Source organism: Nonomuraea sp. NPDC004354, from assembly GCF_053602555.1.
Map to the genome: position 1 here is coordinate 1 of NZ_JBSGDV010000014.1, position 54854 is coordinate 54854.

56 protein-coding genes (1 of these 56 running past the window's edge) are annotated in these 54854 nt (G+C 71.9%); 29 read left to right on the forward strand and 27 right to left on the reverse strand.

What is annotated here, in order from left to right; all coding sequences use genetic code 11:
- Positions 1 to 252: 252 nt before the first annotated feature.
- Both ACWENQ_RS30965 and ACWENQ_RS30970 read left to right on the forward strand, forming a co-directional pair.
- Positions 253 to 885 carry a helix-turn-helix transcriptional regulator gene (locus ACWENQ_RS30965; RefSeq protein WP_452417347.1) on the forward strand — a complete coding sequence of 211 codons (633 nt, stop codon included), beginning with the start codon at positions 253 to 255 and terminating at the stop codon, positions 883 to 885.
- 13 nt (positions 886 to 898) lie between these two features.
- Positions 899 to 1387: a DUF3291 domain-containing protein gene (locus tag ACWENQ_RS30970; RefSeq protein ID WP_452417349.1), complete on the forward strand. Its 489-nt coding sequence runs from the start codon at positions 899 to 901 to the stop codon at positions 1385 to 1387.
- Here the strand turns inward: ACWENQ_RS30970 and ACWENQ_RS30975 are convergent.
- Complete coding sequence (locus ACWENQ_RS30975; protein WP_452417350.1) at positions 1324 to 2493, reverse strand: monooxygenase; 1170 nt, start codon at positions 2491 to 2493, stop codon at positions 1324 to 1326. The two genes, ACWENQ_RS30970 and ACWENQ_RS30975, sit on opposite strands and share 64 nt — an antisense overlap.
- Before the next feature lie 58 nt (positions 2494 to 2551).
- Positions 2552 to 3610, reverse strand: a complete 1059-nt coding sequence (locus tag ACWENQ_RS30980) for a DUF3866 family protein (RefSeq protein ID WP_452417351.1) — start codon at positions 3608 to 3610, stop codon at positions 2552 to 2554.
- 39 nt (positions 3611 to 3649) lie between these two features.
- On the opposite strand from ACWENQ_RS30980, the gene ACWENQ_RS30985 reads away from it, so the two are divergent.
- The 8 genes from ACWENQ_RS30985 (at position 3650) to ACWENQ_RS31020 (ending at position 12158) form a co-directional block, all read left to right on the forward strand.
- Positions 3650 to 4597: a helix-turn-helix transcriptional regulator gene (locus ACWENQ_RS30985; protein ID WP_449925368.1), complete on the forward strand. Its 948-nt coding sequence runs from the start codon at positions 3650 to 3652 to the stop codon at positions 4595 to 4597.
- Positions 4594 to 5562, forward strand: a complete 969-nt coding sequence (locus ACWENQ_RS30990; RefSeq protein WP_449925365.1) for a helix-turn-helix transcriptional regulator — start codon at positions 4594 to 4596, stop codon at positions 5560 to 5562. The genes ACWENQ_RS30985 and ACWENQ_RS30990 overlap by 4 nt, the downstream gene beginning before the upstream one ends.
- A 256-nt stretch (positions 5563 to 5818) precedes the next feature.
- Positions 5819 to 6154 carry a Sec-independent protein translocase subunit TatA gene (tatA, locus tag ACWENQ_RS30995; protein WP_452417352.1) on the forward strand — a complete coding sequence of 112 codons (336 nt, stop codon included), beginning with the start codon at positions 5819 to 5821 and terminating at the stop codon, positions 6152 to 6154.
- A 30-nt stretch (positions 6155 to 6184) separates the two neighbouring features.
- Positions 6185 to 7018, forward strand: a complete 834-nt coding sequence (gene tatC / locus ACWENQ_RS31000) for a twin-arginine translocase subunit TatC (RefSeq protein ID WP_449925361.1) — start codon at positions 6185 to 6187, stop codon at positions 7016 to 7018.
- 3 nt (positions 7019 to 7021) lie between these two features.
- On the forward strand, positions 7022 to 7882 hold the full coding sequence (locus ACWENQ_RS31005; protein WP_452417353.1) for a diacylglycerol/lipid kinase family protein: 861 nt from the start codon (positions 7022 to 7024) through the stop codon (positions 7880 to 7882).
- Between the two features lie 329 nt (positions 7883 to 8211).
- Positions 8212 to 8475, forward strand: a complete 264-nt coding sequence (locus ACWENQ_RS31010) for a hypothetical protein (protein ID WP_449925356.1) — start codon at positions 8212 to 8214, stop codon at positions 8473 to 8475.
- Positions 8476 to 8654: 179 nt separating this feature from the next.
- Positions 8655 to 11384, forward strand: a complete 2730-nt coding sequence (locus ACWENQ_RS31015) for a DEAD/DEAH box helicase (RefSeq protein WP_452417355.1) — start codon at positions 8655 to 8657, stop codon at positions 11382 to 11384.
- 603 nt (positions 11385 to 11987) lie between these two features.
- Positions 11988 to 12158, forward strand: a complete 171-nt coding sequence (locus tag ACWENQ_RS31020) for a hypothetical protein (RefSeq protein ID WP_354906963.1) — start codon at positions 11988 to 11990, stop codon at positions 12156 to 12158.
- A gap of 415 nt (positions 12159 to 12573) precedes the next feature.
- Here ACWENQ_RS31020 and ACWENQ_RS31025 read toward each other — a convergent pair whose 3' ends face one another.
- Positions 12574 to 14001, reverse strand: a complete 1428-nt coding sequence (locus ACWENQ_RS31025) for an RNB domain-containing ribonuclease (RefSeq protein ID WP_449925351.1) — start codon at positions 13999 to 14001, stop codon at positions 12574 to 12576.
- Between the two features lie 117 nt (positions 14002 to 14118).
- Here ACWENQ_RS31025 and ACWENQ_RS31030 point away from each other — a divergent pair, with 117 nt between their 5' ends.
- Together ACWENQ_RS31030 and ACWENQ_RS31035 are read left to right on the forward strand one after the other, a co-directional pair.
- The gene (locus ACWENQ_RS31030) at positions 14119 to 15135 is read left to right on the forward strand and encodes a LacI family DNA-binding transcriptional regulator (protein WP_449925348.1); all 1017 of its coding nucleotides are present in this window, start codon (positions 14119 to 14121) and stop codon (positions 15133 to 15135) included.
- A gap of 309 nt (positions 15136 to 15444) precedes the next feature.
- Positions 15445 to 15807, forward strand: a complete 363-nt coding sequence (locus ACWENQ_RS31035) for a DUF5335 family protein (RefSeq protein WP_449925345.1) — start codon at positions 15445 to 15447, stop codon at positions 15805 to 15807.
- Between the two features lie 589 nt (positions 15808 to 16396).
- Here ACWENQ_RS31035 and ACWENQ_RS31040 read toward each other — a convergent pair.
- Positions 16397 to 17290, reverse strand: coding sequence for a 5'-3' exonuclease (locus ACWENQ_RS31040; protein ID WP_452417568.1), 894 nt, complete (start codon positions 17288 to 17290; stop codon positions 16397 to 16399).
- A gap of 58 nt (positions 17291 to 17348) precedes the next feature.
- Between ACWENQ_RS31040 and ACWENQ_RS31045 the strand changes: the two genes are divergently transcribed.
- Both ACWENQ_RS31045 and ACWENQ_RS31050 read left to right on the forward strand, forming a co-directional pair.
- Positions 17349 to 18503: a M24 family metallopeptidase gene (locus tag ACWENQ_RS31045; protein WP_452417569.1), complete on the forward strand. Its 1155-nt coding sequence runs from the start codon at positions 17349 to 17351 to the stop codon at positions 18501 to 18503.
- A 371-nt stretch (positions 18504 to 18874) separates the two neighbouring features.
- Entirely contained in the window at positions 18875 to 20029 is a 1155-nt protein-coding gene (locus ACWENQ_RS31050) for an acyl-CoA dehydrogenase family protein (protein ID WP_449925340.1), read from the forward strand.
- Here the strand turns inward: ACWENQ_RS31050 and ACWENQ_RS31055 are convergent.
- Positions 20007 to 20558, reverse strand: a complete 552-nt coding sequence (locus ACWENQ_RS31055) for a DUF4291 domain-containing protein (RefSeq protein ID WP_449925337.1) — start codon at positions 20556 to 20558, stop codon at positions 20007 to 20009. The genes ACWENQ_RS31050 and ACWENQ_RS31055 overlap by 23 nt on opposite strands.
- Before the next feature lie 56 nt (positions 20559 to 20614).
- Between ACWENQ_RS31055 and ACWENQ_RS31060 the strand changes: the two genes are divergently transcribed.
- The 3 genes from ACWENQ_RS31060 to recQ all read left to right on the forward strand — a co-directional run bounded on the left by ACWENQ_RS31060 (position 20615) and on the right by recQ (position 23879).
- Positions 20615 to 21454: a class I SAM-dependent methyltransferase gene (locus tag ACWENQ_RS31060; protein WP_452417356.1), complete on the forward strand. Its 840-nt coding sequence runs from the start codon at positions 20615 to 20617 to the stop codon at positions 21452 to 21454.
- Positions 21451 to 21900, forward strand: a complete 450-nt coding sequence (locus ACWENQ_RS31065; protein WP_452417358.1) for an N-acetyltransferase family protein — start codon at positions 21451 to 21453, stop codon at positions 21898 to 21900. The genes ACWENQ_RS31060 and ACWENQ_RS31065 overlap by 4 nt, the downstream gene beginning before the upstream one ends.
- A 146-nt stretch (positions 21901 to 22046) precedes the next feature.
- A complete protein-coding gene (gene recQ / locus ACWENQ_RS31070) occupies positions 22047 to 23879 on the forward strand; it encodes a DNA helicase RecQ (RefSeq protein ID WP_449925328.1) in 1833 nt (610 codons plus the stop codon).
- Between the two features lie 163 nt (positions 23880 to 24042).
- Here the strand turns inward: recQ and ACWENQ_RS31075 are convergent, their stop codons facing one another.
- Positions 24043 to 25062: a polyprenyl synthetase family protein gene (locus ACWENQ_RS31075; protein ID WP_452417359.1), complete on the reverse strand. Its 1020-nt coding sequence runs from the start codon at positions 25060 to 25062 to the stop codon at positions 24043 to 24045.
- A 1202-nt stretch (positions 25063 to 26264) separates the two neighbouring features.
- On the opposite strand from ACWENQ_RS31075, the gene ACWENQ_RS31080 reads away from it, so the two are divergent.
- Genes ACWENQ_RS31080 through ACWENQ_RS31100 form a run of 5 tightly spaced genes read left to right on the forward strand, consistent with a single transcriptional unit; the run spans position 26265 to position 28372 of the window.
- On the forward strand, positions 26265 to 26570 hold the full coding sequence (locus ACWENQ_RS31080) for a hypothetical protein (protein WP_452417360.1): 306 nt from the start codon (positions 26265 to 26267) through the stop codon (positions 26568 to 26570).
- Positions 26567 to 26971 (forward strand): roadblock/LC7 domain-containing protein, encoded by a 405-nt coding sequence (locus ACWENQ_RS31085; protein WP_354906951.1) that lies wholly within the window; start codon positions 26567 to 26569, stop codon positions 26969 to 26971. Before ACWENQ_RS31080 ends, ACWENQ_RS31085 begins: the two co-directional genes overlap by 4 nt.
- Positions 26968 to 27327, forward strand: coding sequence for a DUF742 domain-containing protein (locus tag ACWENQ_RS31090; protein WP_354906950.1), 360 nt, complete (start codon positions 26968 to 26970; stop codon positions 27325 to 27327). Before ACWENQ_RS31085 ends, ACWENQ_RS31090 begins: the two co-directional genes overlap by 4 nt.
- Positions 27308 to 27898: a GTP-binding protein gene (locus ACWENQ_RS31095; protein ID WP_354906949.1), complete on the forward strand. Its 591-nt coding sequence runs from the start codon at positions 27308 to 27310 to the stop codon at positions 27896 to 27898. Before ACWENQ_RS31090 ends, ACWENQ_RS31095 begins: the two co-directional genes overlap by 20 nt.
- 24 nt (positions 27899 to 27922) lie before the next feature.
- On the forward strand, positions 27923 to 28372 hold the full coding sequence (locus ACWENQ_RS31100; RefSeq protein WP_354906948.1) for an Lrp/AsnC family transcriptional regulator: 450 nt from the start codon (positions 27923 to 27925) through the stop codon (positions 28370 to 28372).
- 37 nt (positions 28373 to 28409) lie between these two features.
- On the opposite strand, the gene ACWENQ_RS31105 is transcribed toward ACWENQ_RS31100, so the two are convergent.
- The 7 genes from ACWENQ_RS31105 to ACWENQ_RS31135 are packed head-to-tail and all read right to left on the reverse strand — an operon-like array spanning position 28410 to position 35892.
- Positions 28410 to 29231, reverse strand: a complete 822-nt coding sequence (locus tag ACWENQ_RS31105; protein ID WP_452417362.1) for a PIG-L deacetylase family protein — start codon at positions 29229 to 29231, stop codon at positions 28410 to 28412.
- A 44-nt stretch (positions 29232 to 29275) separates the two neighbouring features.
- Positions 29276 to 30247, reverse strand: a complete 972-nt coding sequence (locus ACWENQ_RS31110) for an N-acetylglucosamine kinase (RefSeq protein ID WP_452417363.1) — start codon at positions 30245 to 30247, stop codon at positions 29276 to 29278.
- A complete protein-coding gene (locus ACWENQ_RS31115) occupies positions 30244 to 31503 on the reverse strand; it encodes a family 4 glycosyl hydrolase (protein WP_452417365.1) in 1260 nt (419 codons plus the stop codon). Before ACWENQ_RS31115 ends, ACWENQ_RS31110 begins: the two co-directional genes overlap by 4 nt.
- Entirely contained in the window at positions 31500 to 32387 is an 888-nt protein-coding gene (locus tag ACWENQ_RS31120) for a carbohydrate ABC transporter permease (RefSeq protein ID WP_449925314.1), read from the reverse strand. The genes ACWENQ_RS31115 and ACWENQ_RS31120 overlap by 4 nt, the downstream gene beginning before the upstream one ends.
- Positions 32384 to 33304, reverse strand: coding sequence for a carbohydrate ABC transporter permease (locus ACWENQ_RS31125; RefSeq protein WP_449925311.1), 921 nt, complete (start codon positions 33302 to 33304; stop codon positions 32384 to 32386). Before ACWENQ_RS31125 ends, ACWENQ_RS31120 begins: the two co-directional genes overlap by 4 nt.
- Entirely contained in the window at positions 33301 to 34644 is a 1344-nt protein-coding gene (locus ACWENQ_RS31130; protein ID WP_452417366.1) for an extracellular solute-binding protein, read from the reverse strand. Before ACWENQ_RS31130 ends, ACWENQ_RS31125 begins: the two co-directional genes overlap by 4 nt.
- A gap of 48 nt (positions 34645 to 34692) precedes the next feature.
- On the reverse strand, positions 34693 to 35892 hold the full coding sequence (locus ACWENQ_RS31135) for an ROK family transcriptional regulator (RefSeq protein ID WP_354906941.1): 1200 nt from the start codon (positions 35890 to 35892) through the stop codon (positions 34693 to 34695).
- A gap of 189 nt (positions 35893 to 36081) precedes the next feature.
- On the opposite strand from ACWENQ_RS31135, the gene ACWENQ_RS31140 reads away from it, so the two are divergent.
- The 4 genes from ACWENQ_RS31140 to ACWENQ_RS31155 all read left to right on the forward strand — a co-directional run bounded on the left by ACWENQ_RS31140 (position 36082) and on the right by ACWENQ_RS31155 (position 41748).
- Positions 36082 to 38310 carry a HelD family protein gene (locus tag ACWENQ_RS31140; RefSeq protein ID WP_452417367.1) on the forward strand — a complete coding sequence of 743 codons (2229 nt, stop codon included), beginning with the start codon at positions 36082 to 36084 and terminating at the stop codon, positions 38308 to 38310.
- Between the two features lie 498 nt (positions 38311 to 38808).
- Positions 38809 to 40359, forward strand: a complete 1551-nt coding sequence (gene lnt / locus ACWENQ_RS31145) for an apolipoprotein N-acyltransferase (protein ID WP_449925302.1) — start codon at positions 38809 to 38811, stop codon at positions 40357 to 40359.
- A complete protein-coding gene (locus tag ACWENQ_RS31150; RefSeq protein WP_449925806.1) occupies positions 40359 to 41102 on the forward strand; it encodes a polyprenol monophosphomannose synthase in 744 nt (247 codons plus the stop codon). Before lnt ends, ACWENQ_RS31150 begins: the two co-directional genes overlap by 1 nt.
- Positions 41103 to 41253: 151 nt before the next feature.
- Positions 41254 to 41748: an FxsA family protein gene (locus ACWENQ_RS31155; RefSeq protein ID WP_449925300.1), complete on the forward strand. Its 495-nt coding sequence runs from the start codon at positions 41254 to 41256 to the stop codon at positions 41746 to 41748.
- A 157-nt stretch (positions 41749 to 41905) separates the two neighbouring features.
- Here ACWENQ_RS31155 and ACWENQ_RS31160 read toward each other — a convergent pair whose 3' ends face one another.
- The 4 genes from ACWENQ_RS31160 to ACWENQ_RS31175 form a co-directional block, all read right to left on the reverse strand.
- The gene (locus ACWENQ_RS31160) at positions 41906 to 42250 is read right to left on the reverse strand and encodes an RNA polymerase-binding protein RbpA (RefSeq protein WP_183661557.1); all 345 of its coding nucleotides are present in this window, start codon (positions 42248 to 42250) and stop codon (positions 41906 to 41908) included.
- A gap of 304 nt (positions 42251 to 42554) precedes the next feature.
- Positions 42555 to 43178, reverse strand: a complete 624-nt coding sequence (locus tag ACWENQ_RS31165) for a hypothetical protein (protein ID WP_449925296.1) — start codon at positions 43176 to 43178, stop codon at positions 42555 to 42557.
- A 610-nt stretch (positions 43179 to 43788) separates the two neighbouring features.
- Entirely contained in the window at positions 43789 to 43917 is a 129-nt protein-coding gene (locus tag ACWENQ_RS31170) for a hypothetical protein (protein WP_452417368.1), read from the reverse strand.
- Positions 43918 to 43921: 4 nt separating this feature from the next.
- A complete protein-coding gene (locus ACWENQ_RS31175) occupies positions 43922 to 44422 on the reverse strand; it encodes a nuclear transport factor 2 family protein (RefSeq protein WP_449925293.1) in 501 nt (166 codons plus the stop codon).
- A 74-nt stretch (positions 44423 to 44496) separates the two neighbouring features.
- Between ACWENQ_RS31175 and ACWENQ_RS31180 the strand changes: the two genes are divergently transcribed.
- Complete coding sequence (locus ACWENQ_RS31180; protein WP_449925290.1) at positions 44497 to 45039, forward strand: winged helix-turn-helix transcriptional regulator; 543 nt, start codon at positions 44497 to 44499, stop codon at positions 45037 to 45039.
- Positions 45040 to 45077: 38 nt separating this feature from the next.
- Here ACWENQ_RS31180 and ACWENQ_RS31185 read toward each other — a convergent pair whose 3' ends face one another.
- The 7 genes from ACWENQ_RS31185 to ACWENQ_RS31215 are packed head-to-tail and all read right to left on the reverse strand — an operon-like array spanning position 45078 to position 51382.
- A complete protein-coding gene (locus tag ACWENQ_RS31185) occupies positions 45078 to 46442 on the reverse strand; it encodes an MFS transporter (RefSeq protein ID WP_452417370.1) in 1365 nt (454 codons plus the stop codon).
- Positions 46443 to 46452: 10 nt separating this feature from the next.
- Positions 46453 to 47253: a glycerophosphodiester phosphodiesterase gene (locus ACWENQ_RS31190; RefSeq protein WP_452417371.1), complete on the reverse strand. Its 801-nt coding sequence runs from the start codon at positions 47251 to 47253 to the stop codon at positions 46453 to 46455.
- Positions 47254 to 47299: 46 nt separating this feature from the next.
- Positions 47300 to 47839 carry a TrmH family RNA methyltransferase gene (locus ACWENQ_RS31195; RefSeq protein WP_452417372.1) on the reverse strand — a complete coding sequence of 180 codons (540 nt, stop codon included), beginning with the start codon at positions 47837 to 47839 and terminating at the stop codon, positions 47300 to 47302.
- A complete protein-coding gene (locus tag ACWENQ_RS31200) occupies positions 47836 to 48426 on the reverse strand; it encodes a class I SAM-dependent methyltransferase (RefSeq protein WP_449925279.1) in 591 nt (196 codons plus the stop codon). The genes ACWENQ_RS31195 and ACWENQ_RS31200 overlap by 4 nt, the downstream gene beginning before the upstream one ends.
- Before the next feature lie 20 nt (positions 48427 to 48446).
- On the reverse strand, positions 48447 to 49394 hold the full coding sequence (locus ACWENQ_RS31205; RefSeq protein WP_449925276.1) for a VWA domain-containing protein: 948 nt from the start codon (positions 49392 to 49394) through the stop codon (positions 48447 to 48449).
- A 40-nt stretch (positions 49395 to 49434) separates the two neighbouring features.
- Positions 49435 to 50373 carry a DUF58 domain-containing protein gene (locus ACWENQ_RS31210; RefSeq protein ID WP_449925273.1) on the reverse strand — a complete coding sequence of 313 codons (939 nt, stop codon included), beginning with the start codon at positions 50371 to 50373 and terminating at the stop codon, positions 49435 to 49437.
- Positions 50374 to 50380: 7 nt separating this feature from the next.
- On the reverse strand, positions 50381 to 51382 hold the full coding sequence (locus tag ACWENQ_RS31215) for an AAA family ATPase (protein ID WP_354906926.1): 1002 nt from the start codon (positions 51380 to 51382) through the stop codon (positions 50381 to 50383).
- 74 nt (positions 51383 to 51456) lie between these two features.
- Between ACWENQ_RS31215 and ACWENQ_RS31220 the strand changes: the two genes are divergently transcribed.
- Positions 51457 to 52197: a hypothetical protein gene (locus tag ACWENQ_RS31220; protein ID WP_449925270.1), complete on the forward strand. Its 741-nt coding sequence runs from the start codon at positions 51457 to 51459 to the stop codon at positions 52195 to 52197.
- 2 nt (positions 52198 to 52199) lie between these two features.
- Here the strand turns inward: ACWENQ_RS31220 and ACWENQ_RS31225 are convergent, their stop codons facing one another.
- The 3 genes from ACWENQ_RS31225 to ACWENQ_RS31235 all read right to left on the reverse strand — a co-directional run bounded on the left by ACWENQ_RS31225 (position 52200) and on the right by ACWENQ_RS31235 (position 54456).
- Positions 52200 to 52961, reverse strand: coding sequence for a TSUP family transporter (locus tag ACWENQ_RS31225; RefSeq protein WP_452417374.1), 762 nt, complete (start codon positions 52959 to 52961; stop codon positions 52200 to 52202).
- Positions 52962 to 53263: 302 nt separating this feature from the next.
- Positions 53264 to 53881, reverse strand: a complete 618-nt coding sequence (locus ACWENQ_RS31230) for an ATP-dependent Clp protease proteolytic subunit (protein ID WP_354906923.1) — start codon at positions 53879 to 53881, stop codon at positions 53264 to 53266.
- The gene (locus ACWENQ_RS31235; RefSeq protein WP_354906922.1) at positions 53878 to 54456 is read right to left on the reverse strand and encodes a ClpP family protease; all 579 of its coding nucleotides are present in this window, start codon (positions 54454 to 54456) and stop codon (positions 53878 to 53880) included. The genes ACWENQ_RS31230 and ACWENQ_RS31235 overlap by 4 nt, the downstream gene beginning before the upstream one ends.
- 128 nt (positions 54457 to 54584) lie before the next feature.
- Between ACWENQ_RS31235 and ACWENQ_RS31240 the strand changes: the two genes are divergently transcribed.
- Positions 54585 to 54854, forward strand: partial view of a sensor histidine kinase gene (locus ACWENQ_RS31240; protein ID WP_452417375.1) — the 5' portion only. The gene runs 921 nt beyond the window's last position; the window shows 270 of its 1191 coding nt (coding positions 1–270); its start codon is at positions 54585 to 54587; the stop codon falls past the right edge of the window.

Here is a 54854-nt window from a genome sequence, read left to right on the forward strand (position 1 = left end):
CTGGCACAACGACAAGACCGGCCGGCCCACCGCCCGATCCCTCACCGCCTACGACCATTGACGCTCAGCCGTACGGCTTGGAATCAGTCATCTAGACGTCCTGGCCGCCTGCCGGACGTTCTGGCCGCCTGCCGGCCGCCGGGCGCGGGTTCGGCCCCTGGTCCGGGCTCTGTTTCGGGCTCAGGTTCGGCCCCCGGCTCGAGCCCGGGTGCGGGCGCGGCTTCCGGTGCGGCGGCTCGTAGACTCCGGGCTGTGAGCGACCTCGAGGCCCTGTCCCAGTTGAGCGATCCCGTCCGCCGCGGCCTGTACGCCTACGTGGCGGCCCGGGGCGGCGAGGTGGGGCGCGGCGAGGCGGCCGAGGCGGTGGGGGTGTCGCGGACGCTGGCCGCCCACCACCTGGACAAGCTGGTGGAGGCGGGGCTGCTGGAGGCCGGGTTCCGGCCGCAGGGGCGCAAGGGGCCGGGCAGCGGCCGGCCCGCCAAGGTCTACCGGCGGGCGGCGGCCGAGCTGGCGGTGAGCCTGCCGCCGCGCGACTACGGCTCGCTCGCCTCGGTGCTGGCCGACGTGGTGGAGCTGCTCGGCGGCGAGGAGCAGGCCGAGCGGGCGGCGCGGGCGGCCGGCCGCCGTATCGCGGCGGGCGGGGGCGACGTGGTCGAGACGATGCGGGAGCGCGGTTACGAACCGTACGTCGAGGACGGCGTGGTCAGGCAGCGCAACTGCCCCTTCCACGCGCTGGCCCAGGACTACCCGCTGCTGGTGTGCTCGATGAACCTGGCGCTGTGCCAGGGGCTGCTGGAGGGGCTCGGCGAGGATCCCGGCAGGGCGGCGCTCGATCCGCGGCCGGGCGAATGCTGCGTCACCCTTTCTAAAACCAATGAGGATTGACATAGTAGGGTTCATGCATCTCGCCCAGCTGAACGTCGCGCACCTGCGCGCGCCCCTCGACACACCCGAGCTCGCCGACTTCGTCGCCAACCTCGAACCGATCAACGTGCTGTCCGACGCGGCGCCCGGCTTCGTGTGGCGGCTCAAGGAGAGCGACGAGGACCCGACGCTGACCGTCCAGCACGCCTACGGCGACCACCTGGTGATCAACTTCTCGGTGTGGGAGTCGCGCGAGACCCTGTGGGACTTCGTCTACAAGAGCCGGCACATGGCGGTGCTCAAGCGCCGCAGGGAGTGGTTCCTGCGCATGGCCGAGCCGTACTCGGTGATGTGGTGGATCCCCGCGGGCACGATCCCGACGCTCACCGAGGGCATGGAGCGGCTCGGACGCCTCAGGGCCGAGGGGCCGGGCCCCGAGGCGTTCACGTTCAAGGACTTCTACGAGGCCACCGCGATGCCCAGGCACATCTCGTCCTGGGTGCCCTCGCCCCAGACCACGTAGCGCGGCGGCAGGTCGCGCAGCAGCGGCAGCCGGGCGCGCAGCGAGGCGTCATGGGTGCAGGTGGTGCGGATGGTGTCGCCGGGCCCGACCTTCACCGGTTCGGCCAGCGGTCGCAGCGCCTGGTTGTCGAAGTCGTAGCGGGGCACGTCGAGCAGCGTCCTGGCGCCGGGCCTGCCGGGATTGAGCTCCACCTTGATGGAGCGGCCGAGCAGATGCATGTGGCCGGCCAGGGCGTGCAGGGTGGCGGGCTTCTGGACCGGCATGTCGCAGTGCTGGGTCGGCCCCGGCGCCGGCTTGCCGCCCGAGCACCAGGTGACCAGCTGCGAGGTGAGCTCCTTGGCGTCGGTGCTGAAGCGGCGGCCCACGTCGGCGATGGCGGCCTCGCGCTCGCACAGCGCGCCCTTCTCCTGCGGCGTGCAGGGCAGCTCGATCGGCGCCATGAACAGCTGGGTGCGCAGCGGCGTCAGCTTGCCCGAGGCCAGGCGCAGCCGCACGCTGGACCGGTCGCTGCCGGCCGGGCGGTCGCCCAGGGCCAGCGTGCTGTAGTGGACCTGCATGATCAGCGCGCTGCCCGCCGCCATCGGGTAGCCGAGCTTCGGGTCGAGCAGGACCTCGCTGGTGCCGGGCGCCCAGTGGCCGATCCAGTCGGCCTCGCCCACGCCCGCGTCGCCGAAGCAGCCCCAGCCCGGGCCCGGCTGCTTGGCGTCGTAGGCCCGCACGGCCGCCACCTGGCCGGCGTCCACCCTGAACAGGATCGCGTGGTGGACCACCTCGCCGTTCTGCGCGGTGAACCGGGTGCCGGTCAGGAAGGTGTCGGGCTCGGTCACCTTCGGGTCGACGAGGAAGCAGCGGTACTCGTCGGTGCCGCCGTTCGGCGGCTTGGGGGTGTACGGCTCGGGCATCGCCAGCGTGACGAACCGCTCGCCGGACCGGGCGGGCGCGGCGGCGGGCGCGGCCGTCGAGGTGCCGTGCAGGCCGCCGTGCTGTCCGGCGTGCGGCGCTCCGGTCGCACCGCCGGTCGTGCCGCCGGCCGGACCGCCGCCCGCGCCGCAGGCCGTCGCGACGAGCGCCAGGATCGTGAGGAGTACGAAGCGTGTTCGCGTCATCACTTCACGATCGCCGACCGGCGGCCCGCCGTCCTCCCTCCACGGGATGATCCGGCGGCTACGTCAGAAGGGTGACGGCGTGCCGCCCGGCCGCCGCCGAGGCCAGGAAGTAGGCCAGGTCCTCGTCCAGGCCGCGCCCCATCGTCGACAGCCTGACCGGCGAGGCGAGCAGCGCCTCGTACAGCCCGTCGACCGGCACCGAGACCAGCTCGTGCCGTACGGCCAGCAGCTCGGCCTGGTCGCGCACCCGCTCGCCGAACTCGCCGGGCAGCTCGGGCACCACCACCTGGGCCGGCGACAGCGCCACCCTGCCGTAGGCGGTCAGCGAGTGGTGCGAGACCCCGAGGTGCCGCTCGCGCCGGTCGCCCTCGCTGACGCGCAGCGCCGCCACCGGCCGCCCGCCCAGCACGGCCGCGGCGTTGACCGCCTCGCCGGCCGACACCCCAGAGAAGCCCCAGCGGGTGCCGGTGCCGAGGTTGCCCGGCCCCTGGGTGACGATCGCCACGTCGGCGTGCAGGACGTGCCGGGCGGCCAGCAGCCCGGTGTGGGTGGTGACGGCCTCGACGTCGCCGCCGAAGGCCTGGCCGACGGTGACCACCCCGGCCAGCCAGCCCACCTCGCGCAGCCTGGCGGCGGCCATCGAGAACCAGGCCGGCAGCGCGCCGCCGTCCAGCATCACGTAGGCCACCCGCGGGCGCGGCGACATCCCGCACAGGATGGCCGGCAGCGCCGAGTGCAGGTCGGCCACGACGACCGGCATCCCGTCGAGGGAGTCGGCCTCGCGAAGCACCTCGTGGAAGGGGGAGTCCTGCTCGTCGGCGCCGAGCACGGTGGCCTGCAGCGGGGTGTAGCGGGCCTTCACCAGATGGCCGGGACCATCAGGATCTTCCGGCAATCTGTTCGGGACGGCCACCACCATGGCGTAACCTCCCGTACCGAGACCCATCGCGAGGGCGGTCGTGTTGAGCAGCACCTCGTCACCCGGTTCGGGGCGTCCCACCAGTGGGGGATAGGCCAGCGCCCTGCACGTCCCCTCGGGAACGGTGACCTCGAGCTCCACAGCTCCCGGCCACTCGCGCCGGATCCCGACAACCTCGCCCTTGCGCCATCTGATCACGGAGGCAGGGTAGCGTCGAACGAGTGAGGAGAAAGGCAGATGTCACGCCGTAAGACAGAGCGGTTGCTCAATCTCGTGATCTGCCTGCTCGCGACGCACCGGCCGTTGTCGGCAGAGCAGATCCGCCACGCCGTGCCCGGCTACGACCGCGACGGCGACGAGGCCTTCCAGCGGATGTTCGAACGCGACAAGAACGAGCTGCGCGAGATCGGCATCCCCATCGAGGTGCACCGCGACCCGTGGGAGGACGAGCCGGGCTACCGGATCCAGCGCGAGGCCTACGAGCTGCCGGACATCACCCTGGAGCCGGACGAGGCGGCCGTGCTGGGCCTGGCGGCGCGGGTGTGGCAGCGGGCCAGCCTGGCCGAGGCCGCCAGCGGCGCGCTGCTGAAGCTGCGCGCGGGCGGCGTGGCCACCGACGCCGGGCCTGGCGAGGCGCTGGAGCTGCGCGTCGAGACGCGCGACCCGTCCTTCCCCTCGCTGTGGGAGGCGGTGCGTGACCGGCGGGTGGTCCGCTTCGACTACCGGCCGGCGGCCGGCGAGACGGTCCGCACCCGCACGATCGAGCCGTGGGGGGTCATCAGCAGGCGCGGCAAGTGGTACGTGGCCGGCTTCGACCGCGACCGGCAGGCGCCACGGGTGTTCAGGCTGAGCCGCATCTGCGGCCCGGTGGCCCCGATGGGCAGGCCGGGCACGGTCGAGGTGCCCCAGGGGGTGGACCTGCGTTCGATGGTCGGCTTCCCCGAAGAGGCGATGGAGGAGCGCACCGCCGTCCTCAAGGTACGGCAGGGCGCGTGCGAGGGCCTGCGCCAGGTCGCCCGCGCCGTCCGGGAGGGGGACGACGGGTGGGACACGGTGGAGCTGGTCTTCGCCGATCCCGAACGGCTGGCCGGATGGATCGCCAGCCTGGGCGCCGACGTGCTGGTGGTGGAGCCGCCCGACGCCCGTGAGGCCGTGATCGCGCGACTGAAAGGGGTGCTGGCATGAGCTCGACGGCCGACCGGCTGCCCAGGCTGCTGGCGCTGGTGCCGTACCTGATGTCCCACCAGGGGGCGCAGGTGGCCGAGGTGGCCGCGCTGTTCGGGCTGAGCGAGAAGCAGCTCATCGACGACCTGCAGCTGGTGTGGATGTGCGGGCTTCCCGGCCACACACCCGGTGATCTGATCGACGTCTCGTGGGACGGCGGCGAGATCCTCATCGACAACGCCGAGACCATCGCCCGGCCGCTGCGCCTGGGCATCGACGAGGCCAGCGCGCTGCTGGTGGCGTTGCGGATGCTGGCGGCCACCCCCGAGCTGGTCGAGTTCGCCCACGGCGACGCGCTGTCGCGCGTGACGGCCAAGCTGGAGCAGGCGGCGGGAGCGGGCGCGGCGGCCGTCAGCAGCCAGTTCGCGGTGGACGTGGAGTCGGCGCCGGACGCGGCCGCCAGGGTGCGCGAGGCGCTGGTCGGCGGGCGGCGGCTGTCGCTGCGCTACTACGTGCCTGGCCGTGACGAGGTGACGCCGCGGGAGGTCGACCCGACCCGGCTCGTGGTCGCCGACGGCCGCACCTACCTGGAGGGCTGGTGCTACCGGGCCGAGGCGATGCGGCTGTTCAGGCTGGACCGGATGCTGGGCGTCGAGGTGCTCGACGTGCCGGCTGACCCGCCGGCCGGGGCCGAGCCGATCGACGTCACCCAGGGCGTCTTCCGGCCCTCGCCCACCGACGAGCTCGTCGTGCTCGAGCTGACCGCGGCGGGCCGGTGGGTGGCCGAGTACTACCCGTGCGAGCGGGTCGAGGAGCTGGGAGAGGGCCGGTTGCGGGTCACGCTGCGCGCCCGCGACGAGGACTGGACACTCAAGCTGGCGCTCCGGCTCGGCGACACCGGCAGGATCGTCTCGCCGCGGGCGCTGGCCGAAAGGGTGCAGCAGGAGGCCGATCGGGCGCTGTCGCTGTACTCTCAGGCGTCATGACCTGGACGGGCTGGATCTACGTGGCGGTGGCCGCGGGCGCGGCAGGGCTGGCCGTACTCGGGTTCGTGAGTGCCCGCCTGCTGGTCGCCTTAAGGGAGCTGAGCGCCGAGATACGACGGGCACATGCCCAGCTCACGGCCGCAGGGCGAACATTGGGTGCCAGAAATGGGGCGAACGGGAGCTCAGGGGATGAGTCTGGGCTCCCGGCAGCGTACGATCGTCGGTGAGATTGCACCTCGCTCAATAAGGATGTTTCATGCCGAACCTCGGAGTTCCTGAGCTGCTGATCATTGCCCTGGTGCTGGTCCTGCTGTTCGGGGCCAAGAAGCTGCCGGAGATGGCACGGGGCGTGGGCAAGTCGCTGCGCATCTTCAAGGCCGAGACCAGCAAGCTGCGTGAGGAGGACGACGAGCAGACCGCCACGCAGGCCACCGCGACCGCGCAGCCGCAGCCGCAGCCGCAGCCGCCGGCCCAGCCCGCGCAGCAGCTGCCCGCCGCCGCGCCCGCGCTGTCGGCTGAGGAGCAGGCCCGCCAGCTCGAGGAGCAGGCCGCCAAGCTGCGCGCGCAGGCCGCCGCCAACAAGAACGCCTGACCCGACACCCACCACACCAGGGACCGCTGAATGGTGCTGTTCAAACGGCCCAACAAGACCGCCGTCGACGATGAGGGGCGCATGCCTCTCATGGAGCATCTGCGCGAGCTGCGCAACAGGCTCGTCATCGCAATGCTCGCGCTGGTCGTCGGTGTGGTCATCGGGTTCTTCCTGTTCGACCCGGTCTGGGCCTTCATCAAGGAACCGTTCTGCGACACGGCCGCGGCCCAGCAACTGCGCCCTGGACACTGCACGCTGACCACCGGCGGCATCTTCCAGTCCTTCTTCACCACGCTGAAGGTCGCGGCGATGGTGGGCATCCTGGTGTCCTCGCCCGTCTGGCTCTACCAGATCTGGGCCTTCGTCACTCCCGCGCTCTACCGCAACGAGAAGCGCTACAGCGTGGCGTTCCTGTCCTTGGCGATCCCGCTGTTCCTGGGCGGTGCCGCGCTCGCCTACGTGATCATGGACACCAGCCTGGCCATCCTGCTGGGCTTCATGCCGAGCGACACCGTCGCCACCATCCAGATCAACGAGTACCTCGACTACGTGCTCATCATGCTGGTGATCTTCGGGGTGTCGTTCGAGCTGCCGCTGCTGCTGGTCTTCCTCAACATCATCGGGGTGCTGTCGCACGCCACGGTCAAGAAGCACCGCCGTACGGTGGTGTTCCTCATGTTCGTCTTCGGCGCCGTGATCACGCCCGGCGGCGATCCGCTGACCATGATGGCCCTGGCCGCGCCGATGGTGGTGCTCTACTTCCTCGCCGAGGGGTTCATCTTCCTGAGGGAACGGCGCCGGCCGCAGGACCCGGACGCGCTGCTGTCGGACGACGAGGCCGCGCCGCTGAACCTGGACGACTGACGGGTGGACCTCGCCCTCTTAGTGAATCCCGCCGCCCGGGGCGGCAGGACGCTGCGCCTGCTGGAGCCCCTGGTGCGCAGGCTGCGCACGGGCGGCGCCGACGTGAGCGTGATCGTCGGCACCGGCCCCGCCGACGCCCTGGAACGCGCCTGTACGGCGGTCGCCGAACGCCCTGACGCGCTGGTCGCCTTCGGCGGCGACGGCCTGGTCCACCTGGCGGTGCAGGCGGTGGCCGGCAGCGACGTGCCGCTGGGCATCATCCCGGCCGGGACCGGCAACGACTTCGCCGCCGCGCTCGGCCTCACCCGCCGCGACCCCGTCAGGGCGATCCTGCGCGGCCGTACCAGAACGGTCGACGCCGCCCGCGTCGGGCCCGACGAGTGGTTCGCCAGCGTGGTGTGCTGCGGCTTCGACTCCCGGGTCAACGAACGCGCCAACGCCCTCACCTGGCCGCCCGGCATGGCCAAGTACCTGGTGGCGGCCGCGGGCGAGCTGCGCTCGTTCCGCCCGATCCCGTTCCGGCTCACCCTCGACGGCGAGGTGGTCGAGCAGGAGGCGATGCTGGTGGCCGTGGGCAACACCGCCTCCTACGGTGCCGGCATGCGCATCTGCCCGGCGGCCGAACCCGACGACGGCCTGCTCGACGTGACGATCCTGGGCGCCGTGGGCAAGGGCGCGTTCGTACGCTCCTTCGCCGGCGTCTACCGCGGCAGCCATGCCGGTCATCCGGCCGTCACCATGCTGAGGGCGCGCAGCGTCACGCTGGAGGCGCCCGACGTGGTCGCCTACGCCGACGGCGAGCGTGTCGGCTCGCTGCCGCTGACCTGCGCCGTCGCGCCGGGAGCGCTGCGCGTCCTGATGTGAGTAGTGGGGCGCGGCTGGCTGCTTCCGGCAGCACAACCGGCTACTGCCGGAAGCAGCCCTGCTTGCACCGTAGAACGTGTCCTGACCAGGCAGGTAGCAGGTAGCAGGCGCGGGGCGGCGCCTGGCTGGGTTGATGCCTATTGTCGCGAACCGGCCGCCGCCGACATGATCAACGCTTCGACCAGACCAGCCCTCGAACACCGGCGGCTGGGCGGCTTCGACGACGGGCGGGTTCGCGCCGCACGTCGGCCCACCCGGTCGGCGGCTCGTCCTCGCGCAGAACCTGGCCGTCGTCGACGTCACGGTCGGCGACGCCGCACGACCGTTTCATGACCGAGGGCTTAAGAAACCGCTCTCCCGGCTCGCGGACGAATATTGATCTCCCGGGCGGCTTCGCACAGGTTTGGCCGCCCGCGAGTGTCGTCCAGCAGACGGGCGGCCGCGATGATGGTCTGGGTCCGCCATCGCGCCGACTGCCGGCCGGCGCCCAGGCGGTCGCGGCGGTCGCGGGGGCCGGTACGGCGCTGCACGAGCCACCGGCGAACTGGCCGGGGGTGCTGCGGGCGCTGATCCTCAAGACGATCGGCCTGTGATCTCGCTGGCAAAGGCGCTCGCCCGGGTGTCCGCCGCCGCGACGGATCCCGGGCTCAGCGCTGGACACCGGCATGCCCGACCCGGCGCCCGCTCCTGAGGAGAGCGGCGGCCATCCTGGGGGAGATCCGGGCTCGACGTCCGGGCCTGACCGGAATGGCGGTTTCGGTAGGCTGGCGGTATGACAACGCCAGCGGAACGCTACGCGGCCTTCCGTGAAAAGCACGGGGACGACGGTGCCGCACTCAGGTCGTTTCGGGGGCATTACGAGTTCGAGCTGGACGCCTTCCAGCTCGACGCGTGCCGGGCGCTGGAGGCGGGAGACGGCGTCCTGGTGGCGGCCCCGACGGGCTCGGGCAAGACGGTCGTCGGCGAGTTCGCCGTCCATCTGGCCCTGGACCAGGGCCAGAAGTGCTTCTACACCACCCCCATCAAGGCGCTGTCCAACCAGAAGTACAACGACCTGGTCAAGCGCTACGGCACCGCCAAGGTCGGCCTGCTGACGGGCGACAACAGCGTCAACGGCGACGCGCCGATCGTGGTCATGACCACCGAGGTGCTGCGCAACATGCTCTACGCGGGCTCGGCCACGCTCGCGGGCCTGGGCTTCGTGGTCATGGACGAGGTCCACTACCTGGCCGACCGCTTCCGCGGCGCGGTGTGGGAAGAGGTCATCATCCACCTGCCCGAGTCGGTCAGGCTGGCGGCGCTGTCGGCGACGGTCAGCAACGCCGAGGAGTTCGGCCAGTGGCTGGGCGAGGTGCGCGGCGACACCACCGTGATCGTCGACGAGCACCGCCCGGTGCCGCTGTGGCAGCACATGATGGTCGGTCACCGGGTCTACGACCTGTTCTCCACCGACGACGGCGACAACCTCATGCGGATCAACCCCACGCTGATGCGGCTGACCCGCGACGAGGAGCGGCTGGCCGGCGGCAGGGGCAGGCGCGGGTACGGCAGGCCGCCGCGCTTCCGCCCGCCCGACCGGGCCTCGATCATCGACAAGCTCGACTCCGAGGGCCTGCTGCCGGCGATCACGTTCATCTTCTCCCGCGCTGGCTGCGACGCGGCCGTCATGCAGTGCCTCTACGCCGGCATCAGGCTCACCACCGAGCGCGAGAGCCACGAGATCCGCCAGATCGTCGACGAGCGCACCGCCCACCTGCCCGACGAGGACCTGGCGGTCCTGGGCTTCCTGGAATGGCGCGACTGCCTGGAGCGGGGCCTGGCCGCCCACCACGCGGGCATGCTGCCGGCCTTCAAGGAGGTCGTGGAGGAGCTGTTCACCCGCGGCCTGGTCAAGGCGGTCTTCGCCACCGAGACCCTCGCGCTCGGCATCAACATGCCCGCCCGCAGCGTGGTGATCGAGAAGCTCGACAAGTGGAACGGCGAGACCCACGCCGACCTCACCCCCGGCGAATACACCCAGCTCACCGGACGCGCGGGGCGGCGCGGCATCGACGTCGAGGGCCACGCGGTCGTGGTGTGGCAGCCCGGCATGGACCCGATCTCGGTCGCCGGCCTGGCCGGCACCCGCACCTACCCGCTGCGCTCCAGCTTCCAGCCCTCCTACAACATGGCCGTCAACCTGGTCGGCCAGTTCGGTCGCGAGCGTGCCAAGACCCTGCTGGAGGCCTCGTTCGCGCAGTTCCAGGCCGACCGGGCGGTCGTCGGGATCGCCAAGCAGCTGCGCAAGCACGAGGAGGCGCTGGAGGGCTACCAGGAGGCGATGCACTGCCACCTGGGCGACTTCGCCGAGTACGCCGAGCTGCGCCGCCGCCTGTCCGACCGCGAGACCGAGCTGTCCAAGGAACGCGGCGCCGCCCGCAGGGCCGCCGCGGTGCGCTCGCTGGAGGCGCTGAAGCCGGGCGACGTCATCCGCGTGCCCGGCGGGCGCCGGGCCGGTCTGGCCATCGTCCTCGATCCCGGCCTCAACCCGCGCGGCCATGGGCCCAACCCGCTCGTGCTCACGATCGGCAAGCAGGTCAAGAAGCTCGACCCGGCCGACTTCCCGGTGCCGGTCGAGCCGGTGGAGAAGATCCGCATCCCGCGCAACTTCAACGCCCGCGCGCCCAAGGAACGCGCCAACCTCGTCTCGTCACTGATGGCCAAGATGGGCGACCGCGACCTCGGCAAGCCCACGCGCGCCCGCGACCACGCCGTCGAGGACGAGGAGATCACCGAGCTGCGGCGACTGATCCGCCAGCACCCCTGCCACGGCTGCGCCGACAGGGAGGAGCACGCCCGCTGGGCCGAGCGCTACTACAAGCTGCTGCGCGAGACCGAGGGGCTGCGCCGCCGGGTCGAGGGCCGCTCGCACGTCATCTCGCGCACCTTCGACCGGATCTGCGCGGTGCTGGAACAGCTCGGCTACCTCGAGGGCGAGACGGTCACCGGCGAGGGCCGCCGCCTGGGCCGCCTCTACACCGAGCTCGACCTGCTCACCGCGGAATGCCTGCGGTCCGGGCTGTGGGAGGAGCTCGACCCGGCGGAGCTGGCCGCGTGCGTGTCAGCGCTGGTGTTCGAGTCGCGGGCGGCCGACGACGCCCGGCGCCCGAAGATCCCCGCGGGCAAGGCACAGGACGCGCTGACGGCGATGATCAGGCTGTGGGGCGAGCTGGAGGGCATCGAGCAGGACAACGGGCTGTCGATCATCCGCGAGCCCGACCTGGGGTTCGCGTGGGCGGCCTTCCGCTGGACCAAGGGCCACAGCCTCGACGCGGTGCTGGCCGACGGCGTCAACGGCAACGAGCTGGCGGCCGGCGACTTCGTGCGCTGGATCAAGCAGCTGATGGACCTGCTCGGGCAGCTGGGCAACGCCGCCGCGCCCGGCAGCAAGGTCAAGCAGACCGCGATCAAGGCGATCGACGCGATGCGCCGCGGCGTCGTGGCCTATTCGTCGCTGTCCTGAGCCGGGCCGCGGCTGCCTCCCGTCCCGTACGGCAGGCAGCCGCCGCCCGGCTCCTCGGCTCTTGGCCTTCTGGCCGCTTGGCTCCTCGGCTTTCCGGCCGCCTGGACGGACGACCGCATCGGTGGCCCGGGAGCGGGACGAACGGGCCTGAGTGGGCATGGGACGGCGCCGTGTCCCGGCCCGAACCCGCCCGCTCGGATCCGGCCCTCCTGAACGGGCCTGGGGTGTGTGCCGTGGCGGCACGAGCATGGACGACCCGCGCGGTGGGGGAGGGACGTGGCGTCCTGAGCCGCAGGGCGTGTCCGGGAGAGGGCAGTGAGGGCGCCGGCCAGGGGCTGAAGCGATCGTCCGACGAGCCTGACGTGACGGCGGCCCGCCGGAGTCCTGCTGGAGTACGCGTGAAGGACGGGTGGTCACCGGTGACCCCGGTGGCCTCGGCCCGGCGTGCCGTACGGAGGGAAGAAGAAGGACGGGCAGGACGGCTGACCGGGCGGTCAAGGTGACGTGGTCGTAGGTTCACCTAAGGTCACCTTGGCGCCAGTTTTCCGGGTGATCACAGCGGAAATCCCCATGTCGGAAGGTCTCCCCCGCCTGGAGGTTGGGATGTTCGCTCTCATCGCTGCCCTGCTGTTCGTGCTCGCCCTGGTCTTCGAGATCGCCGGAGTGGCGGTCGGCGGTGTGATCACCGTCGCCACCCTCGGCACCGCCGGCCTGCTGTGCGTCGCCCTGCACCTCATGGGTATCGGCGCGGGCTGGAGCCCACTCAAGAAGTGAGCCACCGGTAGCACCTGATCGGGCCGCGCGCGTGATCCCCCCGCTCCGCGCGCGGCTCTCGCTCGTTCCTGGGATCCCCGCGGAGGGGCGGTGCGGCCGTCGATGGGCTCTGGGCGGAAGCGGGTTTGGCGGGTGCCGGGCGGGACCTGGCGGGCCTTGAATCAGGCGGGATGGACGTCGGGGTCAGCGAGGATGAAGCGGGTCATGGGGTCAGCGAGGATGAAGCGGGCTATGTGAGTCAGCGAGGCCGCGGGTCGTGAGGTCACCGAGGGCCACGCGAGTTCTGGGGTGACCGAGGGCGACGCGGGCCGGGGTCAAAGGGGTGACGCGGGTCGGGGGGCAGTGAGGGTCACGCGGCGCCGGGGTCAGGTGGGATGCGAGGGGGCCGGGTCAGGCGGGTGATGTGGCGGCGGGGTCAGGCGAGGGTGAAGCGGACCTCGCGGGTGCCGGGGTCGGCCTGGGTGAGGCGGACCCGTACCGGCTGGCCGAGCGGCATCGGGGTGCCGTCGCAGCGGGCGATGACGGCAGGGTCGGTCAGCTGCACCAGCCCGCCGGGGCGGCGTTCGTCGACGTCGATGACGACCGCGTCGAAGCTGTGCCCGATCCTGTCGCGCAGCACGAACGCCTCCACCAGGTCGACCGAGGCCCGCTCGACCGCGCCGGCCCGGCGTCCGGTGACGGACATGATCTCGGGCAGGCCGCCCAGCGCCGCCTGGATGTCGTCCGGCACGGGCTCGCCCGCGGCGATCGCCAGGCACACCTCGGTCGCGTAGCGGTCGACCAGGCGCCGCAGCGGCGCCGTGACGTGCGCGTACGGCGCGGCCACCGCCGCGTGCCCGGCCTGCGAGGGCGGTTCCCCGTCGAAGGCGACGTAGCCGGAGCCGCGCAGCAGCACCTTCGACTCGTTGAGGAAGGCGGCGTGGGCGGGCACCTTCGGGTCGAGGCCGTGCACGACCTGGCCGTAGGTGGCGCCCTCGGGCCACGGCACGCCGAGCGCGAGGGCGGCCCTGCGGACCGTGGCCAGGTCGCCGGGCCGCGGCGGCGGCAGCACGCGCAGCACGCCGATCTCCGCGTCCAGCATCATCGAGGCCGCGGCCATGCCGGTGAGCAGGGAGATCTGCGCGTTCCATGCCTCCGAGGGCCGCGGCACCCGGTACTCCAGGCGGTAGCCGCCGTCGGCGGTGACGATCTCCTGTTCGGGTGTGGGGAGCGTGACGCCGCCGCGGGCCCGTTCCAGCTCCAGCCGCAGGCGGCCGACCTCGGCCAGCAGCTTCAGCGTGCCGTCGGCGGTGCCGGTGTCGACGGCGGCCTGCACGTAGTCGTAGTCGAGCCGTTCGCGGCTGCGCACCAGGGCGCGCTGCACGTCCACGCCGACGGTGCGGCCCTCGGCGTCGAGGTCGATCCGCCACACGGCGGCGGGCCTGGTCACGCCGGGCAGCAGGCTGGCCGCGCCCTCCGAGAGCACCTGCGGGTGCAGCGGCACCTTGCCGTCGGGCAGGTAGACCGTCTCGCCGCGCAGGCGGGCCTCGGCGTCGAGGGCGCCGCCGGGCCTGACGAAGGCGCCGACGTCGGCGATGGCGTACCACACGCGGTAGCCGGGGCCCGGCGCCTCGATGAGGACGGCCTGGTCCAGGTCCATGGAGCCCGGCGGGTCGATGGTGACGAACGGCAGGTGTGTGAGGTCCTGACGGGCCGCGGCCGCGGGGTCGGCGGCCACGCGCTCGGCCTCCTCCAGCGCCGCTGGGGGGAACTCCTCCGGCAGCCGGATCTCGCGCCTGATCCGCTCGAACCCGTCCACGAGCCGTGGGTGGACATCTCCGGACACTCGGATGTTCGTGCTCACCTGATCAACTTATCCCTTTGCCGGGATCCGCCGGACGTCGCCCGGTTGGGGCTAAACCGTTCCAGAGCTTGACGACGTTTCTCCGGCTAGACTCCGTGCCCGAGAGGAAGGGGAGCCGTGGGGCGACCGACGATTGCCGACATCGCCCGCAGGGTCGGGGTGTCCAAGGGCGCCGTCTCCTTCGCGCTCAACGGCAGGCCCGGCGTGAGCGAGGAGACCAGGGCGCGCATCCTGCGGGTGGCCGAGGAGATGAACTGGCGCCCGCACAGCGCCGCCAGGGCGCTCGGCGGGGCGCGGGCCGAGGCCGCGGGCCTGGTCATCGCGCGACCCGCCAGGACCATCGGGGTGGAGCCCTTCTTCGCCCACCTGCTGTCGGGCCTGCAGGCGGGGCTCTCGGCGGGCGCGGTGGCGCTGCACCTGCTGGTCGTGGAGGACACCGCGGCCGAGATCGAGGTCTACCGGCGTTGGGCCTCCGAGGGACGCGTCGACGGGTTCATCCTGGTCGACCTTCAGGTGCGAGACCCGCGCCTGGAGGTGCTCGACGAACTGGGGGTGCCGGCCGTGGTGCTCGGCGGACCCGGCCCGCACGGCGGGCTGTCGTGCGTGTGGGCCGACGACAGGGAGGCGATGCTGTCGATCGCCGACTACCTGGCCGCGCTCGGGCACTCCAGGATCGCCCACGTGTCCGGCCTGCCTTCCTTCCGGCACACCCAGCGCCGGGTCAGGGCGCTGCGTGACGCGGCGCGCCGGCTCGACCTGGAGGTCGTCTCCGTGCCGACCGACTTCAGCGACGCGCAGGGGGCGGCGGCCACCAGAGCCCTGCTGTCGCGGCGCGAGCGGCCGACGGCCATCGTCTACGACAGCGACGTCATGGCGGTGGCGGGGCTGGGCGTCGCGGCGGAGATGCGCGTGTCCGTGCCTGGGGAGGTCTCCATCGTGGCCTTCGACGACTCGGTGCTGGCCCAGATCGTGCATCCCGCGCTCACGGCGCTCTCGCGCGACACGTTCGCGCTGGGTGAGCAGGTGGCGCGGACGCTGCTGGAGACGATCGCCGATCCTGCCACCCCGCTGAACGTCAAGACGCCGACACCCCGGCTGACCGTGCGGGAGAGCACGGCGGCCCGAAATGGCTAAATCGGTTTATCCTCAACCGGTCATACAAGGAACGGTCGGCCGTCGGTGCCGGGCGACGTGCTCCCGAGCGGAGGCTGGTGATCGCATCACGCCAGGGCCCCCAGGCCGCGCGGCATGCGCCGGTTCCGGAGGCAGATCGTGCCGTTGACCTTGTCGAAGCTGACCGACCGGTGGCCGCCGCGCTCACGGGAGCGGGCCGGCGGGATGTCGATCGAGGTTCCCTACCCGATCGGGTGATGTGCGCGGGCGGGGGTCCGGCCAGCATGGGAGGCGATCGCGGAACCCCGTCCGGAGGAAGGGAGCCGTCAGATGACCCAACAGCGACCCGAGGTGCCGCGCGACGAATGGCACTCCTTCATGGACAACCTGACCAGGCAGTACGAAGGCTCGGACGTGACCATTGAGGTGCTGAGCGAATCGTTCGGCGACCTCCTGCAGGCCGAGCGGCTGCCGCTCGCCTACCTGGAGTACGACGACAAGGACGACATCTTCTCCGTCGGGGTGGGCGGACGCGACGGACGGAACCCGGTGGTCCTCCGGCACGGCATCAAGCGGCCCCGGAAGATCCTCGCCGCGACCCTGGGACCGGACACGCCCCGGGCCTTCGACATCGTGGACGCGGAGGGCACCCAGACGATCATCACCCTCCACCGGTCAGCCGGGCACAGCTAGTCGGCCTCGTGACCTCGGCCGGCGCGATCCCCGTCCCCGATCGGGTTCCGCTGCGAAGCCTCTTCCCAAGGCCGGCACGACGCCTCCGAGCGGCGGGCCGCCCTCCGGCCGACGCCGGGGTGGCCGCGGCCCCGCATCCCGAGGGCGCGACCCGCGGCCATGCCTGGTGGGTACGGCGGGCGCGCGCCCGGCCCGGGTACGGCAAGCGGTCTGCCCGGCTCTGGGTGTGGCAAGCGGTCTGCCTGGCTCCGGGTACGGCAAGCGGTCTGCCCGGTGCTGGCGCGGCAGGTGGTTCGCCCGGCCCCGGCATGGTGAGCGGCCGGTCCCGAGTCCCTGGTACGGCAGGCGGCGTGCCCGCCTTCCGGGCATGGCGAGCGGCCCGCCCTGTCCCGCGTGGCGCGCCCTTCGGTACGGCAGGCGGCGCGCCTGGCTCGCGCCCGCACGTTCCCGTGGCGGGGCGCCGGATCCGCTGCCATGGCCGCACCGTTCACGTGCGCGTGGCCCCGCGGCCTTCCCCGAAACGCCGGGCACCGACAGTAGCCCTGTTCGCCCGGACGGGCCCGGCGGCTTCTTCCGGTGTCGAGGTGGGTCAGCGGGACAGGGCGTCCAGGAGGCGGTTCAGGGGCGAGTCGAGGCCGTAGCGGTCGGCCAGCCGTACCAGCGCCTCGGGGTCACGCGGCTTGGTGGGCAGCGCGAGGTCGGTCTCGGGCAGCGGCGCGGTGTGGGCGACCTCGACCACGGTGGGGGCGACGCCGAGGTAGTCGCGGGCGGCGGCCAGCTTGGTGCGGCAGCCGGCGGGGAACCCGTCGGTCTGGCCGGCGTCGAGGGCGGCCAGCATCGCCTCCAGCGAGCCGAACCGGGTGATGAGCGAGGCGGCGGTCTTCTCGCCGACCCCGGCGACACCCGGCAGGCCGTCGCTGGGGTCGCCGCGCAGCGTGGCGAAGTCGGCGTAGCCGCGGCCGGGGATGCCGTACTTGGCGGCGACGAACGCCTCGTCCACCACCTGCAGGTTGCGCACGCCCCTGGCGGTGTAGAGGACGCGCACCGGGCGGGAGTCGTCGACGAGCTGGAACAGGTCGCGGTCGCCCGTCACGATGTCGACCGCGCCGCCCGCCTGATGGGTGAGGGTGCCGATGACGTCGTCGGCCTCGAAGCCCGCCGACTCGAGCCTGGCGATGCCGACCGCGTCGAGCACCTGCTCGATGACGGGGATCTGCGGCACCAGCGTGTCGGGCACCTCCTCGGCGTCGCCGGAGGCGACCCGGTGCGCCTTGTAGGAGGGGATGGCCGCCACCCTGAAGGCGGGCCGCCAGTCGGCGTCCATGGTGGCGGCCAGTTCGGTGGGCGCGTGCGTGCGGACCAGCGTGGCGATCATGTCGATGAGTCCGCGCACGGCGTTGACGGGCATGCCGTCGGGCGCCGTCATCGACTCCGGGATGCCGTAGAAGGCCCTGAAGTAGAGCGACGGGGTGTCGAGAAGCATCAGCACGGGTCCTATGGTCGCACTCTCCGCGGCCTCGCGGGCGGGTGGCGGGGGCGTGATGTGGGCGCTTCCGGCGGAATGCGACGAGAGTAGATTGGCCCCTGTGACGTCCCAAGACCTTTATCCCGTGTCCCGCCTCGCCGCCGCCCAGGAGGCCACCGCCAAGGCGGGCCTCGGCGCTCTGCTGCTCACGCCCGGCCCTGACCTGCGGTACGTGAGCGGATACGAGGCGCTGCCGCTGGAACGGCTGACCTGCCTGGTGGTGCCCGCGAGCGGCGAGCCGTTCATGATGGTGCCGCGCCTGGAGCTGCCCGCGGCGCAGGCCTCGCCCGCCTCGCGGCTCGGGCTCGACTTCGTGGCGTGGGACGAGACCGACGACCCTTATGCCGTCGTCGCCGCGCGCCTCGGCCAGGTCGCCAAGGTGGGGCTGGCCGACCGTATGTGGGCGATGGCCTCGCTGCGTTTCCGCGCCGCCATGCCGTCCGCCGAGCAGGTGCTGGCCGGCACCGTGCTGCGCGAGCTGCGGATGCGCAAGTCGGCGGCCGAGGTCGCGGCGCTGCGGGAGGCGGGGGAGGCGATCGACGCCGTCCACCGGCAGGTGCCGCAGTTCCTCAAGGCGGGCCGTACCGAACGCGAGGTCGCCAAGGACATCCACGACGCGATCCTGGCCGCGGGCCACTCCAGCGTCGACTTCGTCATCGTCGCCTCCGGACCCAACGGCGCCAGCCCGCACCACGACGTCTCCGACCGGGTCATCCAGGCGGGCGAGCCGGTGGTGGTCGACATCGGCGGCCAGCTGCACAACGGCTACTGCTCCGACTCCACCCGCACCTACTGCGTGGGCGAACCGCCCGCCGACTTCGCCGCCTACTACGAGGTGCTGCGCCAGGCGCAGGAGGCGGCCTGCGCGGCGGTACGGCCCGGCGTCACCTGCGAGTCGATCGACGCGGCGGCCAGGTCGGTGATCGCCGAGGCCGGTTACGGCGAGTACTTCATCCACCGGACCGGGCACGGCATCGGCATCGAGACGCACGAGGAGCCGTACATCGTCTCGGGCAACACCGAGCCGATGGAGCCGGGGTTCGCCTTCTCCGTCGAGCCGGGCATCTACCTGCAGGGGCGGCACGGCGCGCGGATCGAGGACATCGTCGTGTGCACGGAGGACGGCGGCGCGCGGCTCAACAACACCACGCGCGAGCTGGTGATCGTCTAGCGGCGCCCCGGGGCGGGCTCGGTCGCCGCGCGGCGTCCGGTCCGCCCGCGCGGCGTCAACCCGTGTCCGGTCCGCCTGCGCGGCGCCCGCCCGTCTGCATGGTGTCCGGCTGTGTGGCGACGGCCCGCCTGCGCGGCGCCCGCCCGTCTGTACGGCGCCCGGCCCGGCCGTGTGGTGTCCGGTCCGCTCGGTGTCTGATCCGGTCGGTGTCCTGACCGCTCGCGCGGTGTCATGACCGGTGCTGCGGCGTTGGGCCGGGCCTGCGGGCGGTCGGGCCTGCGGGCGGTCGGGCCCGTGCGGCGGCCGGGGCCGGTGGCGATGACAGAATCGGGGGATCGGAGACCCCGAGCCCATCACTGGAGCGTGTCGCGATGACCGTTGAGCGTGCCCTGCCCACCCCCGAGGCGCACGACCTGATCGACCTGACCCGAGACCTGATCGCCAAGGAGATCGCGCCCCGCGCGGCGGCCGACGAGTCGGCAGGGCGTTTCCCGCGCGAGGTGTTCACCACTCTTGGCGCGACGGGGCTGCTCGGCCTGCCCTACCCGGCCGAGTACGGCGGCGGCGAGCAGCCGTACGAGGTCTACCTGCAGGTGGTCGAGGAGCTGGCGGCCGGATGGCTGGCCGTCGGCCTCGGTGTGTCGGTGCACACGCTGTCGTGCTTCCCCGTGGCCTCCTTCGGCACGCCGGAGCAGCGCGAGGAACTGCTGCCCGACATGGTCGGCGGCGAGCTGCTCGGCGCCTACTGCCTGTCGGAGCCCGCCTCGGGCTCCGACGCCGCCGCGCTGACCACCCGCGCGGTGCCGGGCCCCGACGGCTACACCGTCGACGGCGTCAAGGCGTGGATCACCCATGGCGGCGTCGCCGACTTCTACATGCTCATGGCCCGCACCGGCGACCCGGGGGCCCGCGGCATCTCGTGCCTGCGCGTGCCGTCCGGGCTGGAGGGGCTGTCCTACGGCCCGCCCGAGCACAAGATGGGCATGCGTTCCTCGCCGACCGCGCAGGTTCGGTTCGACGGCGTGCAGCTGCCGCCGTCCGCGCTGGTCGGCGCGGAGGGCGAGGGCTTCCGCATCGCCATGGGCGCCCTCGACGGCGGACGGCTCGGCATCGCGGCGTGCGCGGTCGGGCTGGCCCAGGCCGCCTTCGACGCCGCCACCGCCTACGCGGGGGAGCGGCGCCAGTTCGGCTCGCGGATCATCGACTTCCAGGGCGTCGGCTTCATGCTGGCCGACATGGCCACGCAGATCGCCGCGGCCCGCGCGCTCTACCTGGAGGCCGCGCGGCTGCGTGACGCGGGCCGGCCGTACGGGACGAAGGCGGCGATGGCCAAGCTGTTCGCCACCGACGTGTGCATGAAGGTCACCACGGACGCGGTGCAGGTGTTCGGCGGCTACGGCTACGTCGAGGACTTCCCCGTCGAGCGCTACATGCGCGAGGCGAAGGTCCTGCAGATCGTGGAGGGCACCAACCAGATCCAGCGCCTGGTCATCAGCCGCTCCCTCAGTCCTGAGTCGCGCCGATGATCCGCGCCAGCTCCGGGGGCACCGGGTAGGGCCGCTCGGCCGGCAGCAGCCCGCTCACCTCGCGGCCTGCGCGCACCTCGGCGTGCAGGCCGCGGACCCGCTCGGTCAGGTCGGTGATCGACAGCGTCCACTCGCCGACGTAGCGGTCGACCGCCTCGCCCGACAGGCCGATCTGGATCGACCGGTACGGCAGCGCATTGTGGCGCGGGTCGCGCTCGGGGTCCCACTGGATCCGGACCGGCATGTCCCTCCGGTCGGACAGGCAGGAATGCGCCAGCGCCCACTCGAACCCCTCGCGGGTGAGCTCGATCGCCAGGACGTGGCGCTGGCCGTCCTTGGTGGCGTAGCCGCTGCGGTACATCATCCACAGGAACGACGGCTTGATCCAGGTCATCCGTCCGCGCTTGAACGGCGCGACGAACCGCTGCGCGGCCACCGCGGGAACGGCGACGGGCGGGTCGTAGGCCTGGTAGACGGTGATCGACTCCTCTGTGTAAACGGCACGTATTTGCCGGTAGGGGGTTTTCATGGCGATCAGCATGTCGAACCCGCACATTTCGCAGCAACGGGATTACCGTCCCAAGCATGGAGCAGCGCGCGAAGATCACGCTCACCGGGACCCCGGAGACCTCGCTCGCCACGCTGTACAGCCGGGCCCTCGACGCCCGTTCGCGCGATCCCGTCCTGGGTGACGAGCACGCCGTCGCCGCCGTGCGCCGCATCGACTACGACTTCCGCAGGACCGGCATCAACGCCGTGACCGCGACGGGCGTCGCGCTGCGCGCCAAGCTGCTCGACGACTGGCTGGCCGCGTTCCTGGCCGACCACGAAGAGGCGACGGTCCTGCACCTGGCGTGCGGGCTCGACACCAGGGCCCACCGCGTCGCCAGGCCGGCCACGGTCAGGTGGTTCGACGTCGACCTTCCCGAGGTGATCGAGCTGCGCGAACGCCTGCTGCCGCCGCCCGGCGGCGACTACACGCAGCTCGCGGCGTCGGTGACGGAGCAGGAGTGGCTGGAGCGGGTGCCCGCCGACCGGCCCGCCGTCGCGGTGTTCGAGGGGCTGGCGATGTACCTGCGGGAGGAGGACGGCAGGCGGCTCATCGAGCGGATCACCGGGCGCTTCCCGTCGGGCGAACTGCTGTTCGACGTCTACGGCACGATGGGGATCAGGATGCAGAAGCTGGTGCCCGCCGTACGGAGGACCGGGGCGCGCATGTACTGGGGGGTGGACGACCCCCGCGTCATCGAGAGCTGGCACGACGGGCTGGTCTGCGTGGAGGCGGTGCGCAGTGTGGACATGCCGGGGCTGGAGCGGCTGCCGCTGCTGTCGGGCAGGCTGCCGCTGTGGGTGCTGGCGCGCATCCCCCGGCTGCGGGATGTCGGGCGGATCCTGCGCTTCCGTTTCGAAGGGAGTGCGGGATGACCGTCGAGCTGCGTCCGGCCGTGCCAGGAGACTACGGGCGGATCGCCGCCGTGGTCGACGACTGGTGGGGGCGGCAGGTCCTGCCGCTGCTGCCCCGGTTGTTCCTCGACCACTTCCACCGCACCAGCCTCGTGGCCGAGCGTCCCGGCGGTGAGCTGGCCGGATTCCTGATCGGCTTCCTGTCGTCGGCCCAGCAGGAGGAGGCCTACATCCACTTCGTGGGGGTCTCGCCGGAGGCCAGGGCCGCCGGGCTCGGCCGTACCCTCTACGACCGGTTCTTCGCGCTGGCCCGCGCGGACGGCAGGAGGAGGGTGAAGGCGGTCACCTCCCCGGGCAACGCCGCGTCCATCGCCTTCCACCGGCGCATGGGCTTCACCGCCGCGGGGCCCGTCACCGGCTATGACGGCCCCGGCATCGACCTGGTGGTGTTCGAGCGCGCGCTCTGACACGGACCATGCATGGTGACCGCGCGCAGGCGGGGCCCGGCGTGTCGAGCGGGTGCGGCCGTGCTCCGGATCCGCTTGGAGCGCCAGGTGTGGCGCCCCTTCCTCCGGCGGACGTTTTCGTCGGCGACCTCTCCTAGAGTGGCTCGGTGACTTCCCCCGAGCACGGTCCCCAGGCAACCGACGTGCTGCGGCGCGTCTTCGGCTACGACTCCTTCCGGGAGGGGCAGCAGGAGATCATCGACCACGTCGTCGCGGGCGGCGACGCGCTGGTCCTGATGCCGACAGGCGGCGGCAAATCGCTGTGCTACCAGATCCCCGCGCTGGTACGGCAGGGCACCGGCGTTGTCGTCTCCCCGCTGATCGCGCTCATGCAGGACCAGGTCGACGCGCTCACCACGGCGGGCGTCAGGGCGGGCTTCCTCAACTCCACCCAGGAGCCGGACGAGCGGGCCGCGGTCGAGGCGGCGTTCGTGGCGGGCGAGCTCGACCTGCTCTACCTCGCGCCCGAGCGGTTGCGCTCCGAGCAGACGCTGCGGCTGCTGGCCAGGGGGTCGGTCTCGCTGTTCGCCATCGACGAGGCCCACTGCGTGGCGCAGTGGGGTCACGACTTCAGGCCCGACTACCTCACCCTGTCCACGCTGCACGAGCGCTGGCCTGACGTGCCGCGCATCGCGCTGACCGCGACCGCCACCCCCGAGACGCACAAGGAGATCACCGCCAGGCTGGGCCTGGAGCGGGCGCGCCACTTCGTGGCCAGCTTCGACCGCCCCAACATCCAGTACCGGATCGAGCCGAAGAACGAGCCGAAACGGCAGTTGCTGAAGCTGATCCGGGCCGAGCACGAGGGCGAGTCAGGCATCGTCTACTGCCTCTCGCGCGCCTCGGTCGAGAAGATCGCCGCGTTCCTGCAGGAGAACGGCGTGAGCGCGCTGCCGTACCACGCGGGGCTGGACGCCCGCACGCGCGCCGCGCACCAGGCGCGCTTCCTCAGGGAAGACGGCATGATCATGGTGGCGACCATCGCCTTCGGCATGGGCATCGACAAGCCCGACGTGCGCTTCGTCGCCCATCTCGACCTGCCCAAGTCCGTGGAGGGCTACTACCAGGAGACCGGCAGGGCCGGACGTGACGGGCAGCCCGCCACGGCCTGGCTGGCCTACGGCCTGCAGGACGTCGTGCAGCAACGCCGCATGATCGACACCTCGGAGGGCGACGACGCCCACCGGCGGCGGCAGTCGGCGCACCTCGACGCCATGCTGGCCCTGTGCGAGACGGCCGAGTGCCGCAGGGTGCGCCTGCTGGCCTACTTCGGGCAGGACGGCGCGCCGTGCGGCAACTGCGACACCTGCCTGAACCCGCCCGAGACCTGGGACGGCACGGTCGCGGCCCAGAAACTGCTGTCGACCGTGGTACGGCTGCGCCGCGAACGAAACCAGCGTTTCGGGGCGGGCCAGCTGATCGACATCCTGCTCGGCAGGAAGACCGACAAGGTGCTGCAGTTCGACCACGCCTCCCTGTCCGTCTTCGGCATCGGCACCGAGCTGAGCGAGACGCAGTGGCGCGGGGTGGTGCGGCAGGTGCTGGCCCTCGGGATGCTGGCCGTCGAGGGCGACTACGGCACGCTGGTCCTCGCCGACGCCGCCGCGCCGGTCCTGCGCGGCGAGCGGCAGGTGATGCTGCGGAACGACCCGGTGGCCAGGAAGGCCGACCGCGCGGCCAAGCAGGCCCGCCAGAGCGCCGCGGCCGAGCTGCCCGCCGAGGCGCAGCCGCTGTTCGAGCTGCTGCGGGCCTGGCGCGGGGCGACGGCCAAGGAGCAGGGCGTGCCCGCCTACGTCATCTTCCACGACGCCACGCTCCGCGAGATCGCCGCCGGCCGCCCGAGGACGATGGCGGAGCTGGCAGGGGTCTCGGGGGTGGGGGAGAGCAAGCTGGCCAAGTACGGCGAGCAGGTACTGGCTGTCCTGACCGGAGACGAGTGACCCCGCGCCGTCCGTGCTCGCGGGGGAGACGGGCTCGCGCTGGAGACGGGCTCGCGCTGGAGGCGAGCCTGCCGGGGAGCGGGTGGACCTCGCTCGGGAAGGGGCCTGGCTCTGCCTGACCGGCGGGCCGCCTGACGTGCGTGTCACGCGGCCCGGTGCGGGATCAGTGGGTGCGGTCGAGCAGGGAGGTGCACAGGGCGCGCAGCTCCGTGGCCGAGGGGAAGGCGCGATCGAGGATGTCGAGCGCCCGCGAGGCGTGGTCGGCGGCCATGGTGAGAGTCGTCGTCCGGCCGCCCGCCGCGTCGATGAGGTCGGCGGCCAGCCGTATCGTGTCCTCGTCGTCGGCGCCGCAGGCCAGCAGCGCCGACAGTTCGCGGCCCGCGGTGGAGTCCGAGGCGAGCGCGGCCAGCACGGGCAGCGTCTTCTTCCTGCGCCGCAGGTCGCCGAAGACGGGTTTGCCGGTGTGCGCGGGGTCGCCCCAGATGCCGAGCACGTCGTCCACCATCTGGAAGGCCAGGCCCAGCTCGAGGCCCATGTCGTGCATCCGCCGGGCCATCGGCTCGGGCGCGCCCGCGAGGGTGACGCCGAGAGCGGCGGCGCAGGCCAGCAGCGAGCCCGTCTTGTCGGCGGCCATGCCCGTGTACTCGGCCACGCTCACCGCGTCCTGGCCGGTCCACGGTCGTTCCTCGAAGGCCATGTCGTGCGTCTGCCCGTGCACCAGCCGTACCAGGGCCGCCGACAGCCATTCCGTGGTGGCGGCGGCGTGCGGGCCGGTCGCCACCGCCCTGATCGCCAGGGCCAGCAGCGCGTCACCGGCCAGGATGGCGGGGCCCACGCCGTAGGCCTTCCACACGGCCGGCTTGTGCCTGCGGCGCTCGTCGCTGTCGATGATGTCGTCATGGACGAGCGAGAAGGCGTGCACGAGCTCCACGGCGACGGCGCCCGGCACGGCGGTCTCCAACGTGCCGCCCGCGGCCTGCGCGCACAGCATCGCCAAGGCGGGTCGCAGCCCCTTGCCCGCGTCGCCGCGGATGGGTGTGCCGTCGATGTCGGACCAGCCCAGGGAGAAGGCGGCCATCCGCTCGCCCCACGGGTGCAGGTCGGCCACCGCCGCGCGCATGGCGGGTTCCAGCAGCTCCCGGCAGCGGGCGAGGATCTCGGCAGGAAGGGCGTACTCAGCCATGGATCCTCCGATGCACCGGCAGGAGGCCATCAATCGCCATGAAACTCCAACCTCCATAAGTAACGGCAGTCATGCGATACTCCGCGCGAACAATCATGAAGTATGCGAAGTGGGCGGAAAACGTCGACTGGCCGTCCGGCCCTCGAGGGCTCGTCGCCCCTTGCCGGACGTGGAGGTCGAAACCATCACTGGGCGGATCTTCGCGGTGGATATCTCTGGGTTTGTGCCAGCTTATGGCACCCCGTTCACCTCTGGCCTCGCCGCCCCTGAGGAGGGGATCTCTCGGGGCGGTTCGCGCGATGTGCGAGCTCTTCCGCTTGGTCGGACGTACGGCCGGCCGGGAGTGACGAGCTCGTAGGGCAGGGCCGACCCTGCCCGCCATGCCCCGCTCGCGTTGCATGGCCGACCCTGCTGGGCCGACCCTGCCCGCCATGCCCCGCTCGCGTTGCATGGCCGACCCTGCTGGGCCGACCGGGGCGAGCTTGCCGGCCGGGCGGCCGAGCTGCCGGGCCCGATGGCGTAGGCGCCGCCGCCAGGTCGCGGGTCGAGAGCGTCTCGGGGTCGGGTGGGACTGGTCGAGGGTGGTCGGCGTCTCGGGTCGGGCGGGCCGAGGGTGGGGTGGCGTCTCGGGTCCGGTGGGCTGAGGGTGGGACGGGGTCTCGGGTCCGGTGGACTGGTCGAGGGTGGGCCGCTCGGGTCGGGTGGGGCACGTGCGGGTGGGCTGGGCGACGGGTTGGGCGGGCTGACGGTGGGTGGTGTGGCGGTTCGAGTGGGGCGGCCTGAGGGTGGGGTGGTGTCCAGGGTCGCGTGGGACCGGCTGAAGGTAGCGGTGCCCCCGGCTCTGCTGGGCAGGCCCGAACGATTCGGGGCGGGATGGCCGAGCATCATGGCCGCTGCCGGCGCAGGGGACCACCGGGGAGAGCGCCGGCGGCGATGCGTCCCGGAAGGTCCCGCAACGGTAGGCGGCACGATGGTGGCCGGGCGCAGCCGCCGAACCAGGGACGTGAGAGAGAGCTTCCGGTGCTCCTGGGGAGGGGGCGACCTGAGGGGCGGCGTGCTGATACGATCTTGAATTGGTGCGCTACTAAATACCATTAAATGCGGTAATTGAGACTTTTACAGATTGTTGCAGCTTGAGTGAAAAATGTGGCGTTGCTAGGGTATCTGGAGTGGTGAGGCGCCGGGTGCGTGATCGTCCTGTGGTGAAAAACGTCTCGCTTGCGCACGTGCGTGGCGCGCGGTCGCGAGCAGAGGCCCTGTCCACTCCGCGCGCCGCCTTCCCCGCCGCCCCCGCCCCCGCCACGCCGCGCGACGGTGCGCACCTGCCCCGGGCCGCCGTTCCGCCCCCGACTCGCATCCGGGCCCGAGGCGCCGCGCCCGTCACCGAGGAGGCCATGTCACCGCAGGAGCAGCACGACCACGGAATGCGCGCGATCATGGGCACGTTCCGGTCGGGTACCTGTCCGGGCCGGACGCAGGCGGCCAAGCTGACCGAGGGAGAGGCGTGAGAGCAGGCCATACAACCGATCTGAACTGGCTTCTCGACGATCTGGCGGACCGCGTCGGGGAGGTGGAGCACGCCATCGTGCTCTCCTCGGACGGCCTGCTCATGGCCTCGTCGAGGGACCTGGACAGAACCGAGGGCGAGCACCTGTCGGCCGTCGCCTCAGGGCTGCAGAGCCTGGCCAAGGGCGTCAGCGAGCACGTCGGCGGGGGAGCCGTGCGCCAGACGGTCGTGGAGTGGCGCTCCCGCTATCTCATCGTGACCGTCGCAGGCGAGGGCGCGTGCCTGGCCGTGCTGTGCCTGCAGGACTCCGACATCGGGCTGGTCGCCTACGAGATGGCCATGCTCGTGGCCAGGGTCGGCCAGTACCTGACCTCTCCCGCGAGAGGAGAGGCGGCGCGATGACGGAGGAGGAGTGGGTCGACCCCGAGATCGTCAGACCGTATGTGGTGACGCGCGGCCGTACCGAACCCGTGAGGGGCTCCTTCGACCTGATCTCGCTGGCCGTCGCGGCAGGCGAACCGCCGGGGCCGGGCGCGGGCCTCGACCCCGAGCACCTGTCGATCGCCAGGCTGTGCCGCGAGCCGGTCTCCGTGGCGGAGATCGCCGCCGCCCTCGACCTGCCGGCGGGCACGATCCGTGTCCTGCTGGGTGACCTGTTCGACCAGGGGTTCGTCACCGTGCAAGATCCTCAACCCGAGGTGGACATGCAAGACGAGAGAATGTACAGGGCGGTGCTCGATGGTCTTCGGTCGCTCTGATCGGCGGCGGCTGCCGACCGCTGTCAAGATCCTCATCGCCGGCGGCTTCGGTGCGGGCAAGACGACCATGGTCGGCTCGGTCTCCGAGACCAGGCCGCTGCGCACCGAGGAGACGCTCACCGACCGTTCCACGGGCGTCGACGACACCTTCGGCGTGGAGGCCAAGCGCACCACGACCGTCGCCATGGACTTCGGCCGCATCACCATGGGCGACGACTACATGCTCTACCTGTTCGGCACGCCGGGGCAGGAGCGGTTCTGGTTCGTGTGGGACGAGCTGGCGCTGGGCGCGCTCGGCGCGGTCATCCTGGCCGACACCCGCCGCCTGGCCGACTGCTTCCCCTCCGTCGACTACTTCGAACGGCGCGGCACGCCGTTCGTGGTCGCCGTCAACTGCTTCGAGAGCGCGCCCGTCTACGAGCTGGCCGAGGTACGGCTGGCGCTCGGCCTCGACCCGTCGATCCCGATCGTGCTGTGCGACGCCCGCAAGCGCGACTCCAGCCGCGAGGTGCTCATCACACTGGTCGAGCATGCGATGAAGCTGCGCGCCCCCGTCGGGACCACGCCGTGACCATCTCCCGCTATTTTTGATCGGATGGAGGAGATCGACCGCCGGATCGTCACGCTGCTGGCCAGAGACGGCCGGATGAGCTTCACCGACCTGGCCAGGGAGACCGGACTGTCCGTCTCGGCGGTGCACCAGCGGGTCCGCCGCCTGGAGAAGCGCGGCGTCGTGCGCGGCTACACCGCGCTGGTCGACCACGACGCCATCGGGCTGCCGTTGACCGCGTTCGTGTCGATCAAACCGATCGACCCGGCCGCGCCGGACGACGCCCCCGAGCGGCTGGCCCATCTGAGCGCCATCGAGGCCTGCCACAGCGTGGCGGGGGAGGAGAGCTACATCCTCAAGGTGCGCGTCGCCTCCCCGATCGCGCTGGAGGAGCTGCTGCAGCACATCCGCGCCTCCGCGAACGTCTCCACGCGCACGACGGTGGTGCTCAGCACGCCGTACGAGCACCGCCCGCCGGAGCTGGAGGAGACCTGACGGCCGCCGGGGGCGGCGCGGGAGCGGGCGTCGCGGGTCAGGCGCCGAAGACGGGCAGCAGCCTGCGCAGCTCCTCCTCGCCGATCTGCCGCCCGTAGGCCGCCCGTTCGAAGGTCTCGGCGTGCCGTACGGCCGCGGCGTGGCCGGCGCCGTAGCGCTCCTGCAGCGCGGGGCGCGCCGCCTCCGGGGCGGCCACGAACCGCGCCCAGTGCTCGGCCACGAACGCGCGTCCCGCCGCGGTGTCGCCCGCCGCGGGCGCCTGGTCGGAGAAACCGCGCTGCCATGGCGCGTACTCCAGGAACTGCGAGGCGTGCGCCAGGCAGCCGTCCAGTTTGGCCTCCAGCACCTCGTCGACGTCCACGGCGATCTCGTGCCGGTGGAAGGCGGCCGCGGCGTAGTCGGTCATGACCAGGCAGAGCGGCGGGCGCGGCAGCGGCGGCCCGCCCGCGGCCACGTTCCTGTTGGTGACGAAGGCGACGGCGTCCTCCACCAGGCGCCCGGCCGCGCGGTTGTCGGGGTGGCCGGGACCGTGGCCGTGGAGGGCGATCACGACGTCGGCGCGCCAGCCGCGGATGGCCGCGATCACCCTGGCGCGGGTCGCGACGGTGGCCTCCAGCTCGCCGTCGTGGGTGTCCCACACGTCGTAGGCGATCACGCCGAGCGCGTCGGCGGCGCGCCATGCCTCCTGCGCCCTGCGCGCCGCCAGCGGCGCCCGGTCCATCTCGTGGTGACCGGCGTCGCCGTTGGTCAGCGTCAGGAACTTCACCGCGTGCCCCGCCCTGGCCAGCAGCGCGGCCGTGCCTCCCGCGTAGATCTCGGGCTCGTCGGGGTGCGCGCCGACGACCAGGGTGCGCAACATGCTGCCTCCGGGTAAACCGTCTGGATACTTTCCAGACGGTTAGCCTAGAGGGTGCCGCCGTAGTGCCCGCGCAGGCGGGCCTTGGCCGCCTCGCCCGCACCGAGCAGGTCCAGCCCGTTCAGCGCGGCGCCGACGATCGGCGGCAGGTCGGAGACCACGAGCTTGGCCTGCGGCGCCCGCGCCGCGAACCGCTCGTCGAGCAGCTCGCTCAGCATCGGGTCACGCGCGCGCAGCACGCCGCCGCCGAGCACCACCTCCGTCGGCGTCTCCAGCAGCTCCAGGCGGCGCAGGCAGACCTCGGCCATCACCACGATCTCCTCGGCCTGCCGCTCGACCAGCGACCTGGCGATCGCGTCGCCGGCCGCGGCCACCCGGAACAGCCCCGGCGTCAGCCCGTGCAGGCTGAGCTGCTCCAGGTCGCCGACGTGCAGCCCGAGCACCACCTCCTCGACCGTGGACGTGCCGTAGTGCTCCTTGACCAGGGCGGCCAGCCCCGTGGGCGCGCCCCTGCCGTCCTCGGCCCGCGCGGCGTACCACAGCGCCTCCTCGGCCAGACCGAGCCCGCCGCCCCAGTCGCCGCTGATCTTGCCGAGGGCGGGGAAGCGGGCGACCTGGCCCGTGGGCGAGATGCCCACCGCGTTGATCCCGGCGCCGCACACCACCGCCACGCCCCAGGGGCCCGACGCCCCGGCGCGCAGCAGGGCGAAGGTGTCGTTGCCGACCACGACCTCACCGGCGAAGGAGCGCGCGGCGAACTCGTCGCTCAGCGTCTCCTCCTCCGCCGGCAGGTCGGCCCCCGCCAGGTAGGCGGCCAGCAGATCGGCGTACGGCGGCGCCTGCGACGGGCCGAGGGCCTGCCGTACGGTCTCCTCCACGACGTCGGCGGCCGCGCTCACACCCGCGCTCTGCGGCAGGAACGCCCCGCCGCGGCCGGTGGCCAGGACGGTGCCGTCCTCGGCCACGAGCGCCACGTCCGTCTTGCTGTTGCCGCCGTCGACCGCGAGCACGGTCCTCACGACACCACCCACGGCAGGTGCGCCCGGTTGGCCTCGAGCAGCAGGCGGGTCAGCTCGCCCGCGACGGCCTCCTGGCCGACCAGCGGGTGGGCCAGCAGCGCGTTGCGGACCCTGTCCTCGCCGCCGTGCAGGGCGGCCTCCAGGGCCAGGCTCTCGTAGGCCGACACGGCCGCGATCAGGCCCGCGTACAGCGGCTCCACCGCCGGCATCGGCAGCGGTACGGCTCCCGCCGCCCCGATCGTGGCGGGCACCTCGATGACCGCCTCGTCGGGCAGGAACGGCAGCGTCCCCCCGTTGCGCACGTTGACGACCTGGGCGTCGCGCCGGTCGCCGAGCAGCGAGGCGACGAGCGCCACGGCAGCCTCGGAGTAGAACGCGCCGCCCCGCCGCTCCAGCAGCTCGGGCTTGGTGTCGACGGCGGGGTCGGCATACAGCCGGAGCAGCTCGGCCTCCATCGCGGCCACCTCGGCGGCCCGCGAGGGTTTGGCCCGTTGCTCCTCGACCACCAGGTCGTGGGCGTAGAAGTAGCGCAGGTAGTAGGAGGGCACCACGCCCAGCCGGCGCACCAGCTCGACCGGCAGCCTGAGGTCGTCGGCGATCTCCTGCCCGTGCCGGGCCAGCAGCGCGGGCAGCACGTCGGCGCCGTCGACCAGGATGGAGCGCTCCCATGTCAGGTGGTTGAGCCCGACGTGACCGAGCGACACCCGCTCAGGCGCGACGCCGAGGTATCCGGCGAAGCGCCGCTGGAAGCCGATGGCGACGTTGCACAGCCCGATCGCGCGGTGCCCGGCGTCGAGCAGCGCGCGCGTCACGATCCCGACGGGATTGGTGAAGTCGACGATCCACGCCTCGGGCGCGTGGCGGCGCACCTGCTCGGCCAGCTCGAGCACCACCGGCACGGTGCGCAGCGCCTTGGCCAGGCCGCCCGCGCCGGTGGTCTCCTGGCCCACGCAGCCGCACCGCAGCGGCAGGGTCTCGTCGACCTCCCGCGCGGCCTGCCCGCCCACGCGCAGCTGGAACAGCACGGCCTGCGCGCCGGCCACGCCCTCGCTGACGGAGGAGGTGGCGGTCACCGTCGCCGGGTGCCCCTCGCGGGCCAGCATCCTGCGCGAGACCCCCGCGACCAGCTCCAGGCGGGCGACGTCCGGATCGACGAGCGCGATCTCGGTGAGCGGCAGCTCGTCGCGCAGCCGGGCGAAACCGTCGATCAGCTCCGGTGTGTACGTCGAGCCGCCCCCGACAACGGCGAGTTTCAACCCTTCACTCCTGTCAATGTGACGCCCTCGATGAAGACTCTCTGGGCGAAGAAGAACACGATGATCACCGGCATGGTCACCAGGAGGGTGGCGGCCATGGTCAGGTTCCACTGCACGCTGTGGAAGGCCTTGAACGTCGCCAGGCCGAGAGACAGTGTCCAGTTGTCCTGGTTGATGCCGGTGTAGAGCAGCGGGCCGTAGTAGTCGTTCCAGCAGTAGAAGAACTGGAACAGCGCCACCGCGGCGATCGCGGGCCTGGCCATGGGCAGGATCACCCTGACCAGCGTGCGGAGGTCCGAGCAGCCGTCGACCCTGGCCGCGTCGGTGTAGTCACGCGGGATCGTGATGAGGAACTGCCGCAGCAGGAAGATGGAGAAGGCGTCGCCCAGCAGCATCGGCAGGATGAGCGGCCACAGCGTGTCGGTGAGCCCGACCCTGGCCCACACCAGGTAGATCGGCACCGCGACGACCTGAGGCGGCAGCATCATCGTGGCGATCACCAGCAGGAAGGCCAGCCGCCTGCCGCGGAAGCGGAACCTGGCCAGCGCGTAGGCCACCGGCACCGACGACAGCAGCATGAACAGCGTCCCGAGCCCGGCGTACATGAGCGTGTTGAGCGTCCAGCCCAGCAGGTGCGAGCGGGCGAAGACGTCGGCGAAGTTGGACCAGGCGAACGACTCGGGCCACAGGTTGCCGGTCAGCGCCTGCTCGTCGCTCATCAGCGCGGTCAGGCCCACCAGCACGAGCGGCCCCAGGAACATCACCGCCAGCGCCACCGCGATCGCGTGGGTGGCGATCCAGCTCAGCGCCTTGCGCCGGCCGGCCCGCACCCGCGCCGGCCGTATCGTCCCGGCCGGCTGCCGGGCGGTCAGCGTGGTGCTCACGAGAGGACCTCCTCGGCCTTGCGGAACTGGCGCAGCAGGATCAGGGTGAAGATCATGGACGTGCCGAACAGCACCAGCGCGAGCACCGAGGCGTAGCCCATGCTGAAGTCGCGGAAGCCCACGTGGAACAGCCACTGCGGCAGCGTCAGCAGCGACTGCTCGGGATAGCCGGGGGTGAACGTGCTGCCGGCCGAGTCGGTGGCACCCGAGGCGACCCTGGAGGCGATCATCGCCTGCGTGAAGTACTGCAGGGCGTAGATGACGGCGGTGACGGCCGAGAACATCAGCACCGGCGAGATCGTCGGCAGCGTGATGCTGCGGAACTGCCGCCAGGAGCCGGCACCGTCGATCGCCGCCGCCTCGTACAGGTGCCTGGGCACGTCTAGCAGCGCCGCCAGGAAGATCACCATGGTGTTGCCGCAGCCCCAGAGGGCCAGCATGGTGAGGCTCGGCTTGGACCACGACGGGTCGCCGAACCAGTCGGGGCCGCTGATCCCGATCCACGACAGGATCTGGTTCGTCGGGCCGAGCGGGTTCAGCAGGAAGACGAACGCCACCGTGCCCGCCACCATCGGCACCAGCGTCGGCAGGTAGAAGACGGTGCGGAAGAAGCCCGCCCCCGCCTTCACCTTGGTGAGCAACTGGGCGACGGCCAGCGAGAAGAGCACCTGCGCGGGCACCATGAAGACGACCAGCCACAGCGTGTTCTTGGCCGAGATCCACACCCGCTCGTCCTGCAGGAGGTAGCGCCAGTTGTCCAGGCCTGCCCACTTCAGCGTGAACAGGTCGTAGTCGGTGAAGGAGAAGTACACGACAGAGATCAGCGGGTAGACGAAGAAGATCGAGAAGCCCGCGATCCACGGGGAGAGCCACAGGAGGGCGCGCAGGCCCTCCCGCCGCTTCGGCCTGGCTCTCATCCGCCTGACAGCTTCAGCTTGTCGTTGATGCGCTTGTCGACGCCCTTCAGCCCGGCGTCGAGGTCCGTGACCGCGCCCTTCTCCCAGCTGGTCAGGAAGGTGGAGAAGGCGTCCTGGTTGAAGACGCTGTTGACCGACGCGGGCAGCGTGCTGGTCTTCGGGTGGGCGAAGATGCCGAGGAAGGTCTTGAAGTTGGCGTCGGCCGCCAGCCGCGGCGACTCCATCGCCGCCTTGGTGGTCGGCACGTTGCGCAGCGCGTTGGACAGCGTCACCAGACTGTCGGTGTCGGTGGTGAGGTGCTTGATCAGCTCCCACGCGTGCTGCGGGTTCTTGGCGCCCTTCGGCACGCCGATCACGGTGCCGGCGGTGAAGCCGCTGCCGTACAGCTCGGGCTTGTCGTCGGCGACGGGCAGCGGGGCCGTGCCGTAGTCGAGCGACTTGGCCTTGGAGTCGTTGGCGATCATGGCGTTGCGCCACTCGCCGTCGAGGATCATCGCGACCTGGCCCTTGAAGAACGGGTGGGCCGAGCCCCACTCGTCGCCGAGGCTGCGCCGGAACTTCTCGAGGTTGGCGTAGCCGTACCAGTCGACCAGTTCCTTCTGCCAGGTCAGCAGCTGCTTCCAGGCGGGATCGGTGCCGATGGCCGAGGTGCCGTCCTCGTTGTACCACTTCGCGCCGACCATCGGGCCGAGGTGGGAGGGGGAGTTCTCGTAGTACTGGAAGCTGGGGACGAAGCCGGCCACCTTGATCGTGCCGTCGGCGTTCCTGACGGTCAGCTCCTTGGTGAGCTTGGTCAGCTCCGACAGCGTCCTGGGCGGCTCGTTGCCCTTCATGAGGGCCTTGTTGTAGTAGAGGCCGTAGGCGTCGGCCAGCAGCGGCATCGTGCAGCGCCTGCCCCCGAACTCGGTGTAGGAGCGCGAGGCCTCCGGCAGCACGGTCAGGTCGATGCCGTCCTGCTTGATGACCGGCGTGAGGTCCTGGAAGGCGCCGGTCTTGCACCACAGGGCCACGTTGTCGGTGGTGAAGGAGGCGGCCACGTCGGGCGCCTTGCCGCTGCGGATGGCCTGGGTGATCTGGTCGTCCTGGACGGCCTTGGTGACCTTGACGGTGATCTGCGGGAACTTCTTGTTGAAGCCGGCGATCGCCTCGTCGAAGGCCTTGACCTCGGCGTCGGTCTGGAACCCGTGCCAGAGCTCGATGGTGGCCGGGGGAAGTGCCTGCGAGGCGGCGCCCGAGGGCTTCGGCTGGGCGCCGAGCGAGGGCGGCGCCTCCTTGCCCGCCGTACACGCGGTCAGCGCGAGAGCGGTGAGCCCTGCGGCCGCAACTGGGACGAAACGCACTGGGGGGTGCCTCCCTGCTTCTCTGCGGTAGGAACGGTGGAGCTGCTTCTATGCGGTGGGAACGGTGGAGCTGAAGACCTCTTCACGTGTGGTGTCGAGGGCGAGGTCGAGGGCGCCGGCCAGCACCGGGTTGCCCTCGACGCTCGACAGCCGTACGGCGGGGCGGGGGATGGTCAGCGCGTGCAGCTCGTGCTCGATGAGCTCGCGCAGCGTCTCGCCGCCGGCCAGCACGATGCCGCCGGTCATCACGATGAGCCCGGGGTCGAGCACGCTGGTGATGGCCGCCAGGCCCACGGCCAGGCGGGCGGCGATGTCGCGCAGGCCCGCGCGGGCGTCGTCGGCCTTCTTGCCGGTGCCGGCGGCCGCGCGGACCGCCGCCGTGACGGCCTGCCGGAAGTCGGTGCCGCGCACGCCGTACGAGCGCAGCAGCCTGAGCACGGCGGGGCCGCCGGTGAGCGCCTGGTAGCCGTGGTTGGCGTAGTGTCCCGCCTCGCGCGCGGTCGGCGCGCCGGGGGCGGGCATGTAGCCGACCTCGCCCGCGCCGCCCGTCGCCCCGCGGTGCATCCGCCCGCCGAGCACGACGGCCGAGCCGATGCCCTCGTCGGCCCACAGCAGTACGAAGTCCTGGTGGTCGCGCGCGGCCCCGTGGGCCTGCTCGGCCACGGCCACCAGGTTGACGTTGTTCTCCACGTCGACGGGCACGCCGAGGCCCGCGTTGAGGGTCGGCACCAGGTTGGGGATCTGCCAGCCCGGCATGTCCTTGGCGGTGGCGTAGCCGAGGCGGCCCGTGGTGGGGTCGATCGCGGCCTGGACGCCGATGACGACCCTGCGCAGCGGTCCCGGCGAGCCGGCCCCCTCGAGGGCGGCGCGCAGCCGGTCGATGAGGCTGTCGGCGGGGCGGCGGGAGGTGGGCAGGACGTGCGAGCCGACGATCTCACCGGTGATGTCGGCGACGCGGGCCTCGATGCGGTCGGGGGCGACGTCGAGCGCGGCCACGTACGCCGCGGCCGGGTTGATCCGGTACAGCTCGGCCGTACGGCCCGGCAGACCCTCCCTGATGCCGTCGAGCACCACGAGGCCGGCCTCCTGCAGCCGTGACAGCAGCTGCGAGGCGGTCGGCTTGGACAGCCCGGTGAGCGTGCCGATCTCGGGCCTGGTCAGCGGCCCGCGGTCCAGCAACGCCTGGAGCGCGGCGCGGTCGTTGATCGCGCGCAACAGGCTGGGAGTTCCAGGAACCGGACCGCTCACGCGTTGTCACCCCATTGGAGTTAGGAAACTTTCCTAACTCACAATGGACGTGAAGAAGCCATACAGTCAAGCGGTGAGATGAAGACGTGATGTCAGCGGCTCAACGGACCTGATAAGGTAGCGATTTGTTGCCACAACAGTAAGAAAGGCCCGGAGCGTCCCATTACTACCAACATTAACGGTACGGCCATGACTCGTCAAACCGAGGTGGCCAGAGAGCAGGAGTACGTCTCCCGGCTGTACGGACGTCTGGACGTCCTCCGCGAGCGAACGCAGCAGCAGCTCAAGGACGTGCTGGCAACCGGGGCGGTCGGCACCCAGCAGAACAGGTCCGAACGCGACTCCTTCGCGGGCATGTACGCCGCCAGGCTGGCCCGGCTGTGGGCGGTCGAGCGGGGCCTGGTCTTCGGCCGGCTCGACCACGTCGAGGAGGGCCGCCTCTACATCGGCAAGCTCGGCCTGAGCGACGACGAGCAGGACCGGATGCTGATCGACTGGCGCGCCCCCGTCGCCCAGCCCTTCTACCGGGCGACCCCCACCTCCCCGATGGGCGTGACGCGCCGGCGCCACCTGCAGACGCGCGGCCGCACGGTGGTCGGCGTCGACGACGACCTGCTCGACCTCGACGGCCTCAGCGACGACGACCGGGCCACGCTGAACGGCGAGGCCGCCCTGCTGGCCGCCCTCGACGAGAAGCGCACCGGACGGATGCGCGACATCGTGGCCACCATCCAGGCCGAGCAGGACCGCGTCATCCGCGCCGACCTCAACGGGGTGCTGGTGGTCCAAGGCGGGCCGGGCACCGGCAAGACCGTCGTCGCCCTGCACCGGGCCGCCTACCTGCTCTACACCCACCGCGAGCGGCTCGAACGGCGCGGCGTGCTCATTCTCGGCCCCGGCCTGACCTTCCTGCGCTACATCGAGCAGGTGCTGCCCTCGCTCGGCGAGACCGACGTGCTGCTGTCGACGGTCGGCGAGCTCTTCCCCGGCGTCAGCGCCACCGCCAGGGAGCGGCCCGAGGTCGCCGCCGTCAAGGGGGACGTGCGGATGGCCGAGGTCATCGCGCGTGCCGTCCGCGACCGGCAGCGGGTGCCGCGCCAGCCGATCGAGCTGCCTCTCGGCCGTCAGACGCTCACCCTCGACCAGCGCATGATGGACAACGCCAGGAACAAGGCGATCCGCTCGCGGCGCAGCCACAACCAGGCGCGCGCGGTGTTCGTCCGCACGATCCTCAACGCGCTGGCCAGGCAGCTGGCCAAGAAGCTCGGCAAGGGCCTCATCGACGACGACGAACTGGCCGACCTGCGCGAGGACCTGCGCACCGAGCCCGTTGTCAAGAGCGCGCTCAACCGGCTGTGGCCCTACCTGACGCCGCAGCGGCTGCTGCTCGGCCTGTACGGCTCGGCCGAACGCCTCGACTACGCCGCCGCCGGCCTCAGCCGTGAGGAACGCGCCCTGCTGCGCCGCTCGTCCACCGAGTGGACCGAGTCGGACGTGCCGCTGCTCGACGAGGCCGCCGAACTGCTCGGCGAGATCGACGAGCAGGTGCTGCGCGCCACCGCCCTGCAGGCGGAGGAGGAGCTGGCCGCCGCCCGCGCCGCCCAGGAGAGCGAGCGGGAGGCCGAGCTCGCCTACGCGCGCGAGGTGCTCGAGCTGACCGGGCTGTCCGACGTCATGGACGCCGAGCGGCTGGCCGAGCGCCAGCGCGGCGACCAGCCGTACCTGACGACGGCCGAGCGGGCCGCCGCCGACCGCACCTGGGCCTACGGCCACGTGATCGTCGACGAGGCGCAGGAACTGTCGCCGATGGCGTGGCGGGCGGTCATGCGGCGCTGCCCCACCAGGTCGATGACCATCGTCGGCGACATCGCCCAGACCGGCTCCAGCGCCGGCGCCCGCTCGTGGGGCCAGGTGCTCGATCCGTATGTCGCGGGCCGCTGGCGGGAGGAGACCCTCACCATCAACTACCGCACCCCCGTGGAGCTGATGGAGGTCGCCTCGCGGGTGCTGGCCACCATCGACCCCGCGCTGCGCGCTCCCACCTCCGTGCGGGACAGCGGCGCGCGGCCGTGGTCCGCGCCGCTGTCCGACCTGCCCGAGCTGGCGCGCCAGGAGGCCGGCGACGGCGGCAGGGTCGCCGTGCTCGCCCCCGACGCGCTGCTGGACAAGGTGGCCGAGATGGCCGGCGGCGCCACCGGCAGGGACGCGCTCGACGCCGCCGTGGCCGTGCTCGGCGTCACCGAGGCCAAGGGCCTGGAGTTCGACTCGGTGATCGTCGCCGAGCCCGGCCAGATCCTCGGCCAGTCGCCGCGCGGCGCCAGCGACCTGTACGTGGCGCTCACGCGGGCCACCCAGCGCCTCGGCGTCGTCCACGAGGGCCCGCTGCCCGAGCCGCTTCACGGACTCGCGGGGAGATGAGCGCATTAGACTGAGCTCGCCGAGCATGTCCTAGCTGCGAAAACTTGAGGTTTCCGCTGATCGGGACACGGTTGACATCTGAGTTGGAGTCGGTAGTTTGCTGCCCAGTCCAGCACGGGACTTGGCCGGTTGGCCGTCTCTGACATCGTCGGACCCTGCGTCCGTGACGGAGCGTGACTCCGTCCATACAGCCAGGTGCAGGGCCGTCGGTCCGTCGAGTCGGGGCACCCCAACCGGGCGGGGGGTTGGACCCGGGACGGGCCCGGTCGCCCAGTAGACAACGGAACCCCGCGCTCGCCGCCGACGAGACGGATCCGGTCCGAAGGGTTTCCGGGCCCTCTTCCCGCTCCCGTGTGCTCGGATCACACCGCTAGCGGGTGATCCCATGGCATCCGTCTGCCACGGGATCACCCTGCCAGTGCCTTCCTTTGGGGGTCGGCCGCCTCGGGCGGTAGCGTTTCCCGCATCAGGATGCGACTGGCGAGGAGAACCCCGGCCGTGGTGCAGGAGAAGCAGGGCGTCACGGCGCCCACCGGGCCGGACGGCGCCCCCCGACGGCTGCTGTGGGGCAGACTCGCCGCGGCGGCTCTCGGCGGCCTGCTGTTGTTCCTGGCCTTCCCGCCGCTCAGCTGGTGGCCGTGCGCGCCACTCGGCATCGGCCTGGTCGCCCTCAGCCTGTACGGCTGCCGCCCCCGCCGCGCCGCCTGGCTCGGCTACGTGGCCGCGCTCGTCTTCCTGCTGCCGGCGCTGGCCTGGGTCAGGCCGATCGGCCTGGACGCCTGGCTTGCTCTGGTGGCCGTCGAGAGCCTCTTCTACGCGGCCATGGCCGCGGCCGCCGCCCTGGTGATGCGGCTGCCGCTGTGGCCGCTGTGGTTCGCCGCCCTGTGGGTGGCCATGGAGTGGGCGCGCAGCCTGTTCCCCGTCGGCGGGTTCCCGTGGGCGCGGGTGGCCTTCAGCCAGGGCGAGACGCCGTTCACCGGGTTCGCCGCGCTGGGCGGCGTGCCGCTCGTCTCGTTCGCGGTGGCGCTGTGCGGGGCGCTGCTGGCCTGCGCCGTCGTGCGGGCCGGGCGGGCCGGGCGGGCCAGGCGGGTCGTGCCCGTGGCGCTGGCGCTGGCCGTACCTCTGCTGGGGCCGGCCGTCCCGCGCCCCGCCGACGAGGGCAGGAGCGTCAACATCGGCATCGTGCAGGGCAACGTGCCGGGGCAGGGGATGTACGCGCTCGGCGACGAGCCGGCCATCGTGCTGCGCAACCACGCCAACGGCACGCACGAGCTCGCGCGGGCCGTGCGCGAGGGCCGGCTGCCCAAGCCCGACCTGGTCGTCCTGCCGGAGAACTCCACCGACATCGACCCCTACCGCGACGCGACGGCCCGCCAGATCATCGACGCCTCCGTCAAGGACGTCGGCGTGCCGACCCTCGTGGGCGCGGTCGTGGCGATCGGCGACGAGAACCGCGCCACCCGCAGCCTCGTGTGGGACCCGGTCACCGGGCCCGGCGCCTACTACGACAAACAGCAGCTGGTGCCGTTCGGCGAGTACACGCCGTTCAAGGAGATCTTCCTGGCCCTGTTCGAGCGGGCCAACCTGGTCGGCAGGCAGTCCGTGGCGGGCGACAGGCCGGGCGACCTGCGGATGGGCCCGGTGACCATCGGCGCCGTCAACTGCTACGAGGTCGCCTTCGACGGGGTGGTGCGCGACACCGTCCGGGCCGGCGGCACCCCGCTCGTCGTCCAGACCAACAACGCCACCTACGCGCTGTCGAACCTGCCGCCCCAGCAGCTGGCCATGTCGCAGCTGCGCGCCGTCGAGCACAACAGGGCGGTGGTCACCGCGGCGACCACCGGAATCTCCGCATATGTCACTCCTGACGGTAAGGTCGCCTGGCAGACGAAGGAGCGCGTCGCCGCCACGAACGTCGTCAAGGTTCCCGTGCGCACGCGGGCGACGATCGCCACGCGCGTGGGCGCCGCACCTGAGTGGGCACTGTTGATAGTAGGAGCGGTCGCGATCGGCGTGGCCGCCTGGCGCCGCAGGGGAGAGGATCGATGATGGAGCAGACGCTCGGCCGGGTGCTCGTCGTCGTCCCCACCTACAACGAGCGGGAGAACCTCCCCCTGATCGCCGGACGGCTCCGCACGGCGCTGCCCGACGCGCACCTGCTGATCGCCGACGACAACAGCCCCGACGGCACCTCCGAGGTCGCCGACGAGTTGGCCGCCGCCGACGACCACATCCACGTCCTGCACCGGCCCGAGAAGCAGGGCCTCGGCGCCGCCTACATCGACGCCTTCCACTGGGGCATGGCCCAGGGCTTCGACGTGCTGGTCGAGATGGACGCCGACGGCTCCCACCAGCCGGAGGAGCTGCACAAGCTGCTCGCCGCCCTCGCCGACGGCGCCGACCTGGTGATCGGGTCGCGCTGGGTGCCGGGCGGGAAGGTGCTCAACTGGCCGAGCCACCGCGAGCTGCTGTCCAGGGGCGCCAACGTCTACGTGCGGCTCATGCTCGGGCTGCCGGTCCGCGACGCCACGGCCGGCTTCCGCGCCTACCGGGCCGCGGCGCTGGAGAAGATCGGGCTGGCCGACGTGGAGTCGCAGGGCTACTGCTTCCAGGTCGACCTCACCCTCCGGACGGCCAGGCACGGGCTGCGGGTGGTGGAGGTGCCGATCACGTTCGTCGAGCGGACCCACGGCACCAGCAAGATGAGCGGCAAGGTCATGTACGAGGCGTTCTGGCGCGTCGGCGTCTGGGGCGTCACCGGCCTGCCCGCCCGCCTGCGCCGCCACCGCTGACGACGTTTCCCCCGGGGCGTCCCCTGAGTCCCCCGGGGCGTCCCTGAAGTCCCCCCGGGCTTCCCTGAGCCTTCGGTGGCCGTGGAACGTCCACGGGGCGACGGGCGTTACTACGAGGTGAACGCCTTCCGCTCGCGCGAATGAGGAAACGATGGTCCGGCTCCTGCTCTTCCTGGCCTTCCTGGTCGTCCCTGTCCTGGAGATCTGGCTGCTCATCCAGGTCGGATCGGTGATCGGTGGCTGGGCCACGGTCGCGTTGCTGATCGCCGACAGCCTGTTCGGCGCCTGGCTCGTGCGCCGCGAGGGCCGCAGGGCGTGGCGCAGCCTGCAGGAGTCGCTCCAGTCGGGGCGGATGCCCGACAAGGAGCTGGCCGACGGCGGGCTCATCCTGGTCGGCGGCGCGCTGCTGCTGACGCCCGGCTTCCTCACCGACGTGTTCGGGTTCCTGTGCGTGCTGCCGTTCACGCGGCCGGCGATGCGGCGGTTCGGCTCGTGGTTCTTCGCGCGGCGGGTCAAGGCGATGGCGGCCGCTTCGCCGTACGCGAACCTCGGGGTGCCGTTCCCGCGTACCGACGGCTTCGCCGGCGGCGGCACGGGCACGCCCGACGGCAAGGTCGTGCACGGCGAGGTGCTGCGCGAGGACTGACCGCACCGCGGGCCGCCCGCCCCACCGCAAGCCGTGGGTGCGGCGGCCTGGGGGCCACTCGGCGGGCCCTGGCCGGCCCCTGGCTGACGAACCGGTGGGCATGGAAAACGCCCCGGACCGTTGCGGTCCGGGGCGTTCCAGCGTCACCGTGAGGAGGTCAGGCGCTCTTGCGTCGCTGCGCGCGAAGGATCGCCAGCCTCTCGTTGAGCACCTCTTCCAGGTCTTCGATGGACCGCCGCTCCAGCAGCATGTCCCAGTGCGTCCGCGGTGGCTTCGCCTTCTTGGCCTCGGGTAGCTCGCCGTCCACGCGGACCGCGGTCGCGCCGCACATGCGGCACTCCCAGGTCGCGGGGATCTCTGCCTCGGCTGCAAGCGGAACCTCGAAGCGATGCCCCTTCGAACAGGTGTAGGACACCTCCTGGCGCGGGGCCAGATCCGTGTTACGGTCGTTCTCGTAGCTGGTTGCCCCGAGCCTGGTGCCACGAAGTGCGCGCTCGCCCATGTTTTAATGCCTCCTACAGGGCCCCCGTCGGGGGGGTCTGTCTCCCACGGTGTCTAACGCTTGATACCGTGAGTGGATTCCCACCCAAGGGGTGATCCAATCGCGCTTTTTGCGATGAGGGGTTTCACCGGCGCCCGGCGAGATCGTCGGTGGGCACGCCGATCCCGGCTGTCGTAGCCCTGGCCTCGTCAAGCGCGTCGGACACCGTCGCCCCTGCTGTCTCACGCGCCGCGCGACGCGGTGGACGGATCCGCGCGGTGCCGTACTCGCTCCTCCGCCCTCCTGCCGTCGTCGCGTGGCTGCCTCAGGCCGGCACGGCCGCCTCGACGGGCGCCGCGGAACGGCCCTTGGCCAGCGCGATCGCCAGCCACAGCCCGCCGACCGCGATCAGCGCGCCATGCGCGATGCGCAGCGCGTAGAGCGGCGCGAAGAACTGGGGGATGAACAGCGCGAACCCCGCGGCCAGCGGCACGCCGCTCCACGCGGGCAGCGTTCCCGACCGCCACACGGACACCGCCGTCATGATCGCTCCGACGCCCAGCAGCGCGAGACCGAGCGCGAACATCGTCGCCGCCAGCGGGTCGTAGCGGAACTCGCCCGCCAGTTCCATCAGCGCGGGCGTGTTGTCCCGCAGCGCCCGCCGGGCGATCACGTGGAGGCCGAAGTCCTCGGCGCCGTAGTAGGGGAGCGTGAGGCCCGCCCCGGTCCAGGTCACCACCGCGGCCCGGAAGGAGAGGCGGTCCTTCAGGATCCGGTGCAGGCCGAGCGCGGCCAGGCCGAGCAGGACGAATCCGATCATGGCCGCCAGGTGGCCGAGCACCCACGCGGTGGCCGACATGGCGGCGGCGTCGTCCCCTGACGGGCGCACGGCCGGATAGACGAGGAAGAGAACGCCGGTGACGGCATAGGCCGCCTGGGTGAGCTTCACGGGGACTCCAAGGGTGAGGGGAGAGGTGCTCTCCTGTGAGAGCAATGCTCTCGTTTGGGAGCGAACGCTGTCAAGAGCGGTGCTCTCTTCAGTGATTGACGCTCTGCATATGGGGATGTGCTCTCAGGATCGCCCATGAAGACGTCATGCAGTAGTGCCACAATCTGCTGGCCCGGCCGGTACGGCTGGCTCCTGGCGTCAGGGGTGGCGGCAGCGGCCGGGCTGGCCGGGATCGCGCTGGGGGCCGACCCCCTGGTCGCGCTGTGGTACGTGTCGGTGACCGTCGACAGCGGCCTGATCGTCTTCGGGCTGGCCTCGCTGGCGGCCACGGTCGAACACCTCCACGCGGCCAGGGGTGACCTGGCCGCCCAGGCGCCGGCGGCCGAGCGGGACCGGGTCCACAGGCAGCTGGGGCGGCGCCTTCGCGACGACCTGACGGCGATCGGCTTCCTGCTCAGGAACGGCGACGTGGACGGCGCCGTCGAGCTCGCCAGGAGCGCGCCGGCCAGGGTGCGGGCGCCGGGCATCCGGCCGGAGACGGACCCCGGCGCCGGCGGCTCCAGGGCGCCGGGGCAGGCGGCCGGCGGGCGGCCCGCGCCCGGTGTGGCCCTTACCGTGGAGTCGCCGAGGGCGGCGCGACGCCGGCCACCACCTCGAGGTCGTCCTCGTGCGAGAGCAGCTCGGCCAGGGCCTCGCGCGGGATGTGCATGTCCTCGGCGAGAAGGACCTTCAGCGGCATGTCCTCATTGTGGCCTGCGCCGCGACGCCCTGGTGACGAGCGGTACCAGCGTCCTGTCGCCGCTCTCGGTCATGAACACCAGCGGCCTCGTCGCCGCGCCGACCAGCGCGGCCAGGCCGTTCCTGCCCTTGGCTCTGGCCAGTCCAGGTCCGAGCGCGGCCATGAGCCTGGTGAGGGCGGGCAGTGGCCGGACGAACATGGTGATCTCGGTGATCAGTCCGTCGTCGCCGAATCTGAGCAGGGCCGCCTCCTCCATCGTGGTCGCGCCGAGCGAGGCGGTGGCGGCGAGCATGCGGGTCCGGTCGTCGCCCACGTCGGTGTGGTAGCGGAGCCCGTCGATCACGGAGAACACGACACCGAACAGGGCGCGCACCTCGTCGCGGCGGTGGAAGCCGGCGCGGGCGCTGAGCGGGGAGTGGAAGACCACCTCGGGGGCGAGGGTGGCCATGAGCGCGTCGAGGTCCTTCTTCTCTCCTGCTTCCCGGTAGGGGAGTGCGATGCTCATCGTGACCTCCGGTCAGGTTAGTCCTGAATGTGAACTTGGTAAGGTTCACTTTAGCAACTGACTATGCTGGGGTCATGAACAGGTTCGGGGACATGCACTGCTCGATCGCGCAGGCGGTGGGGGTCGTCGGCGAGCCGTGGACGCCGCTGATCCTGCGTGACCTGTTCCTCGGCGTGCGCAGGTTCGACGAGCTCGCGCAGGACCTGGGCATCTCCCGCAACCTGCTGACCGCCAGGCTGGAGCGGCTGGTGGAGGCGGGCGTGGTCGAGCGGCGGCCCTACCAGGAACGGCCGGTGCGCCACGAGTACCACCTGAGCGAGGCGGGGCGCGAGATCGTGCCCGCGCTGGTCACGCTGATGGCCTGGGGAGACAAGTGGTCCACGCCGCCCGGCGGTCCGCCCGCGCTGCTGCGCCACTCCTGCGGGGAGCTGTTCACGCCCGTGGTCACCTGCCCCCACTGCGGCGGCGAGGCGACCGCCGAGACGATCACGGTCCTGCCGGGCCCGGGCGCCGCCCAGGGCCCCGGCACGATGGTGCTGGCCACCCCGGCGGGCCTGGGCCGGCGGCGCCCCGGCGGGCCGGACCCGAGGTCGTCCGGCGAGCCGGAGCGCGGCTAGCCCGGCAGGTCGGACCAGGGGTTGTGGCGGGCGGGGGTTCAGACCCGCTCGGGCACCTCGTTGCCCGCCGCGCGGATCGCCTGGGGCAGGTTGACGGCCGCCAGCAGCGCGCCGCCGAGCACGAAGAAGACGACCAGCGAGACGATGCCGAGGCGGTAGCTGTCGGTCAGCTGCAGCGCCAGGCCGAGGGTGAACGAGCCGAGGAAGGTCGAGCCCTTGTCGCTGATCTCGTAGAGGCTGTAGTACTCGGCCTCCTTGCCGCGTGGGATCACGTGCGAGAACAGCGAGCGCGACAGCGCCTGGGTGCCGCCCATGACGATCGCGATGGCGAAGCCCAGCGCGAAGAAGGCCGTGGCCGAGCCCCTGGGCAGGAAGTAGGCCACGCACACGACCGCCGTCCAGGCCACCAGCGCGGCCAGCACCACCCGCTTGGCGCCGAGCAGCGTCGCCAGGCGGCTGAGCAGCAGGGCGCCGCCGAACGCCACGAACTGCACCATGAGGATCGCGGCGATCTGCACGGTCTTGTCCAGGCCCAGCTCCTTGTCGGCGTACGTCGCCGAGAAGGAGATGACGGTCTGCACGCCGTCGTTGTAGAGCAGGTAGGCCACGAGGAAGGCCAGCGTGAGCGGGTAGCGGTGCAGGCCCATCACGGTCCTGCCGAGCTGGCGGAAGCTGCCCACGACCGCCTGCCCCGCCGTCTCTCCCGTGGCGATCTCGCCGCGCCTGTTGCGCAGCCGCAGCAACGGGATGATCGTGAAGCCGCCCCACCACAGCCCGGCCGAGCTCAGCGCGATGCGCGCCGCGGTGGCGCCGTCCAGGCCGAAGGACTCGGCCCGCAGGAACAGCACCAGGTGGACGGCCAGCAGCAACCCGCCGCCGAGGTAGCCGAAGCCCCAGCCCATGCCCGAGACCCGGTCGCGCTCGGCGGGCGTGGCGATCTCCGGCAGGAAGGAGTTGTAGATGACGAACGCGCACGCGAACCCGACGTTGGCGATCAGGAACAGCGCGCCGCCCAGCAGGTAGCGCCCGTCGCTGACGAACCAGAAGCAGACCGTCGCCGCCGCGCCCAGCATGGCGAAGAAGCCCATCAGCTCCTTCTTGCGCCCCGTGTGGTCGGCCAGCGCGCCCGCGATCGGCATCAGCACGATCTGCAGCACCGCCGCCACCCCGACCACGAAGGAGTAGTAGGCGCTGGGCCGCACGTCCATGCCGAGCACGTCCACGTACGGCGCGCCGGCCGCCGCCGTCTCGGCGATGTCGGTCAGGTACGGCCCGAGGAAGACCGTCAGCACGGTGGTGGGGAAGGCGGAGTTCGCCCAGTCGTACCAGTACCAGCCGCGCTGCTCTCGGCGGCGGGCGGCGGGGGAGTCGTCGGAGACGGCAGGGGAGGAGGGGACTGCCAAGGGAGAACTCCTAGGCTGCGAGCTGGCCGGGGTGCCAGAGGCCGCGCCGGTCGAGGACCTCGCGCAGGCCGGAGATGTTGTCGGTCATGATGCCGTCGACACCCAGGTCGAGGAGCTGGTCCATGCGCAGGGTGTCGTTGATGGTCCACACGTGGACCTGCATGCCGAGGGCGTGCGCCGTACGCACCAGGGACCGGGTGGTGACGCGCAGCCCGCGGAAGCCGACCGGCACCTGCGCGCAGGGCACGCCGGAGCGGGCCAGCCGGGCCAGCACGCGGCCGTAGCCGGAGGTGGTGGCCGCGGCGCGCAGGGCGGCCACGCCGCGGGGGCCGAGCGCCGAGCAGACCTCGCGGCCCATCGCGGCGCGCGCCCTGGCCAGCCGCTCGTCGGAGAAGGAGGTCAGGCAGATCCTGTCGTAGGCGTTCGTCCGCCTGACCATCGCGGCCAGCGGCTCGATCGTGCCCGCCTCCTTGACGTCGATGTTGAAGCGCGCCTCGGGGAAGGAGCCGATCAGGTCCTCCATCAGCGGGATGTCGTGGACGCCGCCGATGCGGGCGTGCCTGACGACCCGGTACGGCAGCTCGGCGATCTTCCCCCGATGGCTGGTCACCCGGTCGAGGGTGTGGTCGTGGAAGGCCAGCAGCACGCCGTCGGAGGTGGCGTGGGCGTCGGTCTCCAGGTAGGTGTAGCCGAGCTCGACCGCCCGCTCGAAGGCCGCGGCGGTGTTCTCGTGCCCCTCGAGGGCGCCGCCGCGGTGCGCGAAGGCCAGCGGGCCGGGATGATCAAGGAAGGCGAAGCGACGGCTGAACACACGGCGAGTATGCCGGTTGTGAGCCCGGCCCGTCATGTCACCCTGGTTACGACTCGGGCAATTTACTCCATTCCTGCCGGCGCGCCTCCGACAACGCGATGGCGGCGGCCACGCCGACGTTGAAGGAGCCGACCCTGCCGACCTGCGGGATGTAGGCGGCCAGGTCGGCGGCCTCCAGCAGGGCGGGCGAGCAGCCGTGGTCCTCGCTGCCGACCACCAGGCACACGTCGCGGTCGAGGTTGGTCCTGTGCAGCGGCCGCGCCTCGCCGGTCAGCTCGATGGCGACGACGGTGTAGCCGCCGTCCTTGGCCTCGCGCACCGCGTCGAGCACGGGCACGGAGTCCTTCCAGGCCACCAGCCGGTCGGTGCCGAGCGCGGTCTTGCCCGCCTTCGGGTTGGTGGGCGGGGTCGCGTTGCCGGCCAGCCAGATCTGGTCGACGCCGAACGCGGCCGCGCTGCGGAAGATCGAGCCGATGTTGAACGGCCCCGTCACCGACTCGATGATCATCGACAGACGGTTCTCCGTGCTGCGACGCCACGTGCGGTTGAGCCGCTTGACGTCGGTCGGGCGCAGCTGCTTTCTCATCGGGTCACCTTCAGGATTCGGTACGCGGCGCGGGAGGTGTGGCGGGTGGCCTGCCAGCCCTGCTCGGACAGCCAGCGCTGCAGCGAGTCGGAGCCGAGGTGCTTCTGCACCACGAGGTAGGCCACCCCGTCGGGAGTCAGCCTGGTCAGCCAGCGGGTCAGCATCTCGTGCAGCGCCTGCTTGCCGATGCGGATGGCCGGGTTGGACCAGATCGCGGCGAAACGCGGCTCCTCGGGGACCTCGTCGACGTGCGCCGGCCGCACCCCGGCCAGGCCGGCGGCCTCGGCGTTGCGCTGGGTGAGCTCCAGCGAGCGGCGGTTGACGTCGACGGCCCAGACGGTCGCCCCCGGCGCGCGGGTGGCCATGGTCAGCGCGATGGGGCCGTAGCCGCAGCCCAGGTCGAGCAGGTCGCCCTCCTGCGGCGGCTTCGGCACGCTCTCCAGCAGGATGCGGGTGCCGAGGTCGATCCGGTCGGGGGAGAAGACGCCCCTGTCGGTCTCCAGCCGCAGGTGCAGGTCGGGCAGGACCAGGTCGACGGACGCGGGTCTGCTCGCCGCCTGCGGCTGCTCCTCGAAGTAGTGGGCCACGTGGGAAAACGTTACCGCCCTCAGGGAATGCGATGGCCCAGCAGGATGGCCGCGGCCGCCACCAGCAGGCCGACGACGATCGCCGCGACGATGAAGTACTGGCTGATCTCCTGGCTGACGGTCTTGAAACCGAGCGAGGTGCCGATCTGCTCGTAGACCTCGCGCAGTTCGTTGCCCGACTCGGCGGAGTAGGCGCGGCCTGCGGTGCCCTCCGACAGCGACTGCAGGGTCGCCTTGTTCACCGGTACGGTCACCGGCCGCCCGTCGATCATGACGGTGCCGTCCTGCGTGCCGTACGCGATGGTGGAGACCGGCACCCTGGCCTGCTTGGCGGCGTCGATGGCCTCGTTCACCGAGCGGCCCGAGGTGTTGTCGCCGTCGGACAGCAGCACGACCGCGGCCGGCGGCGGGTCGGTGACCGCGCGCTGGTCGAAGGAGCGGATCGACTCCAGCGAGTTGAAGACCGCCTCGCCGATCGCGGTGCCCGGCCTGGTGGACAGGTTCGCCAGCGCGGTGACGACGGCGGGGCGGTCGGTGGTGGGGGAGATGACCACGTTGGCGGAGCGGGCGAAGGAGACCAGGCCCACGTTGAAGCGCTCGGGCAGCCCGCGGACGAACGACTGCGCGGCGACCTTGGCGGCCGCGATGCGGCTGGGCTGCACGTCGTTGGCGTCCATCGACAGCGACACGTCCAGCGCGACGATGATGGTGGCCCGGTCGCGCGGCACCCGGACCTGGTCGGCGGGCCTGGCCGCGCCCACCACCAGCAGGCTCATCATGAGCAGGAACAGCAGCGGGGCCACGTGCCGCCGCCATCCCGGCGCGCGCGGGGCCACCAGCGACAGCAGCGCCAGGTTGGTGAAGCGCACCGTGTAGCGGCGCCTGCCGAACTGCGCGGCCACGTACGCCGCGACCACCAGCGCCACCAGGGCGAACAGCCACAGATAAGCCGGCGCGAGGAACGTCACGGACCCTCCTGCTCCCTGCCGCCTGCCGCGTGATGCTCGCTCACGTACCCGCCCTCCGGTGTGCCAGGTGCGCCATGCGCCGCTGGCGCAGCGTGAACTGCGCGATGTCGAAGACCCAGTCCCGGTCGGTGCGCAGCACCAGGTGGGCCACCCCGGCCCTGCGCAGCGCGGCCCGGGTGCCCTCCCGCTGCAGGGCGGCCGCCTCGGCGTAGGCGGCGCGTACCCGCGGCGAGAGGTGTACGTCGCTTACGTGCCCAGTCTCCGGGTCGGTGAACGCCACCGTGCCGACGTCCGGAAGCTCCAGCTCGCGGGGATCCATCACCTCGACCGCGAGTACCTGGTGGCGGGCGGCCAGCCGTCTCATCGGCCGCTCCCACACCCGCTCGGCGTCCGGGTCGAGGCTCGGGTGCGCGTCGAGGAAGTCGGAGACCACCACCCGCAGCCCGTGCCGCCTGCGCATGGCCGCCAGCACGTCGATGCCCTCCGCCAGGTCGGGGGCGTCCGGTACGGCCCGGCCGCGCGGCGCGCCGGCCAGCGAGTGCAGCAGGCCGTACAGGGCGGGGCGGCCCGTCCTGGCGGGCATCCGGTGCAGCGCGTCGTCGTGCAGCACCAGCGCCCCGAACCTGTCGCCCATCCGGCTGGTCAGGAACCCGATCGCGCCGATCGCCGCGACCACCAGCTCGCGCTTGTCGGTCCCGGCGGTGCCGAAGTCCATGCTGGGCGACAGGTCGGCCAGCGCCCACGTCTCCAGCTCCCGGTCGGCGATCAGGTCGCGCACGTGCGGGATCGTCGTGCGGGCCGTCACCGCCCAGTCCATGCGCCGCACGTCGTCCTCGCCCGGCACGTACACGCGGCTGTCGCCGGCCTCGCTGCCCGGACCCGGCAGCAGGCCGGCGTGCTGGCCGTGCAGCAGGCCGTCGAGCTTCCTGATGACCGTCAGCTCGAGCCTGCGCAGCGCCTGCTCGGCCTGGTTCGTCACGGCGCGGTCACCTGTTCTGGTTCCACACGACCAGCGGAGGCGGTACGGCGTGCAGGATCTGCCTGATCACCTGCTCGGGGTCGACGCCGTCGGCCAGGGCGTCGAAGGTGAGCATGAGCCGGTGGCCCATCACGTCCACCGCCACGTCGCGCACGTCGTCGGGCAGCAGGTAGTCGCGCCCGCGCAGCACCGCCAGCGCCCGGCCGGCCGAGACCAGGCCGAGCGTGGCGCGCGGGCTGACGCCCACCTCGATGGTGTCGGCCAGCTCCGGCATGCCGTACTCGGCGGGCGAGCGGGTGGCCATGACCAGGCGCACCACGTAGTCGGCGACCAGCTGGTGCACCGAGACCAGCTCGGCCTGGTGCTGCAGGGCGAGCAGCCGCTCGGGATCGAGGATCCGCTCGGGCACCGGAGGGGTGACGCTCATCCGGTGCAGGATCTCCAGCTCCTCCTGCGCGCTCGGGTGCGGCACCTTGACCCTGAACAGGAACCGGTCGCGCTGCACCTCGGGCAGCGGGTAGACGCCCTCCGACTCGATCGGGTTCTGGGTGGCCAGCACGATGAACGGCTTCGGCAGCGGATGCGTGATGCCCGCCAGCGTGACCTGGCGCTCGGCCATCACCTCGAGCAGCGCGGACTGCACCTTCGCGGGCGCGCGGTTGATCTCGTCGGCCAGCAGGAAGTTGACGAAGACGGGGCCGAGCTCGATGTCGAACTGCTCGCTGGAGGGATGGTAGACGCGGGTTCCGACGATGTCGCTGGGCACCAGGTCCGGGGTGAACTGGATGCGGGCGAACGTGCCGCCCACCACGGTGGCCAGGGTGGCGGCGGCCAACGTCTTGGCCACCCCTGGCACACCCTCGAGCAGGCAGTGGCCACGGGCCAGCAGCGCGACCACCAGGCGTTCGACCATGTGGTCCTGGCCGACGATGACCCGCCGGACCTCCTCAAGGGTCTGACGCAGCACGGCCGCGTCGGTACCCGTCGACAGCTCTTCGGCAGTGCTCATGAGTGCTATTCCACCAAACAAGGCTTATGGGTGCACGCCCCGGCGCGCCGGGTATACGTGCTTTGATGACTCGCATGGCCGTTCCGCTGCAGTACGGTGACCCGCCGCGCCTCGGGGGCTTCGCCGTGCAGGCACGGCTGTCGACCGCTCCGGCGGGCCTGGTCTACCTCGGGCAGGCCGCCGACGGCCGGGCGGTGTCGATCGCCCTGCTCACCAGGGGAGCGGCGCTCGACCCCTCGGCGCGCGAGCGGTTCGTGACGGCGATCCGCGCGGCCTCGGGACGGCGCGGCTGGGTCGCCCGCGCCCGGAACAGGGGGGCCGTGGCCGACGGGCCGCCCGTCGTCGCGGCCGACCTGGGGCAGGCGCCGTGGGTGGCGGTGCCGTACGTCCCCGGACGGCCGGGAGCCGAACGCTTCCTCGAGCCCGTGCTGGTCGGCGGCACGCTGATCGGCGAGGTGCACGGGCCCGACTTCGTGCCCTACTGGCTGGCCGACAGGGCGCCGGCGCTGCCCGCGCCGCCGCGCCCGCGCGCGCCGCTGACCGAGACGCGCGCCAGGGTGCTGGTCGCGGCCGGGGTGCTGGCGCTGCTCGTGGTGCTGGGCGCGGTGATCGCGCTGCTGCTGTTCGGCGGGGACGACGACAGCGCGCCGCTGCCGCGGCCGCTGCCGCCGACGGAGTTCGTGCCGAGCCCGCCCCCGGTGCCGGCTTCGCCGGAGCCGCAGAACCCGCGACCGAGCCCCTCTCCCGGCGACACGGGCGGCAACACGCCAGGGCAGACGCCCGGCGACGAGAACGGCGAGGGCAACCCGATCTGAGCTCAGGCGAACTGCTGCCAGGCGAGCCTGGCCACCATCGCCACCACCACGCACAGCAGCACGACCCGCACGAACCCGGCGCCGCGCCTGAGCGCCATGCGGGCGCCGAGCTGGGCGCCGGCGATGTTGCAGGCCGCCATCCCCAGCCCCAGCCCCCACAGCAGGTGGCCCTGGAAGCCGAAGACCAGCAGCGCGCCGAAGTTCGTGCCGGTATTGATGATCTTCGCGGTGGCCGAGGCGTGCACGAAGTCCAGACCGAGGATGGTGGTGAACGCGATGATCAGGAAGGTGCCCGTGCCGGGACCCATGATGCCGTCGTAGAAGGCGATCACGACCCCCGCCGCCACGATGGCCGCGCCGACCCGCGCGCGGGTGCGCAGGTGCGGCTGGGGGAGCGCGCCGAAGGAGGGGCGCAGGGTCACGAACGCCGCCACGCCCAGCAGGACGACCATCACCAGCGGGCGCAGGACGCCGGAGGAGATGGCCGCGGCCGCCGTCGCCCCGAGCCCCGAGCTGAGGACGGCCAGCGCGCCCGCCGGCATCGCCACCTCGCGGTCGAGCTTGGTGGTGCGGGCGTAGGTGACGGCGGCGGAGGCGGTGCCGAAGATGGCGGCCAGCTTGTTGGTGGCGATCGCCTGGACGGGGGGGACGCCCGCCACCATGAGGGCGGGAAGCTGGAGCAGCCCGCCGCCGCCGACGACGGCGTCGATCCAGCCGGCTCCCGCGGCGGCCACCAGCAGCACGATGACCTGCTCCAGCGACACGCCGCCACTCCCCCCGCTTGCGTCACAGAACGCAGAGCAGGCTACATGTCACGACATTTCCAGAATTGCTGGGGTGGGGGCGGGGTCCGGCCCCGGCGCGAGCCCATCGTCAGCGCCGGGACCGGCGTGGGCGCCCGCTGTGACCCGCGAACGCCCCGCTGTGCCCCCGATCAACCAGGCCGATCAACCAGGCCGATCAAGCCGGCCGATCAAGCGGGCCGATCAAGCCGACCCGCCGGGAGGCCGACCCGCCGGGAAGCCGGCCGAGCCGCCGGATGTCGTTCCGGCGGTTCGCCGGAGGGTCAGGCCGGCGTCAGGGTCTTCTTGCGGCCGGCGAAGATGTCGTCGATCAGCCCGTAGGTCCTGGCCTGCTCGGCCGTCATGAAGCGGTCGCGTTCGATGTCCCTGCGGATGTCGAGGGTCGACCGCCCCGTGTGCTTGGCCAGGATCTCCTCCTGCTGGTCGCGCATCCGCAGGATCTCCCGCGCGTGGATCTCCAGGTCGCTCGACTGCCCGCGGCTGGCCCCCTCGGTGGCCGGCTGGTGGAGCAGGATGCGCGCGTGCGGCAGCGCCGCCCGCTTGCCCGGCGCCCCCGCCGCCAGCAGCACGGCCGCCGCCGAGCTCGCCTCGCCGATGCACACCGTCTGGACCTGCGGCCTGACGAACTGCATCGTGTCGTAGATCGCGCTCATCGAGGTGAACGACCCGCCCGGCGAGTTGATGTAGAGCTGGATGTCCTGGTCAGGATCGAGCGACTCCAGCGTCAGCAGCTGCGCCATCACGTCGTTGGCCAGGGTGTCGTCGATCGGCGTGCCGATGAAGATGATCCGGTCCTCGAACAGCTTGTTGTACGGGTTCATCTCCTTGATGCCGTAGCTGGTGCGCTCGGTGAAGGAGGGCAGCACATAGCGCGCGTTCATACCTTGATCACCCCGTCCGCGTGCGTGACGACATGGTCGACGAAGCCGTACTCCTTGGCCTCCTGCGCGGTGAACCACCGGTCCCTGTCGGAGTCGGCCTGGATGCGCTCCAGCGGCTGGCCGGTGTGCTGCGCGATCAGCTCGGCCATCAGCCGCTTGGTGTAGAGCAGGTTCTCGGCCTGGATCTGGATGTCGGCCGCGGTGCCGCCGATGCCGCCGAGCGGCTGGTGCATGACGATCCGGGCGTGGGGGAGCGCGTAGCGCTTGCCCGGCGCGCCTCCGCTCAGCAGGAACTGCCCCATGGAGGCGGCGAACCCCATCGCGACCGTCGCCACGTCGCAGGGGACGAACTGCATCATGTCGTAAAGCGCCATCCCGGCCGAAATCGAACCGCCGGGCGAATTGATGTAAAGAGTGACGTCGCTGACCGGGTCTTCGGCCGCCAGCAAAAGCAGTTCGCCGCACAGGCGATTGCAAATGTCGTCGTCGACCTCCTGGCCGAGGACGATAATCCGTTCCTTCAGCAGTCGCTGGCCAAGCTGCTCCGGCCAGGCCGGGCGAGGGGTCTCCGTCATGCGTCCACCTTTCTCTCGCGTTACGCATAAGACGTTATCGAGAGAGCCGGAATTGTGGTGTCGCGGTTCTCCGTGAGCATATTCCGCTAAAAGCGCATTATGCTGGGAGTGAATTACCGCGACATATAATGCGATCTGTGAGATGGAGACTCGTCGCCCGCAGGTGGGCCTGCCTGATCCTCGGCGGGGCGCTGCTGATGCCGTACATGATGCTCGGCGTGCTGGTCAGCGGCACGGTCGGCGGCCGCGGCAACGCCTCGCAGCTGCTCTTCCCCGTCGACGTGCTGGTCTACGTGGCGGTGCTGCCGCTGGTCGCGGTGACCGGGCTGTTCCTGCCGCTGCGGGCGTTCGAGGTGTCGGCGGCCGAGGGGCTGCTCGGCGCGAAGGTCGACCCGCTG

What these genes read in the sequence shown, in the direction of transcription:
- ACWENQ_RS31050 (WP_449925340.1), top strand. Translation starts at nt 18,875, where the DNA reads ATGACCGTTGAGCGTGCCCTGCCCACCCCCGAGGCGCACGACCTGATC.
- ACWENQ_RS31215 (WP_354906926.1), bottom strand. Translation starts at nt 51,382, where the DNA reads ATGAGCACTGCCGAAGAGCTGTCGACGGGTACCGACGCGGCCGTGCTG.
- ACWENQ_RS31065 (WP_452417358.1), top strand. Translation starts at nt 21,451, where the DNA reads ATGACCGTCGAGCTGCGTCCGGCCGTGCCAGGAGACTACGGGCGGATC.
- ACWENQ_RS31040 (WP_452417568.1), bottom strand. Translation starts at nt 17,290, where the DNA reads ATGCTTCTCGACACCCCGTCGCTCTACTTCAGGGCCTTCTACGGCATC.
- tatC (WP_449925361.1), top strand. Translation starts at nt 6,185, where the DNA reads ATGGTGCTGTTCAAACGGCCCAACAAGACCGCCGTCGACGATGAGGGG.
- ACWENQ_RS31180 (WP_449925290.1), top strand. Translation starts at nt 44,497, where the DNA reads ATGAACAGGTTCGGGGACATGCACTGCTCGATCGCGCAGGCGGTGGGG.
- ACWENQ_RS31060 (WP_452417356.1), top strand. Translation starts at nt 20,615, where the DNA reads ATGGAGCAGCGCGCGAAGATCACGCTCACCGGGACCCCGGAGACCTCG.
- ACWENQ_RS31100 (WP_354906948.1), top strand. Translation starts at nt 27,923, where the DNA reads ATGGAGGAGATCGACCGCCGGATCGTCACGCTGCTGGCCAGAGACGGC.
- ACWENQ_RS31095 (WP_354906949.1), top strand. Translation starts at nt 27,308, where the DNA reads ATGGTCTTCGGTCGCTCTGATCGGCGGCGGCTGCCGACCGCTGTCAAG.
- ACWENQ_RS31140 (WP_452417367.1), top strand. Translation starts at nt 36,082, where the DNA reads ATGACTCGTCAAACCGAGGTGGCCAGAGAGCAGGAGTACGTCTCCCGG.
- ACWENQ_RS31195 (WP_452417372.1), bottom strand. Translation starts at nt 47,839, where the DNA reads ATGAGAAAGCAGCTGCGCCCGACCGACGTCAAGCGGCTCAACCGCACG.
- ACWENQ_RS31235 (WP_354906922.1), bottom strand. Translation starts at nt 54,456, where the DNA reads ATGACGGAGACCCCTCGCCCGGCCTGGCCGGAGCAGCTTGGCCAGCGA.
- ACWENQ_RS31015 (WP_452417355.1), top strand. Translation starts at nt 8,655, where the DNA reads ATGACAACGCCAGCGGAACGCTACGCGGCCTTCCGTGAAAAGCACGGG.
- ACWENQ_RS31090 (WP_354906950.1), top strand. Translation starts at nt 26,968, where the DNA reads ATGACGGAGGAGGAGTGGGTCGACCCCGAGATCGTCAGACCGTATGTG.
- ACWENQ_RS31075 (WP_452417359.1), bottom strand. Translation starts at nt 25,062, where the DNA reads ATGGCTGAGTACGCCCTTCCTGCCGAGATCCTCGCCCGCTGCCGGGAG.
- ACWENQ_RS30970 (WP_452417349.1), top strand. Translation starts at nt 899, where the DNA reads ATGCATCTCGCCCAGCTGAACGTCGCGCACCTGCGCGCGCCCCTCGAC.
- ACWENQ_RS31160 (WP_183661557.1), bottom strand. Translation starts at nt 42,250, where the DNA reads ATGGGCGAGCGCGCACTTCGTGGCACCAGGCTCGGGGCAACCAGCTAC.
- ACWENQ_RS31175 (WP_449925293.1), bottom strand. Translation starts at nt 44,422, where the DNA reads ATGAGCATCGCACTCCCCTACCGGGAAGCAGGAGAGAAGAAGGACCTC.
- ACWENQ_RS31105 (WP_452417362.1), bottom strand. Translation starts at nt 29,231, where the DNA reads ATGTTGCGCACCCTGGTCGTCGGCGCGCACCCCGACGAGCCCGAGATC.
- ACWENQ_RS31055 (WP_449925337.1), bottom strand. Translation starts at nt 20,558, where the DNA reads ATGAAAACCCCCTACCGGCAAATACGTGCCGTTTACACAGAGGAGTCG.
- ACWENQ_RS31045 (WP_452417569.1), top strand. Translation starts at nt 17,349, where the DNA reads ATGTGGGCGCTTCCGGCGGAATGCGACGAGAGTAGATTGGCCCCTGTG.
- ACWENQ_RS31170 (WP_452417368.1), bottom strand. Translation starts at nt 43,917, where the DNA reads ATGCCGCTGAAGGTCCTTCTCGCCGAGGACATGCACATCCCGCGCGAG.
- ACWENQ_RS30985 (WP_449925368.1), top strand. Translation starts at nt 3,650, where the DNA reads ATGTCACGCCGTAAGACAGAGCGGTTGCTCAATCTCGTGATCTGCCTG.
- tatA (WP_452417352.1), top strand. Translation starts at nt 5,819, where the DNA reads ATGCCGAACCTCGGAGTTCCTGAGCTGCTGATCATTGCCCTGGTGCTG.
- ACWENQ_RS30990 (WP_449925365.1), top strand. Translation starts at nt 4,594, where the DNA reads ATGAGCTCGACGGCCGACCGGCTGCCCAGGCTGCTGGCGCTGGTGCCG.
- ACWENQ_RS31020 (WP_354906963.1), top strand. Translation starts at nt 11,988, where the DNA reads ATGTTCGCTCTCATCGCTGCCCTGCTGTTCGTGCTCGCCCTGGTCTTC.
- ACWENQ_RS31010 (WP_449925356.1), top strand. Translation starts at nt 8,212, where the DNA reads ATGACCGAGGGCTTAAGAAACCGCTCTCCCGGCTCGCGGACGAATATT.
- ACWENQ_RS31230 (WP_354906923.1), bottom strand. Translation starts at nt 53,881, where the DNA reads ATGAACGCGCGCTATGTGCTGCCCTCCTTCACCGAGCGCACCAGCTAC.
- ACWENQ_RS31035 (WP_449925345.1), top strand. Translation starts at nt 15,445, where the DNA reads ATGACCCAACAGCGACCCGAGGTGCCGCGCGACGAATGGCACTCCTTC.
- ACWENQ_RS31220 (WP_449925270.1), top strand. Translation starts at nt 51,457, where the DNA reads ATGGCCGTTCCGCTGCAGTACGGTGACCCGCCGCGCCTCGGGGGCTTC.
- ACWENQ_RS31150 (WP_449925806.1), top strand. Translation starts at nt 40,359, where the DNA reads ATGGAGCAGACGCTCGGCCGGGTGCTCGTCGTCGTCCCCACCTACAAC.
- ACWENQ_RS30975 (WP_452417350.1), bottom strand. Translation starts at nt 2,493, where the DNA reads ATGACGCGAACACGCTTCGTACTCCTCACGATCCTGGCGCTCGTCGCG.
- ACWENQ_RS31125 (WP_449925311.1), bottom strand. Translation starts at nt 33,304, where the DNA reads ATGAGAGCCAGGCCGAAGCGGCGGGAGGGCCTGCGCGCCCTCCTGTGG.
- ACWENQ_RS31155 (WP_449925300.1), top strand. Translation starts at nt 41,254, where the DNA reads ATGGTCCGGCTCCTGCTCTTCCTGGCCTTCCTGGTCGTCCCTGTCCTG.